At 45.5% G+C, this 55,288-nt stretch carries 59 protein-coding genes, 2 tRNA genes and 2 rRNA genes; 62 read left to right on the top strand and 1 reads right to left on the bottom strand.

What is annotated here, in order from left to right:
• The first annotated feature begins 22 nt into the window (after positions 1-22).
• The 14 genes from rrf to rsmI all read left to right on the top strand — a co-directional run bounded on the left by rrf (position 23) and on the right by rsmI (position 9,554).
• Positions 23-138 (top strand): 5S ribosomal RNA (gene rrf, locus ACWJJ5_RS18760).
• Positions 139-312: 174 nt separating this feature from the next.
• Positions 313-507, top strand: coding sequence for a sigma factor G inhibitor Gin (locus ACWJJ5_RS18765; RefSeq protein WP_004264749.1), 195 nt, complete (start codon positions 313-315; stop codon positions 505-507).
• A 148-nt stretch (positions 508-655) separates the two neighbouring features.
• On the top strand, positions 656-1,270 hold the full coding sequence (locus tag ACWJJ5_RS18770; protein WP_102422423.1) for a 5-bromo-4-chloroindolyl phosphate hydrolysis family protein: 615 nt from the start codon (positions 656-658) through the stop codon (positions 1,268-1,270).
• Between the two features lie 15 nt (positions 1,271-1,285).
• Entirely contained in the window at positions 1,286-2,404 is a 1,119-nt protein-coding gene (locus ACWJJ5_RS18775; RefSeq protein ID WP_004264744.1) for a toxic anion resistance protein, read from the top strand.
• Positions 2,405-2,481: 77 nt separating this feature from the next.
• Positions 2,482-3,915, top strand: coding sequence for an aminotransferase class I/II-fold pyridoxal phosphate-dependent enzyme (locus ACWJJ5_RS18780; protein ID WP_454022612.1), 1,434 nt, complete (start codon positions 2,482-2,484; stop codon positions 3,913-3,915).
• Positions 3,912-4,550, top strand: coding sequence for a dTMP kinase (gene tmk / locus ACWJJ5_RS18785; RefSeq protein WP_102422420.1), 639 nt, complete (start codon positions 3,912-3,914; stop codon positions 4,548-4,550). Before ACWJJ5_RS18780 ends, tmk begins: the two co-directional genes overlap by 4 nt.
• A 70-nt stretch (positions 4,551-4,620) precedes the next feature.
• Positions 4,621-4,950, top strand: a complete 330-nt coding sequence (gene darA, locus ACWJJ5_RS18790) for a cyclic di-AMP receptor DarA (protein ID WP_004264734.1) — start codon at positions 4,621-4,623, stop codon at positions 4,948-4,950.
• 12 nt (positions 4,951-4,962) lie between these two features.
• On the top strand, positions 4,963-5,403 hold the full coding sequence (locus tag ACWJJ5_RS18795) for a YaaR family protein (RefSeq protein WP_004264730.1): 441 nt from the start codon (positions 4,963-4,965) through the stop codon (positions 5,401-5,403).
• Positions 5,404-5,414: 11 nt separating this feature from the next.
• Positions 5,415-6,404 carry a DNA polymerase III subunit delta' gene (holB, locus tag ACWJJ5_RS18800; RefSeq protein WP_070081258.1) on the top strand — a complete coding sequence of 330 codons (990 nt, stop codon included), beginning with the start codon at positions 5,415-5,417 and terminating at the stop codon, positions 6,402-6,404.
• Between the two features lie 2 nt (positions 6,405-6,406).
• On the top strand, positions 6,407-7,234 hold the full coding sequence (ricT, locus tag ACWJJ5_RS18805; protein WP_004264723.1) for a competence/sporulation regulator complex protein RicT: 828 nt from the start codon (positions 6,407-6,409) through the stop codon (positions 7,232-7,234).
• A 14-nt stretch (positions 7,235-7,248) separates the two neighbouring features.
• On the top strand, positions 7,249-7,608 hold the full coding sequence (gene yabA / locus ACWJJ5_RS18810) for a replication initiation-control protein YabA (protein ID WP_004264720.1): 360 nt from the start codon (positions 7,249-7,251) through the stop codon (positions 7,606-7,608).
• 60 nt (positions 7,609-7,668) lie between these two features.
• Positions 7,669-8,412 (top strand): tRNA1(Val) (adenine(37)-N6)-methyltransferase, encoded by a 744-nt coding sequence (locus tag ACWJJ5_RS18815; RefSeq protein ID WP_004264717.1) that lies wholly within the window; start codon positions 7,669-7,671, stop codon positions 8,410-8,412.
• Complete coding sequence (locus tag ACWJJ5_RS18820) at positions 8,399-8,698, top strand: GIY-YIG nuclease family protein (protein WP_004264714.1); 300 nt, start codon at positions 8,399-8,401, stop codon at positions 8,696-8,698. Before ACWJJ5_RS18815 ends, ACWJJ5_RS18820 begins: the two co-directional genes overlap by 14 nt.
• Positions 8,673-9,554, top strand: a complete 882-nt coding sequence (rsmI, locus tag ACWJJ5_RS18825; protein ID WP_173613824.1) for a 16S rRNA (cytidine(1402)-2'-O)-methyltransferase — start codon at positions 8,673-8,675, stop codon at positions 9,552-9,554. The genes ACWJJ5_RS18820 and rsmI overlap by 26 nt, the downstream gene beginning before the upstream one ends.
• A gap of 49 nt (positions 9,555-9,603) precedes the next feature.
• Here rsmI and abrB read toward each other — a convergent pair whose 3' ends face one another.
• The gene (abrB, locus tag ACWJJ5_RS18830; RefSeq protein WP_169510469.1) at positions 9,604-9,894 is read right to left on the bottom strand and encodes a transition state genes transcriptional regulator AbrB; all 291 of its coding nucleotides are present in this window, start codon (positions 9,892-9,894) and stop codon (positions 9,604-9,606) included.
• A 482-nt stretch (positions 9,895-10,376) separates the two neighbouring features.
• Between abrB and metG the strand changes: the two genes are divergently transcribed.
• The 48 genes from metG to ACWJJ5_RS19070 all read left to right on the top strand — a co-directional run.
• Positions 10,377-12,368, top strand: coding sequence for a methionine--tRNA ligase (gene metG / locus ACWJJ5_RS18835; protein ID WP_025854082.1), 1,992 nt, complete (start codon positions 10,377-10,379; stop codon positions 12,366-12,368).
• 75 nt (positions 12,369-12,443) lie between these two features.
• Positions 12,444-13,211 (top strand): TatD family hydrolase, encoded by a 768-nt coding sequence (locus ACWJJ5_RS18840; protein ID WP_032868379.1) that lies wholly within the window; start codon positions 12,444-12,446, stop codon positions 13,209-13,211.
• Positions 13,212-13,345: 134 nt separating this feature from the next.
• Positions 13,346-14,671 carry a G5 and 3D domain-containing protein gene (locus tag ACWJJ5_RS18845; RefSeq protein WP_156736130.1) on the top strand — a complete coding sequence of 442 codons (1,326 nt, stop codon included), beginning with the start codon at positions 13,346-13,348 and terminating at the stop codon, positions 14,669-14,671.
• Positions 14,672-14,805: 134 nt separating this feature from the next.
• Entirely contained in the window at positions 14,806-15,369 is a 564-nt protein-coding gene (rnmV, locus tag ACWJJ5_RS18850) for a ribonuclease M5 (RefSeq protein ID WP_004264696.1), read from the top strand.
• Positions 15,359-16,240, top strand: a complete 882-nt coding sequence (gene rsmA, locus ACWJJ5_RS18855; RefSeq protein WP_454022613.1) for a 16S rRNA (adenine(1518)-N(6)/adenine(1519)-N(6))-dimethyltransferase RsmA — start codon at positions 15,359-15,361, stop codon at positions 16,238-16,240. Before rnmV ends, rsmA begins: the two co-directional genes overlap by 11 nt.
• 172 nt (positions 16,241-16,412) lie before the next feature.
• The gene (gene yabG, locus ACWJJ5_RS18860; protein ID WP_070081260.1) at positions 16,413-17,288 is read left to right on the top strand and encodes a sporulation peptidase YabG; all 876 of its coding nucleotides are present in this window, start codon (positions 16,413-16,415) and stop codon (positions 17,286-17,288) included.
• Positions 17,289-17,499: 211 nt separating this feature from the next.
• Positions 17,500-17,760: a biofilm formation stimulator Veg gene (gene veg, locus ACWJJ5_RS18865; protein ID WP_003218330.1), complete on the top strand. Its 261-nt coding sequence runs from the start codon at positions 17,500-17,502 to the stop codon at positions 17,758-17,760.
• Between the two features lie 162 nt (positions 17,761-17,922).
• The gene (locus tag ACWJJ5_RS18870) at positions 17,923-18,111 is read left to right on the top strand and encodes a small, acid-soluble spore protein, alpha/beta type (protein WP_011996172.1); all 189 of its coding nucleotides are present in this window, start codon (positions 17,923-17,925) and stop codon (positions 18,109-18,111) included.
• Between the two features lie 143 nt (positions 18,112-18,254).
• On the top strand, positions 18,255-19,124 hold the full coding sequence (gene ispE, locus ACWJJ5_RS18875; protein ID WP_004264668.1) for a 4-(cytidine 5'-diphospho)-2-C-methyl-D-erythritol kinase: 870 nt from the start codon (positions 18,255-18,257) through the stop codon (positions 19,122-19,124).
• A 55-nt stretch (positions 19,125-19,179) separates the two neighbouring features.
• Positions 19,180-20,037: a pur operon repressor gene (gene purR / locus ACWJJ5_RS18880; RefSeq protein ID WP_004264666.1), complete on the top strand. Its 858-nt coding sequence runs from the start codon at positions 19,180-19,182 to the stop codon at positions 20,035-20,037.
• Positions 20,034-20,414, top strand: coding sequence for a 2-iminobutanoate/2-iminopropanoate deaminase (ridA, locus tag ACWJJ5_RS18885; RefSeq protein ID WP_004264663.1), 381 nt, complete (start codon positions 20,034-20,036; stop codon positions 20,412-20,414). Before purR ends, ridA begins: the two co-directional genes overlap by 4 nt.
• 195 nt (positions 20,415-20,609) lie before the next feature.
• Positions 20,610-20,903, top strand: a complete 294-nt coding sequence (spoVG, locus tag ACWJJ5_RS18890; protein WP_004264660.1) for a septation regulator SpoVG — start codon at positions 20,610-20,612, stop codon at positions 20,901-20,903.
• 191 nt (positions 20,904-21,094) lie between these two features.
• Positions 21,095-22,465 (top strand): bifunctional UDP-N-acetylglucosamine diphosphorylase/glucosamine-1-phosphate N-acetyltransferase GlmU, encoded by a 1,371-nt coding sequence (gene glmU, locus ACWJJ5_RS18895; protein ID WP_070081261.1) that lies wholly within the window; start codon positions 21,095-21,097, stop codon positions 22,463-22,465.
• Positions 22,466-22,486: 21 nt separating this feature from the next.
• The gene (locus ACWJJ5_RS18900; RefSeq protein ID WP_004264656.1) at positions 22,487-23,440 is read left to right on the top strand and encodes a ribose-phosphate diphosphokinase; all 954 of its coding nucleotides are present in this window, start codon (positions 22,487-22,489) and stop codon (positions 23,438-23,440) included.
• An 84-nt stretch (positions 23,441-23,524) separates the two neighbouring features.
• Positions 23,525-24,133 (top strand): 50S ribosomal protein L25/general stress protein Ctc, encoded by a 609-nt coding sequence (locus tag ACWJJ5_RS18905; RefSeq protein ID WP_165409952.1) that lies wholly within the window; start codon positions 23,525-23,527, stop codon positions 24,131-24,133.
• A gap of 84 nt (positions 24,134-24,217) precedes the next feature.
• The gene (pth, locus tag ACWJJ5_RS18910; protein WP_004264652.1) at positions 24,218-24,784 is read left to right on the top strand and encodes an aminoacyl-tRNA hydrolase; all 567 of its coding nucleotides are present in this window, start codon (positions 24,218-24,220) and stop codon (positions 24,782-24,784) included.
• 61 nt (positions 24,785-24,845) lie between these two features.
• A complete protein-coding gene (locus tag ACWJJ5_RS18915; protein WP_004264650.1) occupies positions 24,846-25,076 on the top strand; it encodes an anti-sigma-F factor Fin family protein in 231 nt (76 codons plus the stop codon).
• Positions 25,077-25,145: 69 nt separating this feature from the next.
• A complete protein-coding gene (mfd, locus tag ACWJJ5_RS18920; RefSeq protein WP_278071487.1) occupies positions 25,146-28,679 on the top strand; it encodes a transcription-repair coupling factor in 3,534 nt (1,177 codons plus the stop codon).
• Between the two features lie 136 nt (positions 28,680-28,815).
• Positions 28,816-29,352, top strand: a complete 537-nt coding sequence (gene spoVT, locus ACWJJ5_RS18925) for a stage V sporulation protein T (RefSeq protein WP_015416660.1) — start codon at positions 28,816-28,818, stop codon at positions 29,350-29,352.
• A gap of 167 nt (positions 29,353-29,519) precedes the next feature.
• A complete protein-coding gene (locus ACWJJ5_RS18930) occupies positions 29,520-31,100 on the top strand; it encodes a putative polysaccharide biosynthesis protein (RefSeq protein ID WP_176283085.1) in 1,581 nt (526 codons plus the stop codon).
• Positions 31,090-32,565, top strand: a complete 1,476-nt coding sequence (locus ACWJJ5_RS18935; protein ID WP_077721690.1) for a bifunctional methyltransferase/pyrophosphohydrolase YabN — start codon at positions 31,090-31,092, stop codon at positions 32,563-32,565. Before ACWJJ5_RS18930 ends, ACWJJ5_RS18935 begins: the two co-directional genes overlap by 11 nt.
• A 1-nt stretch (position 32,566) precedes the next feature.
• The gene (locus tag ACWJJ5_RS18940; RefSeq protein WP_004264639.1) at positions 32,567-32,827 is read left to right on the top strand and encodes an RNA-binding S4 domain-containing protein; all 261 of its coding nucleotides are present in this window, start codon (positions 32,567-32,569) and stop codon (positions 32,825-32,827) included.
• A 78-nt stretch (positions 32,828-32,905) separates the two neighbouring features.
• Positions 32,906-33,208 carry a sporulation protein YabP gene (gene yabP, locus ACWJJ5_RS18945; RefSeq protein WP_004264638.1) on the top strand — a complete coding sequence of 101 codons (303 nt, stop codon included), beginning with the start codon at positions 32,906-32,908 and terminating at the stop codon, positions 33,206-33,208.
• Positions 33,205-33,840, top strand: coding sequence for a spore cortex biosynthesis protein YabQ (yabQ, locus tag ACWJJ5_RS18950; protein WP_004264635.1), 636 nt, complete (start codon positions 33,205-33,207; stop codon positions 33,838-33,840). Before yabP ends, yabQ begins: the two co-directional genes overlap by 4 nt.
• 17 nt (positions 33,841-33,857) lie before the next feature.
• Positions 33,858-34,235, top strand: a complete 378-nt coding sequence (gene divIC, locus ACWJJ5_RS18955) for a cell division protein DivIC (RefSeq protein WP_016936533.1) — start codon at positions 33,858-33,860, stop codon at positions 34,233-34,235.
• 80 nt (positions 34,236-34,315) lie between these two features.
• Positions 34,316-34,702, top strand: coding sequence for a S1 domain-containing RNA-binding protein (locus ACWJJ5_RS18960; RefSeq protein ID WP_004264630.1), 387 nt, complete (start codon positions 34,316-34,318; stop codon positions 34,700-34,702).
• A gap of 157 nt (positions 34,703-34,859) precedes the next feature.
• A tRNA-Met gene (locus ACWJJ5_RS18965) sits at positions 34,860-34,936 on the top strand.
• Positions 34,937-34,945: 9 nt separating this feature from the next.
• Positions 34,946-35,017: transfer RNA gene (locus ACWJJ5_RS18970), tRNA-Glu, on the top strand.
• Positions 35,018-35,226: 209 nt separating this feature from the next.
• A complete protein-coding gene (spoIIE, locus tag ACWJJ5_RS18975) occupies positions 35,227-37,716 on the top strand; it encodes a stage II sporulation protein E (RefSeq protein ID WP_454022614.1) in 2,490 nt (829 codons plus the stop codon).
• Positions 37,717-37,783: 67 nt separating this feature from the next.
• Positions 37,784-38,521 (top strand): vWA domain-containing protein, encoded by a 738-nt coding sequence (locus tag ACWJJ5_RS18980; RefSeq protein WP_004264624.1) that lies wholly within the window; start codon positions 37,784-37,786, stop codon positions 38,519-38,521.
• Positions 38,487-39,488, top strand: coding sequence for a protein kinase domain-containing protein (locus tag ACWJJ5_RS18985; protein WP_077721692.1), 1,002 nt, complete (start codon positions 38,487-38,489; stop codon positions 39,486-39,488). The genes ACWJJ5_RS18980 and ACWJJ5_RS18985 overlap by 35 nt, the downstream gene beginning before the upstream one ends.
• A gap of 104 nt (positions 39,489-39,592) precedes the next feature.
• Positions 39,593-41,011 carry a tRNA lysidine(34) synthetase TilS gene (gene tilS, locus ACWJJ5_RS18990; RefSeq protein ID WP_025650391.1) on the top strand — a complete coding sequence of 473 codons (1,419 nt, stop codon included), beginning with the start codon at positions 39,593-39,595 and terminating at the stop codon, positions 41,009-41,011.
• Positions 41,008-41,547, top strand: a complete 540-nt coding sequence (hpt, locus tag ACWJJ5_RS18995) for a hypoxanthine phosphoribosyltransferase (protein WP_004264611.1) — start codon at positions 41,008-41,010, stop codon at positions 41,545-41,547. Before tilS ends, hpt begins: the two co-directional genes overlap by 4 nt.
• Before the next feature lie 97 nt (positions 41,548-41,644).
• Complete coding sequence (gene ftsH, locus ACWJJ5_RS19000) at positions 41,645-43,564, top strand: ATP-dependent zinc metalloprotease FtsH (protein WP_004264608.1); 1,920 nt, start codon at positions 41,645-41,647, stop codon at positions 43,562-43,564.
• Between the two features lie 148 nt (positions 43,565-43,712).
• The gene (locus ACWJJ5_RS19005) at positions 43,713-44,489 is read left to right on the top strand and encodes a type III pantothenate kinase (RefSeq protein ID WP_025650393.1); all 777 of its coding nucleotides are present in this window, start codon (positions 43,713-43,715) and stop codon (positions 44,487-44,489) included.
• Between the two features lie 10 nt (positions 44,490-44,499).
• Positions 44,500-45,375 (top strand): Hsp33 family molecular chaperone HslO, encoded by an 876-nt coding sequence (hslO, locus tag ACWJJ5_RS19010; RefSeq protein ID WP_070081268.1) that lies wholly within the window; start codon positions 44,500-44,502, stop codon positions 45,373-45,375.
• Between the two features lie 45 nt (positions 45,376-45,420).
• Positions 45,421-46,311, top strand: a complete 891-nt coding sequence (locus ACWJJ5_RS19015) for a peptidyl-prolyl cis-trans isomerase (protein WP_454022615.1) — start codon at positions 45,421-45,423, stop codon at positions 46,309-46,311.
• A 75-nt stretch (positions 46,312-46,386) separates the two neighbouring features.
• Positions 46,387-47,313: a cysteine synthase A gene (cysK, locus tag ACWJJ5_RS19020; RefSeq protein ID WP_032872203.1), complete on the top strand. Its 927-nt coding sequence runs from the start codon at positions 46,387-46,389 to the stop codon at positions 47,311-47,313.
• A 167-nt stretch (positions 47,314-47,480) separates the two neighbouring features.
• Positions 47,481-48,902, top strand: a complete 1,422-nt coding sequence (gene pabB, locus ACWJJ5_RS19025) for an aminodeoxychorismate synthase, component I (RefSeq protein WP_128574746.1) — start codon at positions 47,481-47,483, stop codon at positions 48,900-48,902.
• A gap of 6 nt (positions 48,903-48,908) precedes the next feature.
• Positions 48,909-49,496, top strand: a complete 588-nt coding sequence (gene pabA / locus ACWJJ5_RS19030) for an aminodeoxychorismate/anthranilate synthase component II (RefSeq protein ID WP_146275992.1) — start codon at positions 48,909-48,911, stop codon at positions 49,494-49,496.
• On the top strand, positions 49,493-50,377 hold the full coding sequence (pabC, locus tag ACWJJ5_RS19035; protein WP_025854072.1) for an aminodeoxychorismate lyase: 885 nt from the start codon (positions 49,493-49,495) through the stop codon (positions 50,375-50,377). Before pabA ends, pabC begins: the two co-directional genes overlap by 4 nt.
• Positions 50,358-51,215, top strand: coding sequence for a dihydropteroate synthase (folP, locus tag ACWJJ5_RS19040; RefSeq protein WP_003150672.1), 858 nt, complete (start codon positions 50,358-50,360; stop codon positions 51,213-51,215). The genes pabC and folP overlap by 20 nt, the downstream gene beginning before the upstream one ends.
• Entirely contained in the window at positions 51,208-51,570 is a 363-nt protein-coding gene (gene folB / locus ACWJJ5_RS19045; RefSeq protein ID WP_003150671.1) for a dihydroneopterin aldolase, read from the top strand. The genes folP and folB overlap by 8 nt, the downstream gene beginning before the upstream one ends.
• Positions 51,567-52,070, top strand: coding sequence for a 2-amino-4-hydroxy-6-hydroxymethyldihydropteridine diphosphokinase (folK, locus tag ACWJJ5_RS19050; protein WP_070081270.1), 504 nt, complete (start codon positions 51,567-51,569; stop codon positions 52,068-52,070). Before folB ends, folK begins: the two co-directional genes overlap by 4 nt.
• The gene (locus ACWJJ5_RS19055; RefSeq protein WP_003150668.1) at positions 52,022-52,231 is read left to right on the top strand and encodes a helix-turn-helix domain-containing protein; all 210 of its coding nucleotides are present in this window, start codon (positions 52,022-52,024) and stop codon (positions 52,229-52,231) included. The genes folK and ACWJJ5_RS19055 overlap by 49 nt, the downstream gene beginning before the upstream one ends.
• Before the next feature lie 21 nt (positions 52,232-52,252).
• Positions 52,253-53,254: a tRNA dihydrouridine synthase DusB gene (gene dusB / locus ACWJJ5_RS19060; RefSeq protein ID WP_069448496.1), complete on the top strand. Its 1,002-nt coding sequence runs from the start codon at positions 52,253-52,255 to the stop codon at positions 53,252-53,254.
• A gap of 90 nt (positions 53,255-53,344) precedes the next feature.
• The gene (gene lysS / locus ACWJJ5_RS19065) at positions 53,345-54,844 is read left to right on the top strand and encodes a lysine--tRNA ligase (protein WP_014304211.1); all 1,500 of its coding nucleotides are present in this window, start codon (positions 53,345-53,347) and stop codon (positions 54,842-54,844) included.
• Between the two features lie 328 nt (positions 54,845-55,172).
• A 16S ribosomal RNA gene (locus tag ACWJJ5_RS19070) occupies positions 55,173-55,288 on the top strand; the annotation flags it as partial.

Genomic DNA, 55,288 nt, shown 5'->3' on the forward strand with positions numbered 1-55,288 from the left:
TTTGAGAGAACACTCTCAATGGTTTGGTGGCGATAGCGAAGAGGTCACACCCGTTCCCATGCCGAACACGGAAGTTAAGCTCTTCAGCGCCGATGGTAGTCGGGGGTTTCCCCCTGTGAGAGTAGGACGCCGCCAAGCTATTATTACGGTAAAGGCAGCTCATCATGAGCTGCCTTTTTTGTTTTTGAATAAAAACAAAACAAACACCGAAATACGGGAACGCCCATATACTAATTGCAAACTTCAAAAAGATCCAAATTGTGTATACAATCAACAGCTTAAGGGAAGGCTATTCATACGGAGGTGGGCAAAATGAATGAAACGTCCGGCCATGAAGAAACATGTATTGTGTGTGAAACCAAGAAAAGCAGGGGAATCCATATTTATACGAAATTTATATGTTTAGAGTGTGAGAAGAAAGTAGTTTCCACTCCGACCTCTGATCCGAATTATGAATTTTTCGTTCGTAAACTGAAAAGCCTTCATACACCGACGTTATATTCTTAACCCTGAAAAGGGTCTTTTTTTTGCCTGAAATCAGAGGAGTTTTTTCACTTTTTATAAAAGAACTGATACGATAAGAAGAGGAACTTGTTTAGACATGGAATGTAATAGATAATACTGATAAAAGTGAATAAATAGGAGTCGATCACGTATGAAACCGTTTATTCAATATATGAAATGGACGTTTTGCGGCAGCGCAGTTTTTGTATTAGCGGGGATAACCTTCTTTACGATAGGGCATCAGCCTTTTCTGTATTCGCTTTTATACGGGGCAGCCGGCGGAGCCGCAGTCAGTGCGTCCGGCTTGTGGAATGCGAAGCGTCTCTTTTTAAAAAAACACCGGCTGACAAGAAAAGAATATGCTTATATCAAGGAAAATCTTGAGGAAGCAAAGGGTAAAATCATCCGATTACGCAGGGCGCTTTTTCGCTCTAAAAGTATACAAATGCTGAAGCAGAATGCAGAGATACTGCGGATAACCCGACGAATATATCTGCTCACCAAGCAGGAGCCGAAGCGTTTTTATCAGGCAGAGCGTTTCTATTATCAAACGCTTGATTCTGTTGTGGAACTGACGGAAAAGTATGCTTTGCTCTCATCACAGCCGCGAAAAAATAAAGATTTATCAATGTCCTTGAGTGAGACGAGGATGACTCTGGCGGAGCTTTCCAGAAGGCTGGAAGAGGATCTTCATGAACTGATGAAGGAGGACATCGACGACCTGCACTTTGAATTAGATATGGCAAAGCATTCACTGAGAAAATAAGAAAGGAAGAAGGAAATGGCCAAAGACCGTTCCGACGACAGTATGGGCGCCCAAAATGACCAGACTCATCTAAAGCTTGCAGATACGCTGCCGGAAGAAAAAAGAGAAGCGGCACTTCAGCTCGCTGAAAAACTGGACCCTGGGAACATGCAAAGCATTGTTCTGTTTGGTTCACAGGCGCAGGCGAATCTTCTGGAATTTTCCCACACGATGATAGAGCACGTGCAAAGAAAAGATGCAGGAGAGATGGGACAGATATTGGCTGATCTGATGCTGAAGCTTGACCAGGTAAACCCCGATGATCTGCAGGTAAAGAACAAAGGATTTTTCGCCCGGCTGTTTAAAAGGGTATCCGGATCTGTGCAGGAAGTGCTTTCGAAATATCAAAAGACAAGTGTGCAGATTGACCGTATCAGCAGAAGGCTGGAACATTCTAAAAATGTGCTGTTGAGTGACAATAAATGGTTAGATCAGCTGTACGCCCAAAATAAACAATACTTTTCTGATTTAACTATGTATATAGCAGCGGGTGAATTAAAATTAGATGAGCTGAAAACAAAGCTTATTCCCGAAGCGGCAAGAAAAGCCGAATTACGAGAACACAATCAAATGGCCGCGCAGGAAGTGAATGATCTTCGCCAGTTTGCCGACCGTCTGGATAAGAGGGTGCATGATCTGCTGCTGAGCAGGCAGATTACGCTTCAGAGTGCGCCGCAAATCCGTCTGATTCAAAACACGAATCAGGCACTGGCAGAGAAAATTCAGTCCTCCATTGTTACGGCTATTCCTTTATGGAAGAATCAAGTCGCCATCGCGCTGACGCTTATGAGGCAGCGGAGTGCGGCAGATGTGCAGCAGAAGGCGGCGGATACGACAAATCAATTGCTGCTGAAAAACGCCGAACTTCTGAAAACAAGCACAGTCGAGACGGCCAAAGCCAATGAGCGCGGGCTTGTTGAGGCAGACACCCTCAAAAAAGTGCAGGAAAGCTTAGTCAGCACACTTGAAGAAATCATGTCTATTCAAGAAGAAGGCAGGATGAAACGCAGGCGTGCCGAGGAGGAGCTTGTTATCATGGAGGGCGATTTAAAAAAGAAACTGCTTGATATGAAGTCCGGCCGGGATAATGGCTAGATGGCAAAAAGTCTTAGCTTTAAGTTGGCTCGCAGGCACGATATAATAAGAAAGACAGGCAAAGGATTTGTTTAAAAATGGACACACCTTTATATACAGCGCTGATGAAGCATGCGCACCGAAATACGTATTCTTTTCATGTTCCGGGACATCACAATGGAGATGTCTTTTTTGATGAAGCCAAATCTGTATATCAATCTCTTTTATCTATTGATATGACTGAGATCACGGGTCTTGATGACTTGCATCACCCGACGGGGGTCATTAAGGAAGCGCAGGATTTGGTGAGCAGATTGTACGGCTCTCAGGAAAGCTTCTTTCTCGTCAATGGAACGACCGCCGGCAATCTGGCGATGATTTTAGCTGTTTGTGAACCGGGTGAACCCATTCTGATCCAGCGTAATTGTCACAAGTCTGTTTTCCATGCGGTGGCATTGGCCGGAGCCAAGCCGGTTTATTTGGCGCCGGAAATCGATGAAAACATGCATGTGCCGGCACATGTATCTCTTTCAGTCATCGAAAAAGCGCTGGCGTCATATCCGAACGCGAAAGGACTTGTTTTGACCAATCCGACTTACTACGGACACGCCGCCGATTTGACTGCGGCAGTTAAAAAAGCCCATTCATACGGTGTTCCTGTACTGGTGGATGAGGCTCATGGGGCTCACTTTGTGTTAGGCCAGCCTTTCCCGCCTTCATCATTGGCTATGGGGGCGGACGCTGTTGTTCAATCGGCTCACAAAACGCTTCCGGCTATGACGATGGGATCTTACTTTCATTTAAACAGCACCCTAATTGACAGAGATCGATTAGCTTATTATGTAAGCAGTTTGCAAAGCAGCAGCCCGTCATACCCGATTATGGCATCTTTAGATACGGCGCGTGCTTATGTGCAGGATATTGCTGAAAAAGGGACACTTCCCGTCCATATGGAGCACATTGAGAAAATCAAACGAAGGTTCGCATCAATTTCTTCTATTGAAATAATCGAGCCTTCCGGATATGGGCTGTGGGCGGACCCGTTAAAATTAATACTTCGGTCAAAGCTCGGACATTCCGGCTATTCATTACAACGCATTTTGGAGAGTGAAGGCATTGTTGCCGAGCTGGCTGACGAGTACCAAGTATTGCTCGTACTGCCGATAGGCGGCCGGCGGATGATAGAACAGGCAGCCGTAAGAAACATACAGCAGAAACTGGAGAATACACCGCCCGATAAATTGCCGGATGCCGTGAATTGGACATTTCCGTCCATTTCGACACTTGAATATCCGCAAAATGAGATGCGGAAGTTTACAAAAGAGCCTGCAGATATAAATAAGGCGGCCGGGCGCTTGCATGCGGGGAACATTATTCCTTATCCGCCGGGAATTCCGCTGATCATGGACGGCGAACGGATAACAGAAGAGATCGTACAGAAGCTTTCCCGTTTAATCGGCATGGACGCGCATATTCAAGGCTTGTTAAACGGGGAACAATTACTTGTCTATATAGAAGAGGAGAAATCATGAGCGGTTTATTTATAACATTTGAAGGTCCTGAAGGTGCAGGGAAAACGACTGTGCTTCAGGAACTGAAAGAGATTCTGTCGGCAGAGGGGCTCCCGGTGACAGCGACAAGAGAACCGGGCGGCATCGACATTGCGGAACAGATCAGAGAAGTGATCTTAAATAAAAACAATACACTGATGGATGCAAAAACGGAGGCGCTGCTTTACGCCGCGGCGAGAAGACAGCATTTAACCGAAAAGGTGCAGCCTGCATTGAAAGAAGGGCGCATTGTGCTGTGTGATCGTTTCATCGACAGTTCGCTGGCTTATCAAGGCTATGCGAGAGGGCTCGGCATTGATGAAGTTCTTTCTATCAACCAGTTTGCAATCGGCGATACGATGCCTGATGTCACCATCTATTTTTCTATTGAGCCTGAAGAAGGGTTGAAACGGATTACGTCGAATGATTCAAGAGAAAAGAATCGTCTCGATCTTGAGGCCCTGCACTTTCACACGAAAGTACGGGAAGGATACCAAAAGGTTATGCAGCGTTTTCCGGAAAGATTCCATACAATCGACGCATCGAAAAAGAAGGAACTCGTCATTCAGGACGTACTTCAAGTGATAAATGAAGCATTGAAAAAAATTCAGTTGTGACCTGTTTCTCATAAGTTGCTATAATGAATGTAACGACAATGTTCTTTCCAACCTAAAGGGGGCCTAGAGAATGAAATTAATAGTGGCAGTGGTGCAGGATCAGGACAGCAACAGGCTTTTGAAAGTATTAACCGACCACAACTTCAGGGTGACGAAGCTTGCGACAACAGGCGGATTCCTTAAATCAGGCAATACGACGTTTATGATCGGGGTGGAAGATATCCGTGTCGATAAAGCGCTCAGCCTCATTAAAGAGAATGGCTGTAAACGTGATCAGATGATTGCCCCGGTATCCCCGATGGGCGGGAATGCGGATTCCTACGTTCCATATCCCGTCGAAGTGGAAGTCGGCGGAGCGACGGTCTTTGTCCTCCCGGTCGATGAATTTCATCAATTTTAAGGATTTGACGACGTGAAAATAAATTCTGACTTACGTACATTTATTGAGAAAAAGCAGCAACCTGCTTATAAAGCGGCAGAGCTTTCCGGAACGTTTAAAAGTTCAATGGACAGCCAAAGCAGCAAGCTGAAATTTGATCAGCTGAGCAGGTTCTTAACGGATATAGAAACGTTCGGGAAAAGGCTGACGAAGTCGAGAAACTTCAAAGACTTAGCGAAATTCAAAGGATTGGTAAAACGTTTTGTAAAAGAGGCCGTAGACAGCGGATTATCGCATGAGACGGAGAAAAGCTTTGACCTGTACGGCAGCAGCCGGACCCTGGGGCTTGTGAAAGAAATAGATGAAAAACTGCTTCAGCTGACGGAAGAAATGTTAGATCAGGAAAAACCGGCAATTGATTTGCTGGATCGAATCGGAGAAATAAAAGGTTTATTGATTAACCTTTACACATAGAGAGTGATACAATGGCAATATCATGGAAGGAAATGACCGGGCAGCAGCCCAGAGTGATGAGGCTTTTGCATAACAGCATTGAAAAGAAAAGGCTTTCTCACGCATATCTGTTTGAAGGCAAAAAAGGTACGGGCAAATTGGATGCCGCACTGCTTCTCGCAAAAAGCTTTTTTTGCCTTGAAGGCGGGACTGAGCCTTGCGGAGAGTGCCGGAACTGTAAGCGTATCGAATCCGGAAACCATCCCGACCTGCATGTGGTTCAGCCCGACGGATTATCCATTAAAAAGGCTCAGATCCAATCGCTTCAGGAAGAGTTTTCTAAAACAGGACTGGAATCGCATAAAAAGCTGTACATTATATCCCATGCGGATCAAATGACGAAAAATGCGGCAAACAGTCTGCTGAAGTTTTTAGAGGAGCCGAGTCAAGACACCATCGCAATTCTGCTTACTGAGCAGCTCCACCGAATACTGGATACCATCGTTTCGAGATGTCAGGTTCTTCCGTTCCAGCCGCTTCAGCCGAAAGCCATAGAAGAAAGACTGATTGAACAGGAAGTGAGCCCTCACATGGCCCGGCTCTTAGCAAATATGACAAATAATATTGCGGAAGCAGTCGAATTAAGTCGAAATGATGAGTTTGCAGAGTCCAGAGCGAAAGTGATAAAATTGTATGAAGTCTTACATCAGCGGAAAGGACATGCCTTTTTCTTCATTCAGGATCAGTGGGTGCCCTTTTTCAAAGAAAAAACCCATCAAGAAATGGGTCTTGATATGCTCTTATTGATATACCGTGATGTATTATCCATCCAAATTGGAAATGAAGATAAACTGATTTATCAAGACTTATTCCAATCAATAAAACAGCATGCGCTGCAATTTACACAACAAAGCGTTACGAACCAAATTCTCGCTGTTTTAGAAGCAAAAAAACGGCTTCATTCCAATGTGAATGTGCAGGGATTAATGGAGCACTTGGTGTTAACGTTGCAGGAGGGATAAGCTTGTACAACGTAATAGGCGTCCGCTTTAAAAAAGCGGGGAAAATTTATTATTTTGATCCGAACGGATTTGATATAGAACAAGACAGCTGCGTCATTGTTGAAACCGTAAGAGGTGTCGAATACGGGCAGGTTGTCATCGCAAATAAACAAGTGGACGAGCATGATGTTGTGCTTCCGCTTCGAAAGGTCATTCGCGTTGCTGATGAACGCGATCTTCTCATTGTAGAAGAAAACAAACAGGAGGCCCTGTCCGCTTTTGAAGTCTGTCAGAAAAAAGTGGCTGACCACGGCTTAGATATGAAGCTGGTTGATGTTGAATTTACGTTTGACCGCAATAAAGTCATTTTTTACTTTACGGCAGACGGACGGGTTGATTTCAGGGAATTGGTCAAAGACTTGGCTTCTATCTTTAAAACGAGAATCGAATTGCGCCAAATCGGGGTAAGGGACGAGGCGAAAATGCTCGGCGGTATCGGACCATGCGGGAGAATGCTTTGCTGCTCCACGTTCCTCGGTGATTTTGAACCGGTGTCCATCAAAATGGCGAAGGATCAAAATTTATCGTTGAACCCAACGAAGATTTCCGGTCTGTGCGGCCGTTTGATGTGCTGTTTGAAGTACGAAAATGATGAGTATGAGACGGCAAAAGAACAGCTGCCGGATTTAGGCGAAATGATTACGACGGCAAACGGCCCCGCAAAGGTTGTCGGTCTTAATATTCTGGAACGGGTGCTTCAGGTGGAACTGAAGAATCGTGAAAAAGTGATAGAATATACTTGGGAAGAGCTCTTGGAAGAGGGCGTCGTATCCGCACAAACCACAGATTAACGAGGTGTGGAACCTTGGATAAAAAAGAGTTATTTGATACTGTCATAAACCTGGAGGAACAAATCGGTTCGCTGTACCGTCAGCTGGGTGACTTAAAGCAGCATATCGGCGAAATGATTGAAGAGAATCACCATCTTCAGCTTGAAAATAAGCATTTGCGTAAGCGGCTTGATGACACGACGGAGCAAATTGAGAAATTCAAAGCCGATCAGAAAGAAACAAAAACACAGAAGGCAGAGCAGAGTGATATAGGAGAAGGGTACGACAATCTGGCCCGGCTGTATCAAGAAGGCTTTCATATTTGCAACGTCCATTATGGGAGCGTCCGCAAGGGAGATTGCCTTTTTTGTCTGTCCTTCTTAAATAAAAAATAAGGAAAAGGCTTCCGCTGATGTCGGAAGCCTTTTTCAAAGAGTGCCGAAAGGAATAAGATTATGGTTTCATTACGTGATGATGAAAGATTGGATTACTTATTAGCAGAGGATATGAAAATAGTACAGAGTCCGACGGTTTTCGCTTTTTCATTAGATGCCGTGCTGCTGTCTAAGTTTGCATACGTTCCGATTCAAAAGGGGAACATCGTTGATTTATGCACGGGGAACGGCATTGTGCCGCTTTTGCTCAGCACAAGGTCAAAAGCCGATATCACCGGGGTTGAAATTCAGGAACGCTTGTATGATATGGCGCTCCGAAGCGTGGAATACAACGGGCTGGGCGGTCAGATCAGTCTCATTCATGATGATCTGAAAAATATGCCGGAAAGACTCGGACATAATAAATATGATGTTGTCACCTGCAATCCGCCTTATTTTAAAACACCGAAAGAGGCGGAGCAGAACCTGAACGAGCATCTCAGAATCGCAAGGCACGAAATCCTTTGCACGCTTGAAGATGTGATTTCCGTCAGCAGCAAACTGCTGAAGCAAGGCGGAAAAGCGGCTCTCGTTCATCGGCCGGGGAGGCTTCTGGAAATCTTTGAATTAATGAAAGCATACCGAATAGAACCGAAACGGGTTCAGTTTATTTATCCGAAACAAGGTAAAGAAGCGAATACCATTTTGGTTGAAGGAATTAAAGGCGGCCGCCCTGATCTCAAAATTCTTCCCCCGCTCTTTGTATACAATGAACAAAATGAATATACGAAAGAGATCCGCACGATTTTATATGGAGACAAATAGCCATTTCTTTTATGTGCTGCTGTGCAATGACAACAGTCTGTATGCCGGTTATACAAATGATCTGCAAAAACGGCTGAAAACCCACAATGAGGGAAAGGGCGCGAAATATACAAGGGCGAGAAGGCCGGTTTCGTTATGCCATGCGGAATCATTTGAAACAAAACGGGAAGCGATGCAGGCGGAATACCGTTTTAAGCAGCTGACCCGAAAGAAAAAAGAGCAATATATAGAAGAAAAACGACGCAGCAAGGAGGCTGTATATGTTAAGACGTCAGATGAGTTTTAACGGAAAATCTGAAATGGGAACTCTGTACCTTGTTCCTACACCGATCGGCAATTTGGAGGACATGACCTTTCGTGCAGTAGAGACGCTGAAATCGGCCGATGTCATAGCTGCCGAAGATACGAGACAGACGAAAAAGCTGTGCCATGTTTATGACATAGAAACATCTCTCATCAGCTATCATGAACATAATAAAGAAAGCAGCGGCCATAAAATCATTGAATGGCTGAAAAGCGGAAAGAATGTGGCATTGGTCAGTGATGCCGGTATGCCGACAATTTCCGACCCGGGGGCTGAGATTGTGAGAGATTTCACCCAAATCGGAGGATATGTCGTTCCGCTTCCGGGTGCAAATGCGGCATTAACCGCGCTGACCGCATCAGGGATCACCCCGCAGCCGTTTTTCTTCTACGGATTCTTAAACAGACAGAAAAAAGAAAAGAAGAAAGAACTCGAACTCCTGAAAAAACGGCAGGAAACGATGATATTTTACGAAGCGCCGCACAGATTAAAAGAAACATTAACAGCAATGCATGACGTTTTGGGGAATCGAACCATCGCCGTCACGAGGGAATTAACGAAAAAGTATGAGGAATTCATCAGAGGAACCATCGTCGAGGTGCTTGAATGGGCAAATGAAGATCAAATCCGCGGTGAGTTTTGTCTCGTTGTCGAAGGCAATCAAGGCGCTGAACCGGATGAAGAGGAAAAGCCTTGGTGGGCGGAGCTTTCTGAGAAAGAACATGTGGAGCATTACATAAATGAAGGATCTTCTTCCAAACAGGCCATAAAACAAACAGCGGTAGATCGGGACGTGCCGAAACGCGAGATTTATGATGCTTATCACATTCAATCATAAAAAAAACCGTTCTTGTGTCATAACAAGAACGGTTTTTGTATGAAATAGCTTATTTTTGGTTTTGAAGCTGGTTTTGAATTTCAGAGATGATTTGCTCAGCGCCTTCTTTGCTGAGTACCAATTTGCCGCCGGCAAGTTTAAGGTTATCATCAGAAACTTCACCAGTTACTTGGCAAGTCATGTTTGGTTTATATTTTTTAAGGATGATTTTTTCATCATCAACATAAATTTCAAGAGCGTCTTTTTCTGCGATGCCCAGTGTACGGCGAAGTTCGATAGGGATAACGACGCGTCCAAGTTCATCAACTTTACGTACGATACCAGTAGATTTCATTAACAGTCTCCTCCCGAGAGATAATTATTTGTAGTTTATATTTTTCTTCGTCATTATTCGACAAAATTCCTTACATTCCTAGCATAACAAGGTTTCCAATAATCGTCAATCTTTTTGTTTGCTATTGTTTGTAAGAATTAGTTCTTATAGTAAGTAAAGCCTTGGAAATCCTGAAATAACAGGCTTTTTGACTGCTTTTTCGAACCTATTATCCTACTGAAAATCCTTTTAAATCAAGACTTTCGAACCAAGATGTTTTATATTAGTAGATTATATACGACAAATTTCGACATGTTAAGACTTTTTTTAATTTCAATAAAAATTTTTAATTTTATTTACTCTTTTACACGCAGTACGTATATATCCTTGATCTTAAAGGCTAAGATGGTATCATAGATAGAGGACAAATATCAATATTGTATATCAAATAAAACCGCTCTCGTCCTTTGGGCGTGAGCTTTTCGACATTCTGAATGGGAGGTTGCAACATGCCGCAAGACAATAATACTTTTTATATTACGACCCCGATATATTATCCGAGCGGAAAATTACATATCGGCCATGCTTATACTACCGTGGCCGGCGATGCGATGGCGCGTTACAAAAGATTAAAAGGATTTGACGTACGCTACTTAACCGGAACGGATGAGCACGGACAGAAAATCCAGCAGAAAGCGGAGGAAGAGAATATCACGCCTCAAGCTTATGTGGATCGCGCAGTTGCTGAAATCCAAAAGCTATGGAAGCAGCTCGACATTTCTCACGATGATTTCATCCGGACGACGGAAAGCCGGCACAAAGAAATTATCGAGAAAGTGTTTCAAAAACTTCTTGATAATGGTGACATTTACCTGGATGAGTATGAGGGCTGGTACAGCATCCCTGATGAAACATTCTATACGGAAACACAGCTGGTGGATGTGGAACGAAATGAGAAGGGTGAGGTTGTCGGCGGAAAAAGCCCTGACAGCGGCCACCCGGTCGAATTAATCAAAGAGGAGTCATACTTCTTCCGCATGAGCAAATATGCAGACCGCCTGCTGAAGTTTTATGAGGACAATCCTTCTTTCATCCAGCCTGAATCACGCAAAAATGAAATGATTAACAACTTCATTAAACCGGGGCTTGAAGATTTGGCCGTTTCCAGAACGACGTTCGACTGGGGCGTAAAAGTGCCGGGAAATCCGAAGCATGTCGTATATGTATGGATTGACGCACTGTTCAACTATATTACAGCGCTCGGTTACGATACGGAAAATGATGAGCTTTACAAAAAGTACTGGCCGGCTGACGTCCACCTTGTCGGTAAAGAAATTGTCCGTTTTCATACCATTTACTGGCCGATTATGCTGATGGCGCTTGATCTCCCGCTGCCTAAGCAAGTATTCGCGCATGGCTGGTTATTGATGAAAGACGGAAAAATGTCGAAATCAAAAGGAAATGTCGTTGATCCGGTAACGTTAATTGAACGCTACGGCTTGGATGAACTTCGTTATTACCTGCTTCGCGAAGTACCGTTCGGTTCAGACGGTGTCTTTACGCCGGAAGGTTTCGTAGAACGGATTAATTATGACTTGGCGAACGACTTAGGAAACCTTCTGAATCGTACAGTCGCAATGATCCAAAAATATTTTGACGGCGAAATTGGTTCATATGAAGGAAATGTGACCGATTTTGATTCAGAGCTTTCTTCTGTAGCCGGTGAAACGGTTAAAGCTTATGAAAAGGCAATGGAAAACATGGAGTTTTCAGTCGCTTTATCAACGCTATGGCAATTAATCAGCCGTACGAACAAATATATTGATGAAACTGCTCCGTGGGTGCTTGCTAAAGATCAGGAAAAAGAAAAAGAATTACGTTCTGTCATGTATCATTTAGCTGAATCATTGCGTATTACGGCCGTATTGCTCCAGCCTTTCTTGACACAGACGCCTGAAAAAATGTTTGCCCAGCTCGGAGTTGAGGATCAGTCTCTTAAAGCATGGGACAGCATTCAGACATTCGGCCAATTGAAGAACGCGAAAGTGAAAAAAGGGGAACCGCTTTTCCCTCGTCTTGAAGCTGAAGAAGAAGTAGCTTATATCAAGCAAAAAATGCAAGGAACTGCTCCTGCTAAAGAAGAAAAGGCGGAAGAGCCGCAAGAAGCAGAGCGTCTTCCTGAAATTACGTTTGATCAATTTATGGATACAGAACTTCGCGTCGCAGAAGTCTTGTCCGCAGAGCCGGTGAAAAAAGCAGATCGGCTGCTGAAATTGCAAATTGATCTGGGCTTTGAACAGCGCCAAGTTGTATCAGGTATCGCGAAGCATTACACACCGGATCAGCTTGTGGGAATGAAGATCATTTGTGTAACGAATTTAAAACCGGTAAAACTGAGAGGCGAGCTTTCTCAAGGAATGATACTGGCAGGAGAATCGGACGGCGTTCTCAAAGTTGTAGCTGTCGACCAGTCATTACCGAAAGGCACTCGAATTAAATAATAGGGGCAAAAGGTGTTTCACGTGTAACATTCCGTCGAACACCTTTTGTTTTTCAACAAGAAAGGAGTTTTTATGATGCTTTTTGATACACATGCGCACTTAAATGCCGAGCAATTTGACACAGACTTAGAGGAAGTCATTGCGCGTGCAAAGGCTGAAAAAGTTGAACGAATCGTCGTTGTCGGGTTCGACAAACCCACTATCACGCGTGCGATGGAGCTGATTGAGGAATATGACTTTATATACGCTGCGATCGGCTGGCATCCGGTAGACGCAATTGACATGACAGAGGAAGATTTATCATGGATTAAGGAACTGTCCTCTCACGAAAAAGTCGTGGCAATCGGAGAGATGGGCCTTGATTACCACTGGGATAAATCACCAAAAGACATTCAGAAAGAAGTATTTCGGAAACAAATCGCTCTCGCCAAAGAAGTGAACCTTCCAATTATCATTCATAATCGTGATGCAACGGAAGATGTTGTCACAATTTTGAAAGAAGAGGGAGCGGAAGAAGTCGGCGGCATTATGCACTGCTTTACAGGGAGCGCGGAGGTTGCGCGGCAGTGTATGGATATGAATTTCTATATTTCATTCGGCGGACCGGTTACCTTCAAAAACGCGAAGAAACCAAAAGAAGTAGCAAAGGAAATTCCGAATGACCGTTTGCTGATTGAAACGGACTGTCCTTTCCTGACACCGCATCCTTTCCGCGGCAAACGAAATGAGCCAAGCTACGTAAAATATGTTGCTGAACAGCTCGCTGAATTAAAAGGGCTGACATATGAAGAAATTGCCTCAATTACAACCGAAAACGCAAAAAGACTTTTCCGCATGAACTGACAGAATGCGCTGTCATAACGTGTAAAAGCTTGTCCGATTCAGTGGATATGTATAACGGTTCTACAAGCTTCCTTCTCCTCATAAGATAGGTTGTCGATATGTCTCTCTTCCTTTTTTTGCTTTGTTTTTGCATAATGAGGGATACGCTGAAGGTTTTTCATCTTCGAGATGGGAGGGTTGACAGCATTTTAGATACTCTATATAATCTCTCCGAGGAGAAGGAGGCGTTTTTCATCACACAAAAAATGAAAAAACTGTTTTCCGTAAAGCTTGGTAAAAGCAAGGTTATTCTTATTGCAGCTATTATTCTGCTGGGCGGAACCGGGACTGCATACGGGGCACATGAGCTCTCAAAACAATCAGTTTCTGTTTCCATCAACGGCAAGAAAAAGCAAATACGCACTCATGCAAAAACGGTTGGGGAACTTCTGGAAGATTTACATATAGAGACGAGAAATGAAGACCGGATTACCCCGTCTAAGCAGACAGCATTGGCAGACAACATGAATGTCGTGTATGATGCTGCAAAGCAGATCCGTGTGACAAGAGGCGGAGAAGAAAAGACTTTATGGTCAACGGCAAAAACAGTCGGCGCATTTCTGAACGAACAGCATACACCTGTGAATCAGCACGATAAAATAGATCCAGCAGCAGATACGAAAGTGACAAACGGCATGAAAGTCACGGTCGACCCGGCTTTTCAGGTCACTGTAAATGATGCGGGAAAGAAAAAGAAAATATGGACGACTTCGACTACGGTCGCTGACTTTTTAACGCAGCATAAGATGGACATGAAAGACGAAGATAAAGTAAAACCGGCATTACACGAAAAGCTCACAAAAAATCAGGCCGGCATACAAATCACTCGTATCGAAAAAGTCACCGATGTAGTTGAGGAAAAAATAGCGTATCAAGTGAAAGAAAAAGAAGATGCGTCTCTCGACAGCGGGAAAGAAAAGATCGTTCAAAAAGGAAAAGAAGGCAAACTTAAAAAGCATTTTCATGTTGTCAAAGAAAACGGAAAAGAAGTATCAAGAAAGCTTGTCAAAGAAGAAACATCTGAAAAAAGCAAAGATCAGATCATTGCGGTCGGCACAAAGCGGCACAGTCCCAAGATTGAGCAGCTCAGTGCACCTGTGAAAGCATCTTCGGACGAAAACGGATCTTCCGGTAAAGTGATTACCGTGTCTTCCACGGCTTATACCGCAAGCTGCAGCGGCTGTTCCGGCCAAACGGCTACAGGCGTTAACCTGACAAGCAATCCGAATGCCAAAGTCATTGCGGTAGACCCAAGCGTCATCCCGCTCGGCACAAGAGTCCACGTAGACGGATACGGGGATGCCGTGGCCGCTGATACAGGCTCAGCCATTAAAGGAAGACGGATTGATGTCTTTTTCCCTGAAAAATCTTCAGCTTACCGCTGGGGAAAAAAACAGGTCAAAATAAAAATCTTAAATTAATTCCGATTCATTCAGAGGGTTTTGCGCCCTCTGTTTTTTTCGTTATAATAGGTAAAGTGTATTTTCAGTATATTAGACGTGACATGCAAGCAAAGGTTTCGTTTTGGATATAAAAAGTTTTTTTGGAGGAAGTAATGAAAATTAAAGAAATTATTGTAGTCGAGGGACGCGATGACACTGCGCGCATAAAACTTGCCGTTGATGCGGATACGATCGAGACAAACGGTTCCGCAATCGGAGACGAAGTCATCAGGCAGATTCGGCTGGCGCAGGAGACGAGAGGGGTCATCGTGCTGACGGACCCGGATTTTCCGGGGGAGAAGATCCGGAAAACCATTTCTGAAGCAGTACCCGGCTGTAAACACGCATTTCTGCCCAAACATCTTGCCAAACCGAAAAACAAGCGCGGCATTGGCGTTGAGCACGCATCCATTGAAAGCATCAGAGCATGTCTGGAAAATGTGCATGAAGAGATGGAGGCAAAGCCGAGTGAGATTTCAGCTGAAGATGTCATACAGGCCGGTCTGATCGGCGGACCGGCTGCCAAAAGACGCCGCGAACGATTGGGCGACCTGCTGAAGATCGGCTATACAAACGGCAAGCAGCTTCAAAAACGGCTGCAAATGTTTCAAATCAAAAGAAGTGATTTTATTGATGCGCTCGATGCTATGAGGCAGGAGGAACAGGATGAACAATAAAGATATCGCGACACCTATCAGAACGAAGGAAATTCTGAAAAAGTACGGTTTCTCTTTTAAAAAGAGTCTGGGACAGAATTTCTTAATTGATATAAATATATTGGACAGAATTGTGGACCATGCGGAAATTACGGATCGGACCGGAGTCATTGAAATCGGGCCCGGAATCGGCGCGCTGACAGAGCAGCTTGCCAAACGGGCGAAAAAGGTCGTCGCGTTTGAAATTGATCAGCGCCTGCTGCCCATTCTCAATGATACGCTGTCTCCATATGGCAATGTAACGATCATTCATCAAGATGTGCTGAAAGCAGACGTCAAATCCGTCATTGAAGAGCAGTTTCAGGATTGTGATGAAATTATGGTGACGGCGAATCTCCCATATTATGTGACGACGCCGATCATCATGAAGCTTTTGGAAGAACATCTTCCGTTAAAAGGAATTGTCGTGATGCTGCAAAAAGAGGTCGCTGAGCGGATGGCGGCTGATCCTTCCTCTAAGGAGTACGGATCGCTTTCCATTGCGGTTCAGTTCTATACGGAGGCCAAAACCGTCATGACCGTCCCGAAAACGGTGTTTGTGCCTCAGCCTAATGTCGATTCCGCCGTCATCCGTCTCTTGCTTCGTGACGGCCCGGCGGTTGACGTCGATAATGAACCGTTTTTCTTCCAGCTGATTAAAGCAAGCTTCGCACAGCGCCGGAAAACCTTGCTGAACAACCTTGTGAACAATCTTCCGGGCGGAAAAGAGAAAAAAGCTCAAATTGAAGAAGTTCTTCAAGAAACGAATATTGACGGAAAGCGGCGCGGTGAATCCCTGTCCATAGAAGAATTCGCGCTCTTGTCCAACGGATTGCATAAAGCCCTTTTCTAAGAGGGCTTTTTGTTTTGCGTCACCACTTGGACTGCCGCTACATAGGCTAGAGGAGAACCTTATTCATTCAACTGCAAGAAAAGCTTGAAACATCAAGCGCCGCAGCGGAAAGAGGTGCATTTGCCAAGACTTCTTTCATGATGAGGCTTAGTCTATTTGTGGAGTGGGTAACGTGCAATTTCAAATAGGAGATATGGTAGCCAGGAAATCCTATCAAATGGATGTTTTATTTCGCATTATCGGTATAGAGCAAACAAGCAACGGAAATTCAATTGCCATCCTGCATGGTGACGAAGTCAGATTGATTGCGGATGCTGATTTTTCTGATTTGGAGCCTGTGAGAAAAGACGAACAGGCCATGAGAAAGAAAAGAGATGAAAGCAGGATGAATGAATCTCTCGAGCTGCTCCGCCAGGATTATAAGCTGCTTCGGGAAAAACAGGAATATTATGCGACAAATCAATATCAGCATCAGGAGCACTACTTTCATATGCCCGGAAAGGTATTGCATCTGGACGGCGATGAGGCCTATTTGAAAAAGTGCCTGAACTTTTATGAAAAAATCGGTGTGCCGGTATACGGAATTCATTGCCATGAGAAAAAAATGCCGGCGTCAATTGACGAGCTGCTTGATAAATACAGGCCGGATATTTTAGTCATCACCGGCCATGATGCATATTCCAAGCATAAGGGAGACGTGAACGATTTAAGCGCCTACAGGCATTCCAAACACTTTGTCGAAACCGTTCAGAGAGCGAGGCGTAAAGTCCCTCATTTGGATCAGCTGGTCATATTCGCGGGGGCGTGCCAATCTCATTTTGAGTCTTTAATCAGAGCGGGCGCGAATTTCGCAAGTTCGCCGTCACGCGTCAATATTCATGCGCTTGACCCGGTATATATTGTCGCGAAAATCAGCTTCACTCCGTTTATGGAGCGGATCAATGTATGGGATGTCCTGAGAAATACGCTGACGAGAGAGAAAGGGCTGGGAGGAATTGAAACGAAGGGTGTGCTGCGTGTCGGTATGCCGTATAAATCAAATGGATGAGTGATAAAACCCGCATATATTTCGCTATGCGGGTTAATTATTTTACATATTGATACATAAATTTCCGGAACTTGTGAAAAATAACGCAGAAATCAATAGAATTTTGTCAAAATAATTTTGTTGACAATGACTTATTAACGTTGATATAATTTAAATTTTATTTGACAAAATTGGGCTCTTGTTGTACAATAAATGTAGTGAGGTGGATGCAATGGCGAAGACGTTGTCCGATATAAAAAGATCGCTTGATGGGAATTTAGGTAAACGGCTTACGTTAAAAGCAAACGGCGGCCGCCGAAAAACGATTGAGCGTTCGGGCATTTTAGCTGAGACGTACCCTTCTGTTTTTGTGATACAACTAGATCAAGACGAGAATTCGTTTGAAAGAGTTTCATACAGTTATGCTGATATTCTGACTGAGACTGTTGAATTGACATTCAATGACGATGCGGCAAGCTCAGTAGCATTTTAATGGGCAGTGAACCTTTTGTTTACTGCTTTTTGTTTTGCCTTCTAAAGCTCTTCTAATTATTCCCTCGAAAGTTTCAGCCGATTAAACGGAAGCTATAGGTGTCACATGTTTTATCGTGGCGTGCACGAATGGTGATCAATTCTATAAAAGGGGTTGTTTCGTTTGGGCAGACGTCGTGGAGTTATGTCAGATGAGTTCAAATATGAGCTGGCGAAGGACCTTGGTTTTTACGATACGGTGAAAAACGAGGGCTGGGGAGGCATTCGGGCGCGTGACGCCGGGAATATGGTAAAGCGTGCGATCGAGATTGCCGAACAGCAGATGGCGGCTCAGAACCAAAATAACCGATAATGCAGTGGCCCGGGGGACAATCCGTTCCCCGGTTTTTTCTATCGGCTGTCAAAACCGGCGTCAATTTCGGATAAGTACCTCCGGGTCTCCAAATGTGATACAATATTCATACTTATGTTTAGATGGAGAAGTAGGTGAAAGCTATGCGTATTTTAGAAAAAGCGCCGGCCAAAATCAATCTGTCCCTCGATGTGACGAGTAAACGCCCGGATGGTTATCACGAAGTGGAGATGATCATGACGACAATTGATTTGGCAGATCGGATTGAACTGACAGAACTGCCCGAAAACGTTATCAGAGTGGCGTCGCATAATCGCTTTGTTCCGGATGATCAAAGGAATCTGGCTTATCAGGCAGCCAAACTGCTTAAAGAACGGTTTCAAGTCAAAAAAGGCGTTTCGATTATGATTACAAAGGTGATCCCTGTAGCGGCAGGGCTTGCCGGCGGAAGCAGCGATGCGGCAGCCACGCTCAGAGGGCTGAACAGACTTTGGGATTTAAAGCTTTCTGTCGAAGAGCTTGCAGAGCTTGGAGCTGAAATCGGTTCAGACGTGTCCTTCTGTGTATACGGAGGCACTGCCCTGGCAACCGGACGCGGTGAGAAGATCAGGCACATCAGTGCTCCGCCTCATTGCTGGGTCATGCTCGCCAAACCGACGATCGGGGTATCGACTGCCGAAGTGTACCGCCGGCTGAACTTACAGCAGGTTCGGCATCCTGATGTGCAGGCGATGATTGACGCGATTGAAGAAAAAAGCTTCCAAAAGGTATGCGGACAATTAGGGAACGTATTGGAGTCGGTTACGCTCAGCCTCCATCCCGAGGTGGCGATGATTAAAAATCAAATGAAACGCTTCGGCGCTGATGCGGTGTTAATGAGCGGAAGCGGACCGACTGTATTCGGTTTGGTTCAATACGAATCAAAGGTGCAGCGGATTTATAACGGGTTAAGAGGTTTCTGTGATCAAGTGTACGCGGTGCGGATGATCGGCGAACAGAATGCTCTTGATTAAATCCGTATGTTAAGTTATATTATTTTTAAATTATTCGGATTTTGGGGGTAAGTTCATGAAGTTTCGTCGCAGCGGCAGATTGGTGGACTTAACAAATTATTTGTTAACCCATCCGCATGAATTAATACCGTTAACGTTTTTCTCAGAACGGTATCAATCAGCAAAGTCATCAATCAGTGAAGATTTAACGATTATTAAACAGACCTTTGAACAGCAAGGCATTGGGACGCTGCTTACAGTGCCGGGAGCTGCCGGAGGCGTCAAATACATTCCGAAAGTGAAACAGGCTGAAGCAGAAGCGTTTATACAGGAGCTGGGACAGTCTTTAGTAAATCCTGAGCGTATCCTTCCGGGCGGTTATGTATATTTAACGGATATCTTAGGAAAACCATCTGTCCTCTCTCATGTAGGCAGGCTTTTTGCTTCCGTTTTTGCGGAGCGGGAGATTGATGTGGTGATGACCGTTGCGACAAAAGGAATCCCTCTTGCTTACGCAGCGGCCAGTTATCTGAACGTTCCGGTTGTCATCGTGCGAAAGGACAATAAAGTGACTGAAGGCTCCACGGTGAGCATCAATTATGTATCAGGGTCGTCTAACCGCATTCAAACAATGTCGCTTGCGAAAAGAAGTTTGGCTACGGGTTCGAACGTTTTGATTATTGACGACTTTATGAAAGCCGGCGGCACCATTAACGGCATGATCAGCCTGCTTGATGAGTTTAATGCAAACGTCGCGGGAATAGGCGTCTTGGTTGAAGCCGAGGGAGTGAATGAACGGCTTGTCGATGAATACATGTCACTGCTCACGCTTTCAACCATCAATATGAAAGACAAAACGATTGAGATTCAAAACGGCAATTTTCTGCGATTTTTTAAAGAACAGCATTTAAAGAATGGGGAGACAGAAAAATGACAAAAGCAATCCATACGAAACACGCGCCGGCAGCGATCGGGCCATATTCACAGGGAATCATCGTAAACAACATGTTTTACAGCTCAGGCCAGATTCCTCTTACTGCTGAAGGAGAAATGGTAAACGGTGATATCACAGAACAAACGCATCAGGTGTTCAGCAATTTAAAAGCTGTGCTGAAAGAAGCGGGCGCTTCTCTCGAGACGGTTGTCAAAGCCACGGTATTTATTGCTGATATGGAGCAGTTTGCGGAAGTGAATGAAGTGTACGGACAATACTTTGATGTACATAAGCCGGCAAGGTCTTGTGTGGAAGTGGCGAGACTGCCGAAAGACGCTCTCGTGGAAATTGAAGTCATTGCGCTGGTAAAATCTTAAATCTCAGAAAAGTGGTTCCGGTCTCCGGGATCACTTTTTTTATGCAGTATATGATCCCCAAATATGGTTTATCACCTAATTGTGTATGTATATCCTATATTTTCAAAAAAACTTTTTGAAACGTGCAGGAATTTAAAAAGAATCGTGGAATTGTTAGACTAATGCTTTTATATAGGGAAAAGGTGGTGAACTACTGTGGAAGTTACTGACGTAAGATTACGCCGCGTGAATACCGATGGTCGCATGAGAGCGATTGCATCCATCACGCTGGATCACGAATTTGTCGTACATGATATTCGTGTGATTGATGGAAACAATGGTCTTTTCGTTGCGATGCCGAGTAAACGCACCCCTGATGGAGAATTCCGCGATATTGCTCATCCTATTAATTCCAGCACGCGGGGCAAGATCCAGGATGCTGTTTTAAATGAGTATCATCGTTTGGGTGATTCTGAAGCATTAGAATATGAAGAAGCCGGGGCTTCTTAAACATAACAAATTGTAAGGACTGCTGATAAAGGCTGACACAAGGCCTTTTCCGGCAGTCCTTTTTTAAATCTGATTTTTCAGTAATAAAGCGATTACATAGAAAATTCTTGCACTTTTTGATGTCTTCTTGAAATCAACAGCTATTTAGGATATATTTTTCTATGGATAAAAGGGATATTGGAGGCCATTAAATGGATAAGCGGTTTGCAGTGATTTTAGCTGCCGGAAAAGGAACGAGAATGAAATCGAAGCTTTATAAGGTCCTTCATCCGGTATGCGGAAAGCCTATGGTAGAGCACGTCGCAGACGAAGCTCTGAAATTATCTTTAGCGAAGCTTGTCACCATCGTAGGACACGGCGCCGAAGATGTGAAGAAGCAGCTCGGACAGAAAAGCGATTACGCTCTCCAAGCAGAACAGCTCGGTACGGCTCATGCGGTCAAGCAGGCAAAACCATTTCTTCACGGAGAAAAGGGTGTCACGATCGTTATTTGCGGCGATACACCGCTTCTGACGGCGGAGACGATGGAAGCCATGCTGAATGAACATACAGACAAAGGTGCAAAAGCCACGGTGTTAACGGCCGTTGCCGACGATCCCGCCGGATACGGAAGAATCATCCGCAGTGAAGACGGCGCCGTTCAAAAAATCGTGGAGCACAAGGATGCTTCGGAGCAAGAACGTCTTGTGAAAGAAATCAACACGGGAACGTACTGTTTTGATAACGAGGCTCTTTTTCGTGTCATCGAACAGGTTTCGAATGAAAATGCCCAAGGCGAGTATTATCTGCCGGATGTGATCGAAATCCTCAAAGACGAAGGCGAAACTGTTGCCGCTTACCAGACTGGTAACTTCCAAGAGACGCTCGGAGTGAATGATAGAGTCGCTCTTTCTCAGGCTGAAATGTATATGAAAGAGCGAATTAACAAACGGCATATGCAGAACGGAGTCACTTTAATCGATCCGATGAATACGTACATCTCACCTGATGCGCGCATCGGACAAGATACAGTTATTTATCCCGGAACTGTGTTAAAGGGACAAGCTGAAATCGGCGATGAATGTGTCATCGGCCCTCACACTGAGATAGAGGACAGTTCAATCGGCAGCCGCACCGTGATTAAACAATCCGTTGTCAACCGCAGCAAAGTTGGGAATGATGTAAATATCGGTCCTTTTGCTCACATCAGACCCGATTCCGCAATCGGCAATGAAGTGAAGATCGGAAACTTTGTTGAAATTAAGAAAACAAAATTCGGCGACCGAAGCAAAGCATCTCATTTAAGCTATATCGGTGATGCCGAAGTGGGCACGGATGTGAATCTGGGCTGCGGCTCCATCACGGTCAATTATGATGGGAAGAAAAAATATTTAACCAAGATTGAAGACGGCGCTTTTATAGGCTGCAACTCCAATCTGGTCGCACCTGTCACAGTGGGAGAAGGCGCGTACGTCGCTGCGGGTTCAACCGTAACTGAAGATGTGCCGGGCGAAGCGCTTGCCATTGCCAGAGCAAGACAAGTAAATAAAGAAGATTATGTGAAAAATATTCATAAAAAATAATCCTAAAATCGGAGGTTTACCATGTCTAACGAATACGGAGATAAGAATTTAAAGATTTTTTCTTTGAATTCAAATCCAGAACTTGCAAAAGAAATCGCGGATAATGTAGGGGTTCAATTAGGAAAGTGCTCTGTTACAAGATTCAGTGACGGAGAGGTCCAGATCAACATAGAAGAAAGTATTCGCGGCTGTGATTGCTATATCATTCAGTCTACAAGTGCGCCGGTTAATGAGCACATTATGGAATTGCTGATTATGGTTGACGCTCTAAAGCGCGCTTCCGCGAAAACAATCAACATTGTGATTCCGTACTACGGTTATGCGCGCCAGGACAGAAAAGCAAGATCACGTGAACCGATTACGGCAAAACTTTTTGCAAACCTGCTTGAAACAGCGGGTGCCACACGCGTGATTGCGCTTGATTTACACGCGCCGCAAATTCAAGGTTTCTTTGATATTCCGATTGACCACTTAATGGGTGTTCCGATTTTAGGCCATTACTTTGAAGGTAAAGACTTGAAAGATATCGTTATTGTTTCTCCTGACCACGGCGGTGTGACGCGCGCCCGCAAACTTGCGGACCGTCTGAAAGCGCCGATCGCGATTATCGACAAACGCCGTCCTAGACCGAATGAGGTGGAAGTGATGAACATCGTCGGTAACGTGGAAGGAAAAACAGCGATTCTGATCGATGATATTATTGATACGGCCGGCACAATCACACTTGCCGCTAACGCGCTGGTTGAAAACGGAGCTGCAGAAGTGTATGCATGCTGTACGCACCCTGTACTGTCAGGCCCTGCCGTTGAGCGGATCAATAACTCTAAAATCAAGGAGCTTGTCGTAACGAACAGCATTAAGCTTCCTGATGAGAAAAAAATCGACCGCTTTAAGCAGCTTTCTGTCGGACCGCTTCTGGCTGAAGCGATTATCCGCGTTCACGAGAAACAATCTGTCAGCTATTTATTCAGCTAAACCGAAACTTTAAGGTTTAAATCCCAGTTATTGTGGGTATTGTTCTAATAGGACGATAAAACGATAATTAGGATGGTGCTGAATATGGCAACTTTAAAAGCAAATGAAAGAACAGATTTTAAACGTTCGACGCTTCGGAAAATCCGTCATTCAGGACATGTTCCAGGGATTATATACGGTAAAGAAATAACGAATACGCCTGTCTCTTTAGACAGTGTCGAATTGCTTAAAACATTGCGGGACGAAGGAAAAAACACGATTATCACAATTGATGTCAACGGAAATCAGCAATCGGTTATGGTGACTGATCTTCAGACAGACCCGCTCAAAAACGAATTGACGCACGCCGATTTTCAAGTCGTGAATATGAGTGAGGAGCTCGAGGCCGAGGTGCCGATTCAGCTGACGGGAGAGGCGCAAGGAGTCAAAGACGGAGGCGTTATCCAGCAGCCGCTGCATGAGCTTTCGATCAAGGCTAAGCCGAAGGACATCCCTCAGACAATCAATGTTGATATTTCCGGGCTTGAAATGAATGATGTGCTGACCATCGCAGATCTGACTGCTGACGGCAATTATACATTTACAAACGACCCGGAAGAAGTCGTGGCTTCCATCCTTCCTCCTAAGCAGGAAGCATTCGAAGAAGATGCAGAACCGTCTCCTGAGGAAGAGCCCGAAGGAGAAAATCAATAAGCGCTTTAAGACGTAACCCGCCCGAGGTTACGTCTTTTGTGCTAGAATGAGAAGAATTACAGCGATGTTGAGGGAGGATTTACGATGCTTGTGATTGCCGGTCTCGGTAACCCGGGAAAAACCTATGAGAACACGAGACATAATGTCGGCTTTATGGCCATTGACGAGCTTTCTAAAGAATGGAATATTGAACTGAATAAAACGAAATTCAACGGACTTTACGGAATGGGGTTTGTTTCCGGAAAAAAAGTTCTACTTGTTAAACCGCTTACATATATGAATTTATCAGGAGAATGTTTGCGGCCGCTGCTGGATTATTATGATGCCGATCATGAAGATCTGAAAGTCATATACGATGACCTTGATCTTCCGACGGGAAAAATCAGGCTTCGGACGAAGGGGAGCGCAGGGGGACATAACGGAATTAAATCGCTTATACAGCACCTCGGAACCCCTGAATTTGACCGGGTCAGAATCGGAATCGGCCGCCCCGTTAACGGAATGAAAGTCGTTGACTATGTACTGGGAGCTTTTACGAAGGAAGAAGCGCCGCATATCAATGATGCCGTCTCAAAAACCGTAAAAGCCTGCGAAGCTTCCTTAACGAAACCATTTTTAGAAGTCATGAACGAATTTAATGCAAATGTATAAGATAAATAATGGGAGACCATACTAGGGAAAAATGATTTTTTCACATCAGGAGGTCCAACGTATGGCTTTGCATTATTTCTGCCGCCACTGCGGCTTTAAGGTAGGGAGCCTGGAATATTCGACGGTGCCGACACAGTCACTTGGATTTCAGCACTTAACAAATGAGGAAAGAAACGATATGATTTCATATAAAGACAATGGAGATGTCCATGTTCTTACAATTTGTGAAGACTGCCAAGAGGCGCTGGAACGCAATCCGCACTACCATGAACACAACACATTTATTCAATAAGAAGCTTTGGTGTAGATTCTAGACCAAAGCGTTTTTCTGTTCTTGCAGAAAATAGAGAGGAGGGCCCATATGGACAACATTCAAACCTTTATTAAAGAAAGCGATGATTTTAAATCCATTGTCAACGGTTTACATGAGGGGCTGAAGGAACAGCTGCTTGCGGGTCTGTCAGGTTCCGCGCGTTCTGTTTTTACCTCCGCCCTTGCACAAGAAACGAAAAGGCCGATTTTCTTTATCACCCATAATTTATATCAGGCCCAAAAAGTGACGGAAGATCTGACGGCGCTTCTCGGGGATCAATCTGTTTTTTTATACCCCGTGAATGAATTGATTTCTTCAGAAATTGCGGTAGCGAGTCCTGAACTGCGCGCTCAGCGGCTTGATGTCATTAATAGATTAACAAACGGAGAAGCGCCGGTCGTTGTGGCGCCCGTTGCGGCAGTGAGAAGAATGCTTCCGCCGAAGGAGCTGTGGAAAAGCAGCCAGCTCGTCATTTCACTCGGAGACGATATAGAACCGGACCAGCTGTCCGCGCGCCTTGTAGAGGTGGGGTATGAGCGTTCCGATATGGTTTCTGCACCCGGTGAATTCAGTATTCGCGGCGGAATTATCGACATTTATCCGCTGACGTCGGAGCATCCGGTGCGAATTGAACTGTTTGATACGGAGGTCGATTCCATCAGAAGCTTCAATTCTGATGACCAGAGATCAATCGAGACGCTTAAACATGTGGCGATCGGACCGGCGAAGGAATTGATCATCAGGGCGGAAGAAAAAGCCCGGGCAATGGAAAGGCTCGATAAAGGGCTTGCCGACAGTCTGAAAAAGCTGAAGCAGGACAAACAAAAGGAAATGCTTCATATCAATATCTCACATGATAAAGAACGGTTATCAACGGGACAGACTGATCAGGAACTTGTGAAGTATCTCTCGTACTTTTACGAAAAACCTGCTAGTTTGCTAGATTATACACCGGAAGACACGTTGTTACTGTTAGACGAGGTCAGCCGCATTCATGAAATGGAGGATCAGCTGCAAAAAGAAGAGGCCGAATTTACGACAAGTCTGCTCGAGGAAGGGAAAATTCTGCATGACATTCATTTATCCTTCAGCTTTCAGGAGCTTATGAGCGAAAAGCGGCGCCCGGCTATTTATTATTCATTATTTTTGCGTCATGTCCAGCATACAAGCCCTCAGAATATCGTGAATGTGACAAGCCGGCAGATGCAGAGTTTTCACGGGCAGATGAATGTCCTCTCAGGTGAAATGGAGCGCTTTAAGAAATCAAACTTCACCGTCGTCTTTTTAGGCGCAAATAAGGACAGAACCGACAGATTGGCATCCGTGCTGGCTGATTACGAAATTGAAGCCGCGAAAACGGACAGCTCCAAAGCGCTTGTGCAAGGACAGGTCTATGTCATGGAAGGCGAGCTGCAATCCGGTTTTGAACTGCCGCTGATGAAGCTGGCCGTCATTACGGAGGAAGAGCTGTTCAAAAACCGAATTAAGAAAAAGCCGAGAAAGCAGAAGCTGACAAATGCCGAACGGATCAAAAGCTATTCCGAGCTTCAGGTCGGTGACTATGTCGTCCACGTCAACCACGGGATCGGTAAGTATTTGGGGATCGAAACACTAGAAATCAAAGGCATTCATAAAGATTACCTCAACATTCATTATCAGGGCAGCGATAAGCTGTACGTCCCTGTAGAACAAATCGATCAGGTGCAGAAGTACGTCGGCTCTGAAGGAAAAGAACCGAAGCTTTATAAACTGGGCGGCAGTGAATGGAAACGGGTGAAGAAAAAAGTTGAAAACTCCGTTCAGGATATTGCCGATGATCTGATTAAGCTTTATGCGGAACGGGAAGCAAGCAAAGGCTATGCGTTCTCGCCCGATCATGAAATGCAGCGGCAGTTCGAATCTGCTTTCCCTTATCAGGAAACAGAGGACCAGCTCCGTTCCATTCAGGAGATTAAAAAGGATATGGAAAGAGAGCGCCCGATGGACCGTTTGCTTTGCGGTGATGTGGGATACGGGAAGACGGAGGTAGCCATCCGAGCGGCCTTTAAAGCGATCGCAGACGGAAAGCAGGTCGCGCTTCTTGTGCCGACGACAATACTCGCGCAGCAGCATTATGAAACCATTATGGAGCGTTTTCAGGACTATCCGATTAACATCGGTCTTCTCAGCCGATTCAGAACGAGAAAAGAATCCAATGAAACGATTAAAGGCCTGAAAAACGGAACGGTAGACATCGTAATCGGAACCCACAGGCTCTTATCTAAAGACGTCGTCTATAAAGATCTCGGCTTGCTCATCATTGATGAAGAGCAGCGCTTCGGCGTAACGCATAAAGAAAAAATCAAACAGATCAAAGCCAATGTCGATGTGCTGACTCTTACAGCGACGCCGATTCCGCGTACGCTTCATATGTCCATGCTCGGTGTGCGGGACTTATCCGTTATTGAAACGCCGCCGGAAAACCGTTTCCCTGTTCAGACATATGTCGTGGAATACAACGGCGCGCTTGTACGAGAAGCTATCGAAAGAGAACTGGCGCGCGGAGGACAGGTATATTTCTTGTACAACCGCGTGGATGACATCGAGCGGAAGGCTGATGAAATTTCCATGCTTGTTCCCGATGCGAAAGTGGCATATGCCCACGGAAAAATGACTGAAAATGAATTGGAAAGCGTCATGCTCAATTTTCTGGAAGGGGAATCAGACGTCCTTGTCAGCACGACTATTATTGAGACAGGCGTAGATATACCAAATGTCAATACCTTGATTGTGTTCGACGGAGACAAAATGGGGCTGTCTCAGCTGTATCAGCTGAGAGGACGGGTCGGCCGTTCCAACCGCGTCGCTTACGCGTATTTTACGTACCGCAGAGACAAAGTGCTTACTGAGGTGGCGGAAAAACGGCTGCAGGCGATTAAAGAATTTACCGAGCTGGGATCAGGCTTTAAAATCGCCATGCGTGACTTGACGATCAGGGGAGCGGGGAACCTTCTCGGCGCCCAGCAGCACGGCTTTATCGACTCAGTCGGTTTTGACCTGTACTCGCAAATGCTCAAGGAAGCGATTGAAGAGCGGAAAGGCGATATTCCGAAAAGCGAACAGTTTGAGACAGAAATCGATATCGAGCTTGACGCGTATATTCCCGAAAACTATATACAAGACGGCAAGCAAAAAATCGACATGTATAAACGCTTCAGGTCAATCGCCACAATTGAGGAGAAAAATGAGCTCCAAGATGAAATCATTGACAGGTTCGGCAGCTACCCTAAAGAAGTTGAATGGCTGTTTACGGTTGCTGAGATGAAGGTATACGGAAAATATGAACGCGTCGAACTCATCAAGCAGGATAAAGACGCGATCAGATTTACCATTTCTGAAGAGGCCAGCGCACAGATTGACGGCCAGAAATTATTCGAACTCGGCAATAAATACGGCCGGCAGATCGGACTGGGAATGGAAGGGAAAAAGCTGAAAATCTCAGTACAGACGAAAGGCCGCAAAACGGAAGAGTGGCTGGAGACCGTTCTCGGCATGCTGAAAGGACTTCAGAATGTGAAGAAAGAAACAATCGCATCTTCATAAAAATTGTTACTCTCTGGTGTATATTACATTTGATGTGACGGATACTAATTTCAAGCGAGTGGCGGAAGCTACATAAAGTAAAGAGCTTTAGTACTTTCCCTTAAATATCATCACATGAAAGAGAGGCACCAGAGAGATGAAAGCTACAGGTATCGTACGTCGTATTGATGATCTAGGACGGGTCGTCATTCCTAAAGAAATTCGGAGAACACTGCGGATCAGGGAAGGAGACCCGCTTGAAATATTCGTTGACCGCGACGGAGAAGTTATATTGAAAAAATATTCTCCTATCAGTGAGCTTGGCGATTTTGCGAAAGAATATGCAGATGCATTGTATGACAGTCTCGGCCATTCCGTCTTGATTTGCGACCGTGACGCGTATATTGCCGTTTCGGGCAGTTCGAAAAAAGAATTTCTGAACAAATCCATCAGCGATTTGCTCGAAAAAACGATGGATCAGCGTAGCTCAGTGGTAGAAAACGACGTAAAGTCCGCGCAGCTTGTGAATGACGTTGATGAAGATATGAGCTCCTATACAATCGCTCCGATCGTGGCAAATGGCGATCCTATCGGTGCCGTGGTCATCTTTTCCAAGGAACAGGCGCTTGGAGAGGTAGAACATAAAGCGGTAGAAACGGCAGCCAGTTTTTTGGCGAGACAAATGGAGCAGTAGGTCTTATTACCATTATTGAAATAAGAAACGGAGAAAGAGCAGCTCTTATACAAGTGCTGTTCTTTTTCATATTCATATGTGCTCTCTATCGGTTCGGCCGTTAGGATTGTGATATAATAAGCTCGTTTTATAGACGTAATTTTCTAGCGGCTGGAAGGAGCTTTTGGATGAACGATTCAGTTGGCGCCAAGCGGCAATCGGCATGGAAAGGTGCTTTTGTGCTCGTCGTTGCGGGTATCGTGACGAAGATATTAAGCGCCGTGTACAGGGTTCCTTTTCAGAATATTGTCGGTGACGTCGGATTTTACATTTATCAGCAGGTGTATCCGTTTTTAGGGATCGCGGTCATGCTGTCAACATCCGGTTTTCCGGTGATCATCTCAAAATTAATGAACGATTATAGCGATCATAAACAAAAAATAATGAAAATTTCCGCCCTTTATGTCACGGCGGCCGGACTTGTTCTGTTTGCGCTCATGTATGCCGGCGCGGCGCCGTTGGCCGGTTTTATGGGTGACGCCCGCCTTGTGATGCTGATAAGGGTCGCGGCGTTCGCTTTCATACTGTTTCCGTTTACGGCGGTTATCCGGGGGTATTTCCAAGGCGTGCATGATATGATGCCGTCAGCCTTATCCCAGATTACGGAACAGTTTCTTCGGGTGGCGGTGCTTCTCGGTTTATCCTTCTGGCTTTTGAAAAGCGGCCGTTCATTATACGCGGCGGGTGCGGGGGCGGTCTCGGGATCAATAGCCGGGAGCTTTGCGGCCCTTTGTGTATTGGCTGTTTTCTGGTATAAGCGGGAAGAAACAAAGAAAGACGGCGGACATATCAAAACGGCCGTCATTGTAAAAAAGCTGCTGCTTTATTCAGTCACCATCTGTATCAGCAGTGTACTCATGCTTTTGATTCAGCTTGTAGACGCCTTGAACTTATATTCACTGCTTTCAGACGGGACGGAGAGCCATGCCGCGAAACAGCTGAAAGGCATATATGACCGCGGACAGCCGCTCCTTCAGCTGGGAACCGTGTTTGCCGTCAGTATCGCCGCATCTCTTGTTCCTTCCATTTCAAAAGCGGTGCATGGGAACAAGCCGTTTATCATAAAAGAGAAAGCGACATCAGCCGTCAAGCTCTGCCTTGCGGTAGGGATCGGCGCATCGGCCGGGCTTTTTTGCATTTTAGAACCGGTGAATATCATGCTTTTCCAAAACAGTGAGGGGACGCAGACCTTACAAATATTCAGCTTATCTATCTTTTTTGCCTCAATTGCGCTTACGGCAGCCGCGATTCTGCAAGGAGCGGGACATACGGTTTTCCCCGCCGTATCCGTTTTGGCGGGAGGGGCGCTGAAATGGGTGCTGAATGTTTGGCTGGTCCCCGGCTGGGGTATTACAGGAGCGGCACTGGCGACCGTCTTGGCATTTGCCGCAGTTGCGTGCCTGAATCTCCGGAGAATTTGGTCGAAGGGATGGCTGACGAATATCGGAGGCGTGATTGCCCGTCTGTGCTGGTGCAGTCTGCTGATGGTCTTCTTTTTGCTCGTATATATGAAGCTTTGGCAGTTATTTGTTCCTGTCAGCAGGGTCGGAGCTGTATGTGAGAGTCTGTCTGCGTCAATCATCGGAGGGCTATTGTTTATTTATTGTATGATAAGAATGAAGATTTTCACGGACGAAGAGCTGAGCGGCCTTCCTTTTGGCAGTGCTTTAAGCAAATTGAAAAAGAGGAGAGAAAAACATGGCAGGTAATATTACGGTCGTCGGCCTCGGCGCCGGAGACATGGATCAGTTGACAGTGGGCGTACATAAGCTGCTGACTCAGGCGAAGCATTTATATATAAGAACGAAAGACCACCCTTTGATTTCGGAATTAGAGCAAGAGACGGAAGCGGACATCCGGTATTTTGATGATATTTATGAAAAACATGATCAGTTTGAAGCAGTCTATGAAGAGATCACGGACATTCTGTTTGAAAAAGCGAAGCAAGAAGATGTCGTCTACGCTGTACCCGGGCATCCGTTTGTCGCTGAGAAAACCGTTCAGCTGTTATTTGAACGCCGGGAAGAACAACAGATAGCTGTTCATACTGCCGGAGGGCAAAGCTTTCTGGATGCCACTTTTAATGCATTGCGAATTGATCCGATTGAAGGGTTTCAATTTACGGATGCGCAAACAATGACGCCGGATGAGCTCGAACTCCGCCATCACCTGATCATCTGCCAGGTTTATGACCAAATGACGGCCTCTGAGGTGAAGCTGACGCTCATGGAGAAATTGCCTGACGACTATGAAGTGGTCATCGTTACGGCAGCCGGGAGCCAGGGAGAAAAGATGACCAAGGTGCCTTTGTTTGAACTTGACCGCAATGTAGAAATAAATAACTTAACAAGCGTGTATGTTCCGCCGATTAAAAAAGAAGAACTCCTTTACCAGGAATTTTCTGCATTCCGAAGTATTATTCGCGAGCTTCGCGGGCCGAACGGCTGTCCGTGGGATCAAAAGCAGACACACCAGTCATTAAAGAAATATATGATTGAGGAATGCTACGAACTGCTTGAGGCCATTGACGAAGAGGACACGGATCACATGATAGAAGAACTCGGGGACGTCATGCTTCAGGTTATGCTGCACGCCCAGATCGGAGAAGACGAGGGGTATTTCTCAATTGATGATGTCATCAGAGACATCAGTGCGAAGATGGTCAGACGGCACCCGCATGTGTTTAAGGATGTTAAGGTTCAGGATGAACATGATGTCGTCGCCAACTGGGAAGAAATCAAAAAGGCGGAAAAGCAAACAACATCCTCTTCATTGCTGGATGCCGTACCGAAAACCCTGCCTTCTCTTGCGAAAGCCGCCAAGCTTCAGAAAAAAGCCGCAAAAACCGGCTTTGACTGGGATAACGTTCAGGACATATGGGATAAAGTAAATGAAGAGCTGAAGGAATTTTCTGCAGAGGCTTCCGCCGAATCAGCAGATGAAATCAGCTTAAAAGCTGAATTCGGCGATGTTTTATTTGCATTGGTCAATATCGGCCGATACTATAAAATTGAGCCTGAGGAAGCGCTCGCCATGACAAATGACAAATTCCGCAGACGCTTTGCTTATATTGAGAAAGAAGCGGCAGCAAAGGGCCTTGAATTGACCGCAATGTCACTTGAGGAAATGGACAAATTGTGGGATGAAGCAAAAGAAATGGAGAGGAGATTCTGATATGAGACTTGATAAGTTTTTAAAAGTATCCAGATTAATTAAACGCCGCACATTGGCGAAAGAGGTCGCCGATCAAGGGAGAATCACCGTTAACGGGAATCAGGCGAAAGCCAGCTCAGACGTAAAAGCCGGTGATGAACTGAAGGTCCGCTTCGGGCAGAAGCTTGTCACCGTGAAGGTAAATGAATTGAAAGAAACAACGAAAAAAGAAGAAGCCGCGGGCATGTATACAATCGTCAAAGAAGAAAAACTCGGCGAATAGGCTTGTTCTAAACAAGGCTCCCGCCTCATACAATGCAGTAATAATGCTAAAAGTATCGAGGATATGGGGGCTGAATAGATGAATTCATATTATGAGCAAAAAGGTTCTTCTTCTGTTCCGGAACAGCATGATGTAACGATGAAAGGGAGAAAGCATTTAGACATTTCGGGCGTCAAGCATGTGGAAAGTTTTGATAACGAAGAGTTTTTGCTGGAAACGGTTATGGGAATGCTTTCCGTCAGAGGCGAGAACCTGCAGATGAAAAACCTTGATGTGGAAAAAGGGATTGTATCTATAAAAGGCAGGGTGTTTGACCTTGTATATCTAGACGAGCAGCAAGGGGATAAAGCTAAAGGGTTTTTTAGCAAGTTGTTTAAATGACGCTGACGACCCAATTTTATACGATGCTGGCAATGACCGGTATGGGCGCCTGGCTCGGAGCGTCGCTTGATACATACAGGCTGTTTGTCAGCCGCGCCAAAACGGCCAGATGGCTGTTATTCATTCATGACATTCTCTTTTGGATTGTACAAGGTCTGCTGTTTTTCTATGTGCTGCTCAACGTGAATGAAGGAGAACTCAGGGTATACATTTTCTTGGCTGTCTTACTGGGTATTGCGACGTACCAAAGCCTGTTTAAACGAATGTATATAAAAATACTGAAATTTGCCATTCATCTTGCGGTGTCTCTTTACCAATTCGCAAAAAAGCTCATTCAGCACGTGCTGTTCCGTCCGGTGCTTCTGCTCTTTAAGCTGCTCATCGGGCTGATCACGGTTATTTCTTTATACTCCTATCGGGTGAGTGCCTTTTTTGCGAAGTGTCTTTTTAAGATCGTAGCGTTTTTGCTGTATCCGCTGTTTTTCCTGTTGAAACAATTATTGAAACTTCTTCCTGAAAAGTGGCGTCTTACTTTCAAACGATATTTTCAAAAAAGTGCAGGATTTTTACAAAAGAGCAAGAAACTAATCATAACAATCAGATCGACCATGATACGTATTTTGAAAAGGTGAAAGGAGGACCGTCTGGTTTGAATCTATCTAGAGAACGTACAATAACTGAAATTCAAAACGACTATAAAGAGCAGGTTGAACGGCAATCCCAGCTTATGAAAAGAAGGCGGAAAGGGCTTTTCAGACGGTTGATCGTATTCGGCGCCCTTGTGTTGTTGACGGCTATTGTCTTAGCGGGTTCTCTGTGGTCACAGACCTCTTCCCTTAGCGCAAACGAAGAAAAAAAGGCTCAGCTGGAAAAACAAGTAAAAGAATTGGATGCGAAACAGGCTGATTTAAAAGATGAAATTTCCAAATTAAAGGATGAGGATTACGTCACAGAGCTTGCCAGAAGAGACTTGTTTATGTCAGGAAATGGTGAGATTCTCTTTAATGTAGAAAAGAAGAGCAAGTAGCCTTGTTGACACTTAAATTTTTATTTAGGTATAATTAAACAAACGATCTTTTTATAAGCCTAAGGAGGAGCACTTTTTTTATGTCGATTGAAGTTGGCAGCAAGTTGCAAGGGAAAATAACAGGTATTACAAATTTCGGAGCATTTGTTGAATTGCCTGGAGGCTCAACCGGTCTCGTTCATATCAGTGAGGTAGCCGATAATTATGTAAAAGACATTAACGAGCATTTAAAAGTCGGCGATCAAGTTGAAGTGAAAGTCATCAACGTTGAAAAAGACGGGAAAATTGGTTTATCAATTAAAAAAGCTAAAGACCGTCCGCAAGCCAGACCTAGAAATGATTTCCGTCCGAAAGAATCTTTTGAACAGAAAATGAACAAGTTTCTTAAAGATAGCGAAGACCGCTTATCATCTTTAAAACGAAACACGGAATCAAAACGTGGAGGGCGCGGAGCAAGAAGAGGATAACTTGCTGCTTTCTATAAATACATGGAGCATCCGTCTATCCCAGCGGGTGCTTTTTTTGTATGCGCCTTTATAGTCAGAAAATTAAAACTTTGAAGTTTCTGTTGACGGAATGAAGAAACCTTTGTATTATATAACTTGTGCTTATAAGCACCTATATGGCGGTGTAGCTCAGCTGGCTAGAGCGTACGGTTCATACCCGTGAGGTCGGGGGTTCGATCCCCTCCGCCGCTACCATATATATCTGGCCCGTTGGTCAAGCGGTTAAGACACCGCCCTTTCACGGCGGTAACACGGGTTCGAATCCCGTACGGGTCATCAAGCGAATCGGCTTCTGTTGCAGAAGCCGATTTTTTCATATTTAGACAACTTTTTGAGAAATGTCGGAGGAAATACGAAAGGAAAGGGGAACAAGGGAGAAAGCGTCGAAGAGTTCTTTGGAATTGTTACCTTCTTTTGACAAAATCCTATCTGGGCTTTCATTTATAATGACAAGCAACGAATAAAACAGGTGGGGGATGAGAGCAATGGAAAAAGCGGAAAGAAGAGTGAACGGGCCGATGGCGGGACAAGCTCTGGAAAAACTGCAATCGTTTTTTGAAAAGGCGGCAAAGCTTACAGTCCATCAAGCGCATTCACTTTTTTTCTATAAGGGTTTCATTTATGTCGTGATCGGTTTTTTACTTGGACGGGCTTTCATATTATCTGAGGTTCTTCCGTTTGCACTGCCGTTTTTCGGAGCGATGCTTTTGATCAGAAGAGATAAAGCCTTCTATGCTTGTCTGTCTTTGCTTGCGGGCGCTTTAACCATTTCGCCGAAACACTCTTTATTGATTCTCACAGCTTTGGCCGTCTTCACTCTATTTTCAAAAATCGGTACATATATCGTGCAGGACCGGGTGAAGATGCTGCCGATCGTGGTGTTTTTCTCAATGGCTGCCGCGAGAATCGGATTTGTTTATTTTGAAAGCGGCGCTTTTACAACCTATGATTATGTGATGGCTGTTGTCGAGGCGGGCCTGGCCTTTATTTTGACGCTGATCTTTTTACAAAGCCTGCCGATTTTCACGATCAAAAAAGTGAAGCAATCGTTAAAAATAGAAGAAATCATCTGTTTTATGATCTTGATCGCATCTGTTTTAACCGGGCTTGCCGGTGTTTCATTTCAGGGAATGCAGGCTGAGCATATCCTGGCCCGCTATGTCGTGCTGAGTTTTTCCTTTGTCGGCGGGGCAAGCATCGGCTGTACGGTCGGTGTTGTGACCGGACTGATCCTCGGGCTTGCGAATATCGGGAATCTCTATCAAATGAGTCTGCTTGCGTTTTCCGGGCTTCTTGGCGGGCTGCTGAAAGAAGGAAAGAAAGCCGGCGCCGCAGTCGGATTGGTGATCGGCTCACTGCTGATTTCATTATATGGAGAAGGGTCTGCCGGATTAATGACCACTCTTTATGAATCTTTGATTGCCGTTGTTTTGTTTTTGATTACGCCCCAATCGATTACGAAAAAGGTGGCGCGATACATACCGGGCACTGCTGAGCACAGTCAGGAACAGCAGCAGTATGCGAGGAAAATCAGAGATGTCACCGCCCAGAAAGTAGACCAGTTCTCCAATGTGTTTCATGCCTTGTCGGAGAGCTTCGCCACCTTTCATCAGACGTCTTCCGATGAGCAGGCGGAAGAAGGGGAAGTGGATCTCTTTTTAAGCAAAATCACCGAGCATTCCTGCCAATCCTGCTATAAGAAAAGCAAATGCTGGGTTCAAAACTTTGATAAAACATATGACTTAATGAAACAAGTTATGCATGAAACAGAAGAAAAGCAGTATGCCTCAAACCGCAGATTGAAAAAAGAGTTTCAACAGCACTGTTCCAAATCCAGACAGGTGGAAGAGCTGATTGAGGACGAACTTGCCCACCATCACGCTCATCTGACACTGAAGAGAAAAGTTCAGGACAGCAGGAGGCTTGTTGCCGAGCAGCTGTTGGGGGTTTCTGAGGTCATGGCGGACTTTTCTCGGGAAATAAAACGGGAGAGGGAGCAGCATTTTATTCAGGAAGAACAAATGATAGAGGCGCTTCAGCATTTCGGAATCGAGATTCAGCATGTCGAGATATACAGCTTGGAGCAGGGCAATATTGATATCGAAATGACAATCCCGTTCAGCGGAGGACACGGCGAGAGTGAGAAAATCATCGCCCCGATGCTGTCTGACATTCTTGAGGAGCAGATACTTGTCAAAAGCGAACAGCACTCGGCTCATCCGAATGGCTACAGCCATGTTGCGTTCGGTTCGACCAAATCGTACCGGGTATCGACAGGCGCAGCTCATGCGGCAAAAGGCGGCGGTCTTGTCTCCGGCGACAGCTACAGCATGATGGAACTGGGGGCGAGAAAGTATGCGGCCGCGATCAGTGACGGCATGGGCAATGGGGCGAGGGCCCATTATGAGAGCAACGAAACGATTAAGCTGCTCGAAAAAATTCTCGAATCAGGTATTGATGAAAAAATAGCGATCAAAACGATCAACAGTATTCTGTCTTTACGGACGACAGATGAAATCTACTCAACTCTCGATCTTTCTATCATTGATCTTCAGGATGCAAGCTGCAAATTCTTGAAGGTCGGTTCAACGCCGAGTTTTATCAAGCGGGGAGATCAAGTCATAAAAGTGCAGGCCAGCAATCTGCCGATCGGTATCATCAATGAATTTGATGTGGAGGTTGTAAGTGAACAGTTAAAAGCGGGAGATCTGCTCGTCATGATGAGTGACGGTATTTTTGAAGGACCGAAGCACGTTGAAAACCATGACCTGTGGATGAAACGGAAAATGAAAGGGCTGAAAACCGAAGATCCGCAGGAAATCGCTGATATATTAATGGAAGAGGTCATCAGAACGCGTTCCGGCCAAATCGAAGACGATATGACGGTGGTTGTTGTCCGGATTGATCACAACACGCCGAAATGGGCTTCCATACCGGTGCCGGCGGTATTCCAAAATAAAAAGGAGATTTCTTAATCCTTTCGTATAAATCACTTTCCTTCTGGCGAAGATGGGACTAATCGTATCACCGGGAGGAATGTATGTGAATAAGGGACATTTAAATCAAGTTCTGCTGATTACAGATGGCTGCTCCAATCATGGTGAAGACCCGATTGCAATGGCGGCTTTCGCCAAGGAGCAGGGGATTACGGTGAATGTTATAGGGATTATGGAAGAAAATGCGATTGACCAAGAGGCAATGAAGGAAGTTGAAGGCATCGCCATGGCCGGAGGCGGCGTCCATCAAGTTGTGTACGCGTCACAATTGTCTCAGACGGTTCAAATGGTAACGAAAAAAGCAATGACCCAGACGCTGCAAGGTGTCGTCAATCAAGAGCTTAAACAAATCTTAGGGAAAAACGTTGAAATGGAAGAGCTTTCTCCGGAAAAACGCGGCGAAGTGATGGAAGTGGTTGATGAACTCGGAGAAACAGTTCATCTGCAGGTGCTTGTGCTGGTTGATACGAGTGCGAGTATGGCGCCGAAACTGCCGACGGTGAAAGAAGCGCTGATCGATCTTTCCATCAGTTTAAATTCCCGGGCCGGACAAAATGAATTTGCCATGTGTATATTTCCCGGGAAAAGCCAGGAGGTTGAGCTTGTGCTGAATTGGACGCCGAAGCTTGAATCCCTTTCTGCACTCTTTGCGAAGCTGTCGACCGGCGGTATCACCCCTACGGGCCCCGCTATCCGGGAAGCGACGCAGCAGTTTGAGAGAATCCGCTCAAGAAGGAGCATGTTGGCAGATGATGAACGACGCTTTAACGAGTTTGGCATGTAGTCTGGCACCGGGGACGGCAATTCAGGGCAAATGGAACGGCAAATCCTACAGATTGCTCAAACAGCTTGGAAAAGGGGCTAACGGTATTGTATATCTGGCAGAAGCATCAGGCGGACAGGTCGCTTTGAAAATAAGCAGCGACAGTATGTCTGTTACCTCTGAAGTGAATGTCTTAAAATCCTTTTCAAAGGCCCGGTCGCAAACGATGGGGCCTTCTTTTTTTGATGCGGACGATGCGTTTATTCCGCAGCTGAATAAAAATGTCTCTTTTTACGTGATGGAGTACATAGAAGGGCCGCTTCTTCCGCAATATATCAGCAGTAAGGGAGCGGAGTGGATTCCGGTGCTGATGGTGCAGCTTCTTTCCAGCCTGTCAGTCCTTCATCAGCAAGGGTGGGTTTTTGGCGACCTCAAACCGGAAAATCTCATTGTAACCGGACCACCGGCTGCCATTCGCTGTATTGATGTAGGGGGAACGACAAAACAAGGCCGCGCGATTAAAGAGTATACGGAGTTTTACGACAGGGGCTATTGGGGGTATGGAACAAGAAAAGCAGAACCATCCTACGACCTGTTTGCTGTCGCAATGATCATGATCCACTGTGTCCAGAAGAAAGAGTGCAAAAAGTCAGGACAGCCGAAAGAACAGCTTCGTTCTATCATTGAAGGCCACCCGTTTCTGAATAAGTATAAGAAGGTTCTGTTTTCTGCTTTAAACGGCCAATATCCGTCTGCGGAAGCCATGAAGCATGACATCCTGACGGCAGGGCAGAGCGCCGGGAGTAAAAGGAAAGCCGCCGCCAAGCCTAAGCCGCCGCAATCAAAACCGCGGCCGGGCGCTGTATCTCAAACGCGGTATAAACCTAAACAAAAACCCGCAAAGCACAATGGTTTATTTGAAACAACACTTATTTTAATCAGCGTTCTCGCCCTTTATTTCGCTTACATCGTCTTTTTTCTCATCTAATGCCGGCCGGACGCCTGCGCTCATGCTTCTTCTTTGCTTGGAGGGAATGAAAGTGATAGGATATGTATATCTTTAAAAAACCTGCTCATTGTGAGGGGGACATTGTGAAAAGCGTGGAAGATTTTTTCAAAACATATCATCTTCAGGCGGAGGGAGAAACGATTATTGCCGGCGTCTCCGGAGGCCCTGATTCAATGGCGCTTCTCAGTATGCTGAATAAGCACTTCGGGCATTCTTCCGTTATCATAGCGGCGCATGTCGACCATCAGTTCAGGGGTCCTGAATCTGAAGAAGATATGAAGTTTGTGCAGTCATATTGCGAAGCGGAACACATCCTCTGCGAAACGGTACAGATTGATGTTTCTGCATACGCAAAAAAGAATAAGCTGAACAAGCAGGCTGCCGCGCGTGATTGCAGATATCAGTTTTTCGAAGATCTGATGGCAAAACACCAAGCGAAGTTTTTGGCGCTGGCTCATCACGGCGATGACCAGGTTGAGACAATGCTCATGAGGCTTGCGAAAGGTACGCTCGGCGCAGGGCTCGCGGGAATGCAGCCCGTCCGCGAATTTGCATCCGGCTGGCTGATCAGGCCTTTCCTCTATGCGGCAAAGGATGAAATCCTAGAATACTGCCGTCAAGAAGGGCTCAGCTACAGAACGGATGAGAGCAATGCAAAAGACGATTATACAAGAAACAGATTCAGAAAGACCGTGCTTCCTTTTTTAAAACAAGAATCACCTGACGTTCATAAAATGTTTCAAAAGGTGAGTGAAGCACTGACAGAAGACGAACAATACTTGCAGTCATTAACGAAAGAACGAATGAATAAGGTTATTACAAGCAAGTCTGACACATCGGTTGAAGTCGATTCCTCTCAATTGCTTGCCCTTCCGATACCTTTACAAAGAAGAGGAGTTCAACTAATATTAAACTATCTTTATGAAAACGTTCCATCGTCGTTTTCCGCCCGCCACATACAGCAGTTTCTGGAATGGGCGGAAAATGGAAGCGCCTCGGGAGTGCTTGATTTTCCGAAAGGGCTGAAGGTGGTCAAATCATATCAGACATGTTTGTTTACATTTGAACAATGGCAATGTGAAAAGGTTCCCTTTGAGCTGCAGCTGCAAGGAGCGGAAGGCGAGACTGCTGTTCTCCCCAACGGCTTTATGATAGAGGTGGCCGATCAGGCTGACCCTCATATCAAAAATGGGAATGCTGTTTTTATGACAAGCAGAAATAAGGTGCAATTTCCTTTAACAATCCGGACGAGAAAAATCGGCGACCGGATTAAACTTAAAGGGATGAATGGCTCGAAAAAGGTAAAAGATATATTTATTGATCATAAACTGCCTCTGCGGGATCGGGACGAATGGCCGATTGTAACGGATGCGAGCGGTGAAATTATCTGGCTGCCTGGCTTGAAAAAATCCATCTTTGACGATCTTGTGATTTCAAACAGTGACCGCATTGTATTACAATATAGACAGCATGAAAAGTGTAGGGGGCAAGCATTAACATGAAACAGGATATCGAAAAAGTGCTGATCTCAGAAGATGAGATCCAGCAGAAAGTAAAACAGCTTGGAGAACAATTAACAAGCGAGTACAGCGACACGTTTCCGTTGGCAATCGGTGTGTTAAAGGGAGCGCTCCCTTTTATGGCTGATCTTATAAAGCATATTGATACATATTTGGAAATGGACTTCATGGATGTATCAAGCTACGGAAATTCCACGGTTTCTTCCGGAGAAGTCAAAATCATCAAAGATTTGGATACATCTGTAGAAGGCCGGGACATCTTAATCATTGAAGATATTATCGACAGTGGGTTAACCTTGAGCTATCTCGTAGAACTCTTCCGATATCGTAAAGCGAAATCAATTAAGATTGTTACCCTGTTGGATAAACCAAGCGGAAGAAAAGCGGACATTAAAGCAGACTTCGTAGGCTTTGAAGTTCCTGACGCGTTTGTTGTGGGTTACGGACTTGATTATGCCGAGCGCTATCGCAATCTGCCTTACATCGGAGTATTAAAACCGGCGATTTATGAAAGCTGATCGGCTGCCTGCTTCCGAGATGGTTATCGGTTGTATTGGAATGATTTTCTATGGTACTATTGAACATAGTTGTGCTTACTGTGGGAGGAGGTAAGGAATGAATCGGGTCTTCCGTAATACCATTTTTTATTTACTTATTTTATTAGTAGTAATCGGGGTTGTGAGTTACTTCCAGACCTCAAACCCGAAAACAGAAAATATGTCGTACAGTACGTTTATCAAGAACCTCGATGAAGGGAAAGTTGATAGCGTATCGGTTCAGCCTGTCAGAGGTGTTTATGAGGTAAAAGGACAGCTGAAAAAATACGATAAAGACCAGTACTTTTTAACACATGTTCCTGAAGGAAAAGGAGCAGACCAGATATTTGACGCAATTAAAAAGACGGACGTAAAAGTTGATCCCGCACAGGAAACAAGCGGGTGGGTGACGTTCTTAACGACGATCATTCCGTTTGTCATCATCTTTATTCTGTTTTTCTTCCTGCTCAATCAGGCTCAGGGCGGCGGAAGTCGTGTCATGAACTTCGGAAAGAGCAAAGCGAAGCTGTATACGGAAGAAAAGAAACGCGTGAAGTTTAAAGATGTAGCCGGCGCGGATGAGGAGAAGCAGGAGCTCGTTGAGGTTGTTGAGTTTCTGAAAGATCCCCGCAAATTCGCCGAGCTTGGCGCCAGAATCCCTAAAGGCGTGCTGCTGGTCGGACCTCCGGGAACCGGTAAGACATTGCTTGCGAGAGCCTCAGCCGGTGAAGCGGGCGTTCCTTTCTTCAGCATCAGCGGATCTGACTTCGTTGAAATGTTTGTCGGTGTCGGTGCTTCCCGTGTGCGTGATTTATTCGAAAATGCGAAAAAGAATGCGCCTTGCCTGATCTTTATTGATGAGATCGACGCGGTAGGACGACAGCGCGGCGCCGGTCTTGGAGGCGGGCATGATGAACGCGAACAGACGCTGAACCAGCTGCTTGTTGAGATGGACGGTTTCAGTGCGAATGAAGGAATCATTATTATCGCTGCGACAAACCGTGCGGACATTCTTGACCCTGCATTGCTCCGTCCGGGACGTTTTGACCGTCAGATTACGGTAGACCGTCCGGATGTCATCGGCCGTGAAGCCGTATTGCAGGTGCATGCGAGAAACAAACCGCTTGATGAGACGGTGAACTTAAAAGCAATCGCTTCAAGAACACCCGGTTTCTCAGGCGCAGATTTAGAAAACCTTCTTAACGAAGCGGCACTCGTTGCTGCCCGTCAAAACAAGAAGAAAATTGATATGCGCGACATTGATGAAGCAACGGACCGTGTCATTGCGGGTCCTGCGAAGAAGAGCCGTGTCATCTCGAAAAAAGAACGCAATATCGTGGCGTACCACGAGGGCGGTCACACCGTTATCGGACTTGTGCTGGATGAAGCCGATATGGTTCATAAAGTAACGATCGTTCCGAGGGGGCAGGCGGGCGGATACGCGGTCATGCTTCCGAGAGAAGACCGTTACTTCCAGACAAAACCTGAACTTCTCGATAAAATTGTCGGTCTTCTGGGCGGACGTGTTGCGGAGGAAATTATCTTCGGCGAAGTCAGCACGGGGGCTCACAATGACTTCCAGCGGGCAACGAACATTGCCAGAAGAATGGTGACAGAGTTCGGTATGTCAGAAAAACTCGGACCGCTTCAGTTCGGTCAATCTCAAGGCGGTCAAGTATTCCTGGGCCGGGATTTCAACAACGAGCAAAACTACAGTGATCAGATCGCTTACGAAATCGATCAGGAAATTCAGCGCATCATTAAAGAATGTTATGAGCGTGCGAAAACCATCCTGACTGAAAATCGCGATAAGCTTGAATTGATTGCTCAGACATTGCTTGATGTGGAAACATTAGATGCGGAACAAATCAAGCATCTCGTGGATCACGGAAAACTCCCTGAGCGCAATTTCTCAGATGACCATCTTCAAAAAGACGATGTGAAAGTAAACATCCTGTCTAAAACAGAAGACGAAAAGAAAGACGAGCCGAAAGAATAGTTCGCTTTCTGATATGAAAACCGCCGGCGTATACCGGCGGTTTTTTTACTGGTTTCGTTTTGTTTACAAAAGAGCCGCAGATCGTGTATGGTATTGTAGAATGTTGAAAATGTTATGATTAGAAACTATTCAAAAGTGGTGATAGAGGTTGTTACTGGTTATAGATGTGGGGAACACCAACACCGTGATTGGTGTATATCATGATGGGGAATTAGAATATCATTGGCGCATAGAAACGAGCAGGCACAAAACAGAAGACGAATTCGGCATGCTGCTCCGCTCCTTATTTGAACATTCCGGACTGATGTTTGAACAGATTGAAGGGATTATCATCTCATCCGTAGTGCCGCCGATTATGTTCTCTTTAGAAAGAATGTGCACAAAATACTTTCACATCGAGCCGCAGGTTGTCGGCCCGGGAATGAAAACAGGTTTAAATATAAAATATGACAATCCGAAAGAAGTGGGAGCTGACAGAATCGTCAATGCCGTTGCGGCGATTCATCAGTATGGCGGCCCCTTAATTGTTGTTGATTTCGGAACGGCGACGACGTATTGCTACATTGATGAAAACAAACAATATATGGGCGGCGCAATTGCTCCCGGCATTACAATTTCAACGGAAGCGCTGTACTCACGCGCGGCCAAGCTTCCGAGAATTGAAATCGCCCGACCGGACAATATCATCGGCAAAAACACGGTAAGCGCCATGCAGTCCGGCATCCTTTTCGGCTATGTCGGACAAGTTGAAGGCATTGTAAAGCGGATGAAATGGCAGGCCAAACAAGAACCGAAAGTCATTGCGACAGGCGGGCTTGCGTCATTAATCGCAAATGAATCAGACTGTATTGATATTGTTGACCCGTTTCTTACTTTAAAAGGGCTGGAAATCATTTATGAGCGAAATCGCGTGGGTCACGTATAGGAGGTAAACGATGGATTATTTAATTAAAGCAATTGCATATGATGGTAAAGTGCGGGCTTATGCAGCCAGAACGACAGATATGGTAAATGAAGCGCAAAGAAGGCATGACACGTGGCCGACGGCATCAGCCGCAATCGGCCGGACGATGACAGCGTCTCTGATACTCGGAGCGATGCTTAAGGGTGAAGATAAGCTGACAGTCAAAATAGAAGGCGGCGGCCCGATCGGAGCCATTGTCGCAGATGCGAACGCAAAGGGTGAGGTAAGAGCATACGTATCAAACCCGCACGTTCATTTTGACCTCAATGAACAAGGGAAACTGGATGTCAGACGGGCGGTCGGAACTGACGGAACACTCAGTGTCGTAAAAGATTTGGGCTTGCGTGATTATTTTACGGGACAAGTAGAGATTGTCTCGGGTGAACTCGGTGATGACTTCACGTATTACCTTGTTTCTTCTGAACAAGTCCCTTCATCTGTCGGCGTAGGTGTTCTAGTAAATCCTGATAACACGATTCTCGCTGCGGGCGGGTTCATCATTCAGCTTCTTCCGGGGACTGATGAAGAAACCATTTCAACAATTGAAAAGCAATTATCTCAAATCGAACCGATTTCAAAATTGATTCAAAAAGGCCTGGCACCGGAAGAAATCTTAGAAGAAGTTCTGGGTCAAAAACCGGACGTTCTCGAAACAATGCCGGTCAAATTTCACTGTTCTTGTTCAAAAGATCGATTCGAAACGGCCATTTTAGGACTAGGCAAAAAAGAAATACAAGATATGATAGAAGAAGACGGAAAAGCCGAAGCGGTTTGCCATTTTTGTAATGAGAAATATTTATTTACAAAAGAAGAACTGGAAGAGCTTCGTGACGAAACAACCCGCTAGCTCTTTAGCGGGTTGTTCTATTTTATAAAAGGGATGGGGTAGATTTTGAAATCGAGAACACTTTTGACGATTATTGTAGCGGCGCTGTTGGTATGCAGTGTGGCAGTGGCGTATAAGTTAACAAAATCCCAAGCCGCGGGGTCATCTGAAGAATCCATCGCGGCAATCGGTGATAAACATATCACACGGCAGGACTGGATGAAAAAGATGGAAGACGAGTACGGAAAATCAACTCTGGAAGACATGATTAATGCACAAGTAGTGGAAGAACTTGCGAAAAAGAATAAACTCACAGTTTCAAACACCGAATTGGAACGTGAATTTCTTTTAATCAAAGCGGTGAATAATTCATTTTATGAAGACAGCCATATTACCGAAAAAGAATGGAGAGACCAGATCCGCTACAACATTCTTCTTGAAGAACTGCTGACGAAGGACATCGATATATCGGATAAGGAAATGCAATCATTTTATAATAAAAATAAAGAACTGTACCATTTCGATGATTCCTACAGAATCCGGCACATTGTCGTCAAAAACAAGGAAGAGGCGGACAGGGTGCTTGCTGATTTGAAAGGCGGTTCCGGCTTTGAAGCCGTCGCCGCTGAGCGTTCCACGGACAGATACACGTCTCAGTATGGCGGAGACCTCGGCTTTGTGACAGAAAACCAGGAAAATATCCCGCAGGCATATATCACAGAAGCTAAACATCTCAAAGAAGATGAGTGGTCCGCTGAACCGATTAAAGTTTCTTCAGGATATGCCGTCATTCAGCTGAAAGAAAAGCTTAAAGCGAGAACTTTCTCATACAATGAAGTGAAGAGCCAAATCAGACGCCAGATCGCGATGGATCAATTAGGTGACAAGGCGACAGTCAAAACGCTGTGGAAAGAGGCGGGGGTCTCTTGGTTCTACGGGGAAAAAAGAACTAAATGATTGACAAAAAATTTTGAAATTGATAACTTATATTTATAATACCAATAAATTTAGTCGGAAATTGAGGTGTCCAACATGGTGCGTATTGCAAATTCTATTACTGAACTAATCGGAAATACTCCTATTGTGAAATTGAATCGCCTGACGGATGAAAACAGTGCAGATGTATATCTGAAGCTTGAATACATGAATCCGGGCAGCAGCGTAAAAGACCGTATCGGAGCGGCGATGATTGAAGCGGCTGAAAAAGAAGGAAAATTAAAAGCCGGCGACACAATCATTGAACCGACAAGCGGAAATACAGGGATCGGTCTTGCGATGGTGGCAGCGGCTAAAGGTCTCAGAGCCATTCTCGTTATGCCTGATACAATGAGTATGGAACGACGCAATCTGCTGCGCGCATACGGAGCGGAGCTTGTGCTGACTCCCGGCGCAGAAGGAATGAAGGGCGCCATTAAAAAGGCGGAAGAACTTGCGGAGGAAAACGGATACTTTGTGCCTCAGCAATTCAACAATGCGGCAAACCCGGAAATTCACCGTCAAACGACGGGGAAAGAAATCGTAGAACAGTTTGGTGACGACCAGCTTGATGCGTTCGTGGCCGGAATCGGTACCGGCGGAACCATCACGGGAGCGGGCGAAGTGCTGAAAGAAGCATATCCATCCATCAAAATCTATGCGGTAGAGCCGGCGGATTCTCCAGTTCTTTCCGGCGGAAAACCGGGCCCGCATAAAATTCAGGGTATCGGAGCGGGATTTGTCCCTGAAACATTGAATACGGACATCTATGATCAAATCATTCCCGTCAAAAATGAGGATGCATTTGAATATGCCCGTAAAACGGCAAAAGAAGAAGGGATTCTCGGCGGTATTTCTTCCGGAGCGGCCATTTACGCGGCGCTGGAAATCGCGAAAAAACTCGGGAAAGGCAAGAAAGTGCTTGCGATCATCCCTAGTAACGGAGAACGTTACTTAAGCACACCGCTTTATCAGTTTGAATAGAGACATACACACGGCTCCCGGCTGTATCCGGGAGTTTTTTTGTGCCTGAAGTATCGAAAATCCAAAAAACGTTTCGAATTTTATGGTTGGAAGTGAAATTCACTTTTTTCACCAGTATGATTGCTTTAAAATAAAACTACAGTAAAACGAAGCAGAGGATTGATATGATGGCACAACGCAGACCGGCAGGAAGAAAAATACCTTTTACGAAACAAGCATTTTTACAGCGATATGAAAACCTTTCGAAATCGAGAAAACGGCATGTTCTGCTCGAAAGCGCGAGAGGGGGAAGATTCAGTATAGCCGGTCTAGATCCGATTGCGTCCGTCAGAGGGAAAGACGGAATTACAACGATCAAGCATGAGGGAGAAACACTGTTTAAAGAAGGTGACCCGCTGCGGGCCTTTCATGAATGGTTTGGAACGCTCGGAACGGAAACAAACGTTGAGTTTCCGGACTTTCAGGGCGGTGCGATTGGTTTTATCAGTTACGACTATGCCCGATATATTGAGAATTTTAAGATGCTGTCGTTAGATGATCTGGAAACACCCGATATTTACTTTCTTGTTTTTGATGATGTGGCCGTTTATGACCATGAGGAAGAGGCGTTATGGCTCATTACCCATACTGAAGCGGAAGAAGCGGATCTTGCGGAAGAAAAGCTGTCCGGCTTAGAGGACATGTGGTGTTCCCTCCAAACGGCGGACGAGCCTTTTTCACCGCTGAATCGGAATGGGGACGGATCGTACGCCGCTCCGTTCACTGAGGAAGGATTTTCACAGGCTGTAGAACAAATTAAACAATATATCGCGAGCGGCGATGTGTTCCAGGTTAATTTGTCCATCAGGCAGTCTCAGTCTTTATCCGTTCATCCGTATGAGGTGTATAAACACTTGAGAAACGTCAATCCGTCTCCTTACATGGCCTATCTCGAGACACCGGGGTTTCAAGTGATATGCGGGTCGCCGGAGCTATTGGTGACAAAGAAGGGGAAGAAGCTTGAAACGAGACCGATCGCGGGTACGCGTTCAAGAGGAAAAGACGATGCTGAAGACAAGGCTTTGGCTGATGAATTAATTCACAACGAAAAAGAACGTGCGGAACACGTCATGCTTGTTGATCTTGAGCGTAATGACCTCGGGCGCGTATCGCGCTACGGTTCCGTGCGGGTTAACGAGTTTATGGCGATCGAAAAGTATTCCCACGTCATGCATATCGTGTCAAACGTACAGGGAGAGCTGCAGGACGGATATGACGCGACAGACATTATTCATGCGGTGTTCCCGGGGGGCACCATCACGGGAGCGCCCAAAGTGAGAACGATGGAAATTATAGAAGAGCTTGAGCCGACAAGACGGGGGCTTTATACTGGATCTATAGGCTGGTTCGGATTCAACGGAGATTTGCAGTTTAACATTGTGATCCGGACGATCTATGCAGCCGGCGGACATGCTTTTATGCAGTCCGGAGCAGGAGTGGTTATTGATTCGGTTCCGAAGCATGAATACAAGGAATCGTTCAAAAAAGCTTTTGCGATGAAAAAGGCGTTAGAGCTGAGCGAAGAAGAGACAAAAAATCAGATGAGGTGAGCAGAGATGATTTTAATGATTGACAATTATGATTCATTTACGTACAACTTGGTTCAATATTTGGGTGAGCTCGGGGAGGAACTGATCGTCAGACGGAATGACGAGATTACGATTGAGCAGATTGAAGAGCTGGGTCCGGACTTCTTAATGATTTCTCCGGGACCGTGCAGTCCTGATGAAGCGGGGATCAGCCTCGAAGCCATCAAACATTTTGCCGGCAGTATTCCTATTTTCGGCGTATGTCTCGGGCATCAGTCGATTGCGCAAGTATTCGGCGGCGATGTCGTCAGAGCAGAGCGGCTCATGCACGGCAAAACGTCAGAAGTTATGCATGACGGCCAGACGATTTTTAAAGGCCTGCAAAATCCGCTGGTCGCCACCCGGTACCATTCACTTATTGTCAAAGCGGACACGCTGCCGGATTGTTTTACGGTATCCGCTCAAACCAAAGAAGGAGAAATTATGGCAATCCGCCATAATGAGCTGCCTGTTGAAGGTGTTCAGTTCCATCCGGAATCCATCATGACCTCCTTCGGCAAAGAGATGCTCAGAAACTTTATAGAGACACACCGCAAAAAGGAAGTGTCGGTGTGATTATATATTTGAATGGTCAATATATAGAGGAGAAAGAAGCGGCGCTTTCTCCTTTTGACCATGGTTATCTGTACGGGATCGGCGCGTTCGAAACGTTCAGGCTTTACAGCGGCCGGCCGTTTCTGCCGGATGCGCATGTCGCCAGACTCAACAGGGCGCTTCGGGATCTGCAGATTGCATATGAGGTGAACAAACAGGAGCTGCTTGATATGCTTCGGAGACTGTTGCTCCTCAATGACATAAAGGACGGCAGCGCGCGTGTCCGGCTTAACATCTCGGCAGGCGTCAGCGATAAGGGATTTGCCGCGCAGACTTATGAAAAGCCGACCGTTCTTTGTTTCGTCAACCGGCTCAATCCGGAAACTCTGCCTGTTCAAAAAGAAGGCAGGCTTCTCTCTGTCCGGAGAAATACGCCTGAAGGATCTTTCCGGTTAAAATCCCATCACTATTTAAACAACATGTACGCTAAACGGGAGATCGGGAATGATCCCAATCTTGAAGGGATTTTCCTGACCGGAGAAGGAGATGTCGCGGAAGGCATTGTCTCCAACGTGTTTTGGCGAAAAGGAGACAAGGTCTTTACGCCATCTTTGGATACGGGAATTCTCGACGGTGTAACAAGACAGTTTGTCATTGATGAATTGAAACGGCAGGGGACAGAAGTCACCGAAGGCCGATTCCGTTTTCAATCAATGCTTGAAGCGGATGAAGCATGGTTGACAAACTCCGTGCTTGAAATCATCCCGTTTTCTAAAATAGAGGAAGTGCCGCTGCCCGGAATGAGCGGAAAAACGGTGCAATTGCTCCGTAAGCAGTATCAGCAGGAAATAAACAAAATGAATGTACAGGAGGAGGAACAAAATGGCGCAGCAAACAATTGAACAGCCTAAACTGATTCATACAAAAAAAGGCGCTCTGTCCTATAAAGAGAAGACGCTCGTTATGGGGATATTAAATGTAACGCCAGACTCCTTCTCTGACGGCGGCAAATACGACAGTACGGAAAGGGCGCTTCTGCATGCGGCGAAGATGGCTGAAGAAGGGGCGCATATCATAGATATCGGCGGCGAATCGACAAGGCCCGGCGCATCACTCGTTTCGGCTGATGAGGAAATGTCACGAGTCATCCCCGTCATAGAACGGATCACAAGCGAGCTGGACATTCCGCTTTCAATCGATACGTACAAAGCGTCCGTGGCAGACGAAGCGGTCAAAGCGGGAGCCTCTATCCTTAATGACATCTGGGGGGCGAAAGGTGACCCTGACATGGCGTCAGTAGCCGCCGCACACGGAGTTCCGATTATCTTAATGCATAATCGTATGGAAAGAAACTATAACGATCTTATTCCTGATATGCTTGCAGACTTGATGGAAAGCGTAAAAATTGCCGCAGAAGCCGGTGTCACAGATGAAAATATGATTCTGGATCCGGGGATCGGCTTTGCGAAAAACTATGAGGACAATCTGGCTGTCATGAACAAGCTGGAGGTGTTCAGCGGGTTAGGGTATCCGCTGCTCCTGGCGACATCGAGAAAAAGGTTCATCGGCCGTGTGCTTGACCTTCCCCCTGAAGAACGTGCCGAGGGAACGGGAGCGACAGTATGCCTTGGCGTCCAAAAAGGCTGCGACATTGTGAGGGTGCACGATGTCAAAGAGATCGCAAGAATGACTAAGATGATGGATGCTATGCTGAACAAAGGAGGCGCACATTATGGATAAAGTATATGTGGAAGGTATGGAGTTTTACGGATATCACGGCGTGTTCGAAGAAGAAAACAAACTCGGCCAGCGCTTCAAAGTAGACCTGACTGCCGAACTGGATTTGAGCAAAGCGGGAAAAACGGATGATCTTTCTTATACCATTAACTATGCGGAATTGTACAGTGTCTGCCGCGGCATCGTTGAGGGCGAGCCCGTTAATTTGGTCGAGACCCTTGCGGAACGGATCGCAGACACCGTCCTTGAGAAATTTGAGCCGGTGCAGCAATGTACGGTAAAGGTTGTTAAGCCTGACCCGCCGATTCCCGGCCATTATAAATCAGTAGCCATAGAAATGACGAGAAAGAAATCATGAACAATACGGCATATATCGGCCTCGGTTCCAATATGGGCGACCGTGAACATTATTTGCGCCAGGCAGTGGCCATGCTCAGCCGGCATGATGGCGTGACGGTGTCAAAGGTATCCTCTATATATGAAACAGATCCCGTCGGTTACGAGGATCAGGATCAGTTTCTCAATATGGCGGTTGAAGTGAAAACGTCGTTATCTCCTTTTGAACTTCTAGATGTAACGCAGAGCATTGAAGCTGAATTAGGCAGAACGAGAGAGATTCGCTGGGGACCGCGGACGGCAGACCTTGACATTTTGCTGTATAATCGTGAAAATATTGAAACAGAGCGGCTGATTGTTCCGCATCCGAGAATGTATGAGCGCTTATTTGTCCTTGCGCCGTTAAAAGAAATATGTCCGCAGGCGGATCATATCACGATAAGCGCTGAAACAAACCAAGAAGGTGTAAGAGTATGGAAGCAGAAATCTGGGGTAGGCGAATTCGTGCATTCAGAAAGCTGAAAGGTTATACTCAAGAAGGATTTGCAAAAGCATTAGGTATATCAGTTTCTATTGTCGGTGAAATTGAACGCGGAAACCGATTGCCGTCAGATGCCATCATTCAAGATGCGGCAGATGTTTTAAATATAAGTGCGGACGAATTGGCCCCGCCTGAAAAATAGACAAATGAAAGGAGGGGAAAAATGTTTAAAATCGGTGATATTCAATTGAAAAACCGGGTTGTGCTTGCCCCTATGGCCGGTGTCTGCAACTCAGCGTTCAGATTGACTGTAAAGGAATTCGGAGCCGGATTAGTATGCGCTGAAATGGTCAGTGACAAAGCGATTCTTTACAACAACGCAAGAACAATGGGGATGCTTTACATTGATGAACGTGAAAAACCGCTCAGCCTTCAGATTTTTGGAGGGAAAAAGGAAACCCTTGTGGAAGCGGCGAAGTTTGTAGATCAAAACACGACTGCTGATATTATTGATATTAACATGGGATGTCCCGTACCAAAGATTACAAAATGTGATGCGGGCGCCAAATGGCTTCTCGATCCTGATAAGATTTATGAAATGGTATCCGCAGTAGTAGATGCTGTTGATAAGCCGGTTACAGTGAAGATGAGAATGGGTTGGGACGAAGATCACATTTATGCCGTGAAAAACGCCCAAGCCGTTGAATGTGCCGGCGGAAAAGCCGTTGCCCTTCACGGCCGCACAAGAGTGCAAATGTATGAAGGCACTGCGAACTGGGATATCATTAAAGAAGTGAAGCAATCCGTCTCCATTCCCGTCATCGGAAACGGTGATGTCAAAACGCCTCAGGACGCGAAACGCATGCTTGAGGAAACAGGAGTTGACGGCGTCATGATCGGCCGGGCCGCACTCGGCAACCCGTGGATGATTTACCGTACGGTGCAGTACCTTGAAACCGGTGAGTTAAAAGACGAGCCGAAAGTCCGTGAAAAAATGTCGGTATGCAAACTGCACTTAGACCGCCTGATTAAGTTAAAAGGCGAAAATGTGGCAGTCAGAGAAATGAGAAAACACGCTGCCTGGTATCTGAAAGGTGTCAGAGGCAATGCGAATGTACGCAATGAAATTAACCAATGTGAGACGCGTGAAGAATTTGTGCAGCTTTTAGATGCATTTACCGCCGAAGCAGAGGCAAAAGAGCTTCAAGATGCAAAAGTAGGTTAATAATACACCCTCTATTGCTGCTCACTGCCAGCTTACCGCTGGCAGTTTTTCTGCTTTTTCGTGAAATCAAAATGTAACGGAGTGATACCAATGAGTCAAGAAGAGCAAAATCATGAGGAATTGAACGACCAGCTGCAAGTCAGACGAGATAAAATGAACCAACTGAGAGAAAACGGCATTGACCCTTTCGGCGAACGTTTCGAGAGAACGCATCAATCTCAACAGATCATAGAAGCCTACCAGGAGCTTTCTAAAGAAGAACTGGAAGAAAAAGCGATCGAAGTGACCATTGCAGGCCGTATGATGACAAAGCGCGGAAAAGGGAAAGCCGGCTTTGCGCATCTGCAGGACTTAGAAGGTCAAATTCAAATTTACGTAAGAAAAGACAGTGTCGGCGAAGAACAATATGAAATCTTTAAATCTTCAGACCTCGGAGACGTTATCGGCATCACGGGGAAAGTTTTCAAAACAAACGTAGGCGAGCTTTCTGTCAAAGCGACATCTTTTGAACTGCTGACAAAAGCACTGCGTCCTCTTCCTGATAAATATCATGGGTTAAAAGACGTTGAACAGCGTTACCGCCAGCGCTATCTCGATCTCATCGTAAACCCTGACAGCAAACAAACGTTTATCACACGCAGCAAAATCATCCAAGCGATGAGAAGGTACTTAGATGACCATGGATACTTAGAAGTTGAAACACCTACGATGCACAGCATACCGGGAGGAGCGTCTGCACGCCCGTTCATCACGCACCATAACGCGCTCGACATGCCGCTTTATATGCGTATTGCGATTGAACTGCACCTGAAACGCCTGATTGTCGGCGGATTGGAAAAAGTCTACGAAATCGGCCGCGTGTTCCGTAACGAAGGTGTTTCTACACGCCATAACCCTGAATTCACGATGATCGAGCTGTATGAAGCGTACGCCGATTATAAAGATATTATGAGTCTTACGGAAAACCTCGTAGCACATATTGCGCAGGAAGTGCTTGGAAGCACCACAATCCAGTACGGCGAAGAGCAGATTGATCTGAAACCTGAGTGGAAACGACTCCACATGGTAGATGCGGTCAAAGAAGCGACAGGCGTAGATTTCTGGAATGAGATGACTGTTGAAGAAGCGCGCGGTCATGCAAAAGAGCATGGTATCGAGATCACAAACTCAATGACGGTGGGTCATATCATCAATGAATTCTTCGAACAAAAAATTGAAGAAACACTCATTCAGCCTACATTTATTTACGGCCACCCTGTAGAGATTTCTCCTCTTGCTAAGAAAAATCCGGAGGACCCTCGCTTTACAGACCGTTTTGAGCTGTTTATCGTCGGCCGTGAGCACGCTAATGCGTTTACGGAGCTGAATGACCCTATTGACCAGAGGGAACGCTTTGAAGCGCAATTAAAAGAAAGAGAAGAAGGAAACGATGAAGCGCATATGATGGATGAAGACTTCGTTGAAGCTCTTGAATACGGCATGCCGCCGACCGGGGGATTGGGTATCGGTATCGACCGCCTTGTCATGCTGTTAACAAATGCTCCGTCTATCAGAGACGTTTTATTATTCCCTCAAATGAGACAACGCTAATAAAAGGGAAGGCGCCGTTTCTGCTTATCGCAGTCCGGCGCTTTTTTAGAAACAAGCCGCTCGTAAAACTTTTTTGATTTTCTTTTAAAAAACTATTGCACTATTATTTGTGAGGTGGTATATTATTATTCGTTGCCGCTAAACAAGGCGCTGACGAAAAAGGAAATTCAAAAAAGTTGTTGACTTCAAGAGATTGATAAGATATAATAATAAAGTCGCTTGAACGAAAGACAAAATGATCTTTGAAAACTAAACAAGACAAAACGCACCTGTTAATTCAAAGTTTTAAATAAATCGCACAGCAATGTGCGTAGTCAGTCAAACTACTTTATCGGAGAGTTTGATCCTGGCTCAGGACGAACGCTGGCGGCGTGCCTAATACATGCAAGTCGAGCGGACAGATGGGAGCTTGCTCCCTGATGTTAGCGGCGGACGGGTGAGTAA

This window comes from Bacillus sp. JK74, assembly GCF_053663395.1.

Bases quoted from the DNA above. Each gene is read 5' to 3' on its own strand.
- ACWJJ5_RS18765 (WP_004264749.1), top strand. From the start codon at position 313: ATGAATGAAACGTCCGGCCATGAAGAAACATGTATTGTGTGTGAAACC.
- ACWJJ5_RS18770 (WP_102422423.1), top strand. From the start codon at position 656: ATGAAACCGTTTATTCAATATATGAAATGGACGTTTTGCGGCAGCGCA.
- ACWJJ5_RS18775 (WP_004264744.1), top strand. From the start codon at position 1,286: ATGGCCAAAGACCGTTCCGACGACAGTATGGGCGCCCAAAATGACCAG.
- ACWJJ5_RS18780 (WP_454022612.1), top strand. From the start codon at position 2,482: ATGGACACACCTTTATATACAGCGCTGATGAAGCATGCGCACCGAAAT.
- tmk (WP_102422420.1), top strand. From the start codon at position 3,912: ATGAGCGGTTTATTTATAACATTTGAAGGTCCTGAAGGTGCAGGGAAA.
- darA (WP_004264734.1), top strand. From the start codon at position 4,621: ATGAAATTAATAGTGGCAGTGGTGCAGGATCAGGACAGCAACAGGCTT.
- holB (WP_070081258.1), top strand. From the start codon at position 5,415: ATGGCAATATCATGGAAGGAAATGACCGGGCAGCAGCCCAGAGTGATG.
- ACWJJ5_RS18815 (WP_004264717.1), top strand. From the start codon at position 7,669: ATGGTTTCATTACGTGATGATGAAAGATTGGATTACTTATTAGCAGAG.
- ACWJJ5_RS18820 (WP_004264714.1), top strand. From the start codon at position 8,399: ATGGAGACAAATAGCCATTTCTTTTATGTGCTGCTGTGCAATGACAAC.
- rsmI (WP_173613824.1), top strand. From the start codon at position 8,673: ATGTTAAGACGTCAGATGAGTTTTAACGGAAAATCTGAAATGGGAACT.
- metG (WP_025854082.1), top strand. From the start codon at position 10,377: ATGCCGCAAGACAATAATACTTTTTATATTACGACCCCGATATATTAT.
- ACWJJ5_RS18840 (WP_032868379.1), top strand. From the start codon at position 12,444: ATGCTTTTTGATACACATGCGCACTTAAATGCCGAGCAATTTGACACA.
- ACWJJ5_RS18845 (WP_156736130.1), top strand. From the start codon at position 13,346: ATGAGGGATACGCTGAAGGTTTTTCATCTTCGAGATGGGAGGGTTGAC.
- rnmV (WP_004264696.1), top strand. From the start codon at position 14,806: ATGAAAATTAAAGAAATTATTGTAGTCGAGGGACGCGATGACACTGCG.
- rsmA (WP_454022613.1), top strand. From the start codon at position 15,359: ATGAACAATAAAGATATCGCGACACCTATCAGAACGAAGGAAATTCTG.
- veg (WP_003218330.1), top strand. From the start codon at position 17,500: ATGGCGAAGACGTTGTCCGATATAAAAAGATCGCTTGATGGGAATTTA.
- ispE (WP_004264668.1), top strand. From the start codon at position 18,255: ATGCGTATTTTAGAAAAAGCGCCGGCCAAAATCAATCTGTCCCTCGAT.
- purR (WP_004264666.1), top strand. From the start codon at position 19,180: ATGAAGTTTCGTCGCAGCGGCAGATTGGTGGACTTAACAAATTATTTG.
- ridA (WP_004264663.1), top strand. From the start codon at position 20,034: ATGACAAAAGCAATCCATACGAAACACGCGCCGGCAGCGATCGGGCCA.
- glmU (WP_070081261.1), top strand. From the start codon at position 21,095: ATGGATAAGCGGTTTGCAGTGATTTTAGCTGCCGGAAAAGGAACGAGA.
- ACWJJ5_RS18900 (WP_004264656.1), top strand. From the start codon at position 22,487: ATGTCTAACGAATACGGAGATAAGAATTTAAAGATTTTTTCTTTGAAT.
- ACWJJ5_RS18905 (WP_165409952.1), top strand. From the start codon at position 23,525: ATGGCAACTTTAAAAGCAAATGAAAGAACAGATTTTAAACGTTCGACG.
- pth (WP_004264652.1), top strand. From the start codon at position 24,218: ATGCTTGTGATTGCCGGTCTCGGTAACCCGGGAAAAACCTATGAGAAC.
- ACWJJ5_RS18915 (WP_004264650.1), top strand. From the start codon at position 24,846: ATGGCTTTGCATTATTTCTGCCGCCACTGCGGCTTTAAGGTAGGGAGC.
- mfd (WP_278071487.1), top strand. From the start codon at position 25,146: ATGGACAACATTCAAACCTTTATTAAAGAAAGCGATGATTTTAAATCC.
- spoVT (WP_015416660.1), top strand. From the start codon at position 28,816: ATGAAAGCTACAGGTATCGTACGTCGTATTGATGATCTAGGACGGGTC.
- ACWJJ5_RS18930 (WP_176283085.1), top strand. From the start codon at position 29,520: ATGAACGATTCAGTTGGCGCCAAGCGGCAATCGGCATGGAAAGGTGCT.
- ACWJJ5_RS18935 (WP_077721690.1), top strand. From the start codon at position 31,090: ATGGCAGGTAATATTACGGTCGTCGGCCTCGGCGCCGGAGACATGGAT.
- ACWJJ5_RS18940 (WP_004264639.1), top strand. From the start codon at position 32,567: ATGAGACTTGATAAGTTTTTAAAAGTATCCAGATTAATTAAACGCCGC.
- yabP (WP_004264638.1), top strand. From the start codon at position 32,906: ATGAATTCATATTATGAGCAAAAAGGTTCTTCTTCTGTTCCGGAACAG.
- yabQ (WP_004264635.1), top strand. From the start codon at position 33,205: ATGACGCTGACGACCCAATTTTATACGATGCTGGCAATGACCGGTATG.
- ACWJJ5_RS18960 (WP_004264630.1), top strand. From the start codon at position 34,316: ATGTCGATTGAAGTTGGCAGCAAGTTGCAAGGGAAAATAACAGGTATT.
- spoIIE (WP_454022614.1), top strand. From the start codon at position 35,227: ATGGAAAAAGCGGAAAGAAGAGTGAACGGGCCGATGGCGGGACAAGCT.
- ACWJJ5_RS18985 (WP_077721692.1), top strand. From the start codon at position 38,487: ATGATGAACGACGCTTTAACGAGTTTGGCATGTAGTCTGGCACCGGGG.
- hpt (WP_004264611.1), top strand. From the start codon at position 41,008: ATGAAACAGGATATCGAAAAAGTGCTGATCTCAGAAGATGAGATCCAG.
- ftsH (WP_004264608.1), top strand. From the start codon at position 41,645: ATGAATCGGGTCTTCCGTAATACCATTTTTTATTTACTTATTTTATTA.
- hslO (WP_070081268.1), top strand. From the start codon at position 44,500: ATGGATTATTTAATTAAAGCAATTGCATATGATGGTAAAGTGCGGGCT.
- cysK (WP_032872203.1), top strand. From the start codon at position 46,387: ATGGTGCGTATTGCAAATTCTATTACTGAACTAATCGGAAATACTCCT.
- pabB (WP_128574746.1), top strand. From the start codon at position 47,481: ATGGCACAACGCAGACCGGCAGGAAGAAAAATACCTTTTACGAAACAA.
- pabA (WP_146275992.1), top strand. From the start codon at position 48,909: ATGATTTTAATGATTGACAATTATGATTCATTTACGTACAACTTGGTT.
- folP (WP_003150672.1), top strand. From the start codon at position 50,358: ATGGCGCAGCAAACAATTGAACAGCCTAAACTGATTCATACAAAAAAA.
- folB (WP_003150671.1), top strand. From the start codon at position 51,208: ATGGATAAAGTATATGTGGAAGGTATGGAGTTTTACGGATATCACGGC.
- folK (WP_070081270.1), top strand. From the start codon at position 51,567: ATGAACAATACGGCATATATCGGCCTCGGTTCCAATATGGGCGACCGT.
- ACWJJ5_RS19055 (WP_003150668.1), top strand. From the start codon at position 52,022: ATGGAAGCAGAAATCTGGGGTAGGCGAATTCGTGCATTCAGAAAGCTG.
- dusB (WP_069448496.1), top strand. From the start codon at position 52,253: ATGTTTAAAATCGGTGATATTCAATTGAAAAACCGGGTTGTGCTTGCC.
- lysS (WP_014304211.1), top strand. From the start codon at position 53,345: ATGAGTCAAGAAGAGCAAAATCATGAGGAATTGAACGACCAGCTGCAA.